The following is a 57,671-nucleotide window of genomic DNA, read 5'->3' on the forward strand; positions in this document are numbered from 1 at the left end:
CTATGTGGGGAATAGATAAGCGCTGAAAGCATCTAAGTGCGAAACTAGCCCGAAGATGAATCTTCCACATAAGGGTCGTTGTAGACTACGACGTTGATAGGCTGCAGGTATACGTGTAGAAACACATTGAGCTGAGCAGTACTAATTACCCAACAGCTTGCATTATTAATATCATTCTTTATCTCTTCTACTTCCAATATGACATGAAAAGAAGGAGAATGGACAAAGGACGATGGATGAAAGGGATATTCCTTCCTCCACGCTCCCTTCCTCCCTTTTCTTCCCTAACTCAAAGATCTTGTTGGTGGCTATTGGCCGGGTGTTCACCTCTTCCCATCCCGAACAGAGAAGTTAAGCCCCGAACCGCCGATGATACTTGGATCAAACCTGGTAAAGTAGGTAGCCGCCACAATTATTAAAAATTAAAAGCCACTCAGTAATGGGTGGCTTTTTTGCGTTTAGACACGTATTAGCCTGGTTCGGAGTCGCAACGGATCAAAGCCAAAACCTGGGATCAAATCAAAAACGGATCAGTCCGAAAAGTTGGGGGGCGATAAAAAAAGTAGTTTTTTTGTAATGAACCAATTTTAGAGTCCATTGCAAGAATCCTATCAAGCCCTAGTTCGCATCCTATTACCAGAAGGCATTCTCGAATATTTCGAACTTTCCAAAATTGTTGAAGGGTTAACCGGTCTTCACATCTACCTGGATGGATATTCCGGAGCATACTTTACCACCATTCCGCTCGAAACCTTACCACCTATTCCGGAGCAAAGTTTACCACCGTTCCGACGGAAAGTTTACCAGTATTCCGCTTGAAACCTTACCACTTGTTCCGGGGCAGACGTTACCACCCGGGAGTTAGTTTGAGGTTATAAGAGCCTGACATTCCGTCACAAAGTTTACCACTAAGGGCTACAACCATTGGTTGGGGTTAGATTGGGTTTTTGACCCAATCACGACCTGAAGACCAATGGCTAACCAGTCACTTAGTATGCAAAAGTTACGGCAGGTACTGCTGCTATTAAATCAAAATTATTCCGAGCGCAATATCGTCCGCCAAACGGGGATATCCCGCCCTACCGTCCGTTACTATCGTGAGTTACTGGGCTGCACCGGACAGGATTACCAGAGCCTGTTAAAACTTAAGGATGTGGAGCTGGAGGCGTTAGTACGAATTCGGCGCGCAGATCAATCGGCCCCGGGGCCGATTGATCTGCGCGCCGAACAGTTTGCTGGCCAGGTGGATTATTTTATGGCTGAGCTAAAGCGAAAAGGGGTTACCCGGCAGCTTCTGTGGCAGGAATATCTAAAGCGGTATGCGGACGGCTTTAGATATTCGAGGTTCTGTGAGCTGTTGGAACAGGAAATCTCTGCTCGTAAGCCGGTGATGCATTTTACGCATAGGCCTGCGGAATTGTTGGAGGTAGATTTTGCAGGTAGCAAACTCAGCTATGTGGATCTTGATACGGGCGAAATGATCGAATGCCCCGTATTGGTCGGCGTTCTGCCTTTCAGCGGTTATTCCTATGCTGTTGCCCTTCCAAATGCGAGCCTTCCTCATGTAGTCGATGCGCTTAACAAGATGCTCGATTACTTTGGTGGAGTGCCGCTGAATGTGCTCTCTGACAATATGAAGCAGTGGGTAGTCCGTAGCAGCCGCTATGAACCTGTGTTTCCGCAGGTTCTGGAGCAATGGGCTACGCACAACCATATTGGCCTGTTGGCAACTCGTGTAGCTTCTCCCACCGATAAGGCCTCTGTTGAAAATCAGGTGCGTATCCTTTACCGGAGAGTGTATGCCCTAATCAGGGATGAGGTGTTCCATAGCCTGGCCCAGCTCAACAGTGCTATCACCCAAAAGCTTCAGGATCACCATCGGGTCAACTTCCAGAGAAAGACCTATAGCCGCCTAGAGCTTTTTTTGTCACAAGAAAAATCCCTTTTACAGGCGTTGCCGGGCACCTCTTACCAGCTACGCCACCTTACCAAAGGTAAGGTACAGCGCAACTACCACGTGGTACTCGGAGAAGATTGGCACTATTACAGCGTCCCGCACACCTACCTGGGCAAAGAGGTCAACCTGGTCTATGACAGTGACTATGTCGAGATTTACTACAAGCTAGAACGGATCGCCCTACATATACGAAGCTACAAAAAGCATGGGTTGACTACTTTACTGGAACATATGCCGGAACATCACCGTAAGATCACCGAACAGCGCGGCTGGGATCCGGACTACTACCTGGCCAAAGCTAGCCGGATCGGACCGAACACACGCCTGTTCTTCTAAAAAATCATGGAAAGCAAAATCACCATCCATCAGGCCTACGGCCCGTGCCAGGGAATATTACGATTAGTGAAACAATACGGAGAAATCCGGTAGGAGGCTGCCTGTGGCAGGGCATTAAAAGGGATGAAATACAATTACGGCGTGGTCAAAAGAATCTTGGAGAATGGCTTGGACCAGATCGAAGAAGCGACTACAAAAACTTCACCTATCCCGAAAAATCCTCACGTAAGAGGCCCAGAAGCCTATAAATGAACGGATGATCAATTATTAAAATAATCTATCTAATGAACCAACAAGAAACATTACAGCAACTGCGCAGCATGAAACTGTCGGGCATGGCCAAACGTTACGAAACGATGTTAGCCCTGCCAACCCACCAGCAGGAAGACTTCCATGCGGCCCTGGCCCAACTGTGCCAGGCCGAAAAGCTCTACCGGAACCAGTACCGGACCGAGCGCCTGTTGGCGATGAGTAAATTACGTTATCACGCCTTGCTGGAAGAAGTTTTTACCAGCCCGGAAAGAGGGCTGGACAGGCCGCTATTGCTAGCCCTGAGCGAAATGAACTTCATTGAAAAGGCTGAAAACCTGATTCTGTCCGGGCTGACGGGAACCGGTAAATCCTATCTGGCCTGCGCCTTGGGGCGGCAGGCCTGTCTGCTCGGGCATAGGACCCTTTACATGCCCATGAACAAGTTCCTGGAGGCGCTGGCACAGACTCGTATTGATGGAACTTACCTGAAATGGGCTAAACAGCTCACCGCCAACAGGCTTATCATCCTGGATGACTTCGGGCTGAAGCCCTTGTCGCACGATGCCAAGCTGGCGCTGCTCGATCTACTGGAAGACCGCTACGGAAACGGATCGGTGATCGTCACCTCCCAGCTCCCTGTGGATGCCTGGTATGAATTTATTGACGAACCAACCCTGGCCGACGCAATCCTTGACAGATTGACAGCTTCGGCCACCAAAATAGAACTCAAGGGAAAGTCCTTGAGGAAAAGAAAACAATAGCGTAAAATTGTTCTTTAATCACTGTACCCTTAGTGAGCTAAACAACTGGTAAACTTTAGAGCGGAACGGTGGTAAACTTTTGTCGGAATAAACACCTGGAAGAGAAAAACCTTCATCCGATCGAGTTTAAAGATCAAAAATTAGAGTCAAAGGGGTTTCTCCCTGAGATTTATATTCAAGACTTTCCCATTCGTAATCAGAAGGTTACACTCTGTATCAAACGCCGCAGGTTAGCTGTTCACAATTAGGTAAATATTTCCATCTCGACGGCAAGCAGCTTCAACAGCAGTATAATCGGACCGCCGAAGCGGGATCACATTAGTAATTACAAGGAATGGGATCAGCGTGAGCATGCCGCTGAGCGGCTTTTGTATCCTGAAAATACTGGGCCTAATTTAAGCATTGACGAAACCTCTCTTTCCAATGGCGAACTTACACTATTGTAACCAATAAAACCGCTAAGGGTCAGAAAGGCTCATTAGTGGCTATGGTAAAAGGTACGCAAGCCAGCTCGGTCATCGAAATTTTGAGAAGAATCCCAAAACGTATGCGAGGAAAGGTACAGGAGGTGACGCTGGATATGGCGGCAAATATGGGCTTAATCGTGAATCGGTGTTTTCCAAAGGCCTCAAAGGTTATTGACCGGTTCCACGTTCAGAAATTAGCCTTTGATGCAGTTCAAGAAATCAGGATTCAACATCGTTGGCAGGCACTGGATCAAGAAAATCAGGCTATTGAAGTTGCCAGGCAATCCAATTTGGTTTATCAGCCCGAGATTCTTGCTAATGGTGATACGCTTAAACAGATGCTTGTGAGGAGTCGCTATCTATTATTTAAGCACCATGACAAGTGGACTGCTTCGCAGCTTCACCGTTCCAGGGAGACTGTAAAATGAACTCTGTCTAAAAGTTAAAACTTTTAGACAGAACATGGAAAAGACAGAATTCGAACAGATGCGCGACAAGGCGCTCGAACAGTTGATGAAAGGACAATCATTGACTGGAAAGGATGGAGTTTTCGCTCCCTTACTTCAACAATTTTTAGAAAGTGCTCTTGAGTCGGAAATGAATACCCATCTCAGTGATCAAGAGCGAGAATCTGGCAATAAGCGAAATGGCAAAGGTAGCAAACGGTTAAAAACCATGTCTGGTGAAATTATATTAACTACACCAGAAGATAGAAAGGCTACTTTTTCACCGCAAATTGTCAAGAAACGCGAGACCGTCTTGGCTGACAACCTTGCTCCTCAAATTATTGGCTTATACAGCAAAGGAATGAGTTTTCGAGATATATCCGACCACATCCAGCAGATGTATGATGTTGAAATATCTCATGCAACACTCTCCGAAATTACCGAGCGCGTAATCCCACAGGTTAAGGAATGGCAAAACAGGCCCCTGGAAAGCCTTTATACTATTATCTGGTTAGATGCCATGCATTACAAGGTCAGAGACGGTGGGCGTGTCGTAACACGGGCTGTTTACAACGTTCTTGGTATAAATCGTCACGGCTACAAAGACTTGATCGGGATGTACGTCTCTGAAAGTGAGGGTGCTAATTTTTGGTTATCCGTGCTTACCGACTTAAAATCCAGAGGCGTAAAGGATATTCTGATAGCCTGCACGGACAATCTTACCGGTTTTTCGGAAGCAATTTTGGCATCATTCCCTGACGCCGAGATTCAGAGTTGCATCATTCATCAGATTCGGAACTCACTGAAATATGTAGCTTCCAAGGATCAAAAAATTTTCATGCAAGACTTGAAAACGGTCTACCAAGCACCTACGAAGGATAAAGCCGAGTTAGAGCTTGATAAACTCAACGATAAATGGGGCGTGAAATATCCGGTTGTAATTAAATCCTGGCAGAATAACTGGCATAAACTGTCAACTTATTTCGCTTATGATGAGCAAATTAGAAGACTTATTTATACAACCAACGCCGTCGAAGGCTTTCACCGACAAGTTCGTAAAATAACAAAAACGAAGGGCGCTTTTCCCAACGACATGGCTTTACTTAAATTGATCTACCTGGCTGTCGAAAATATAAGTCGGAAGTGGACGTCGCCTTTGCAAAACTGGGCACTTACTGCACAACAATTACATATCAAATTTGGTGACAGAATGCGAATGGACCTTTAATTTTATCTCTCAATATATAAAAGCAAAAATAGCCGGTTATTGAATTTATCAAGGGTAAATGAACGGCCGCATCGGCGGTCCGATCCGTGCCTCCGCCGCCCTTGACAAACCCAATAACAAGCAAAAAAGCATTTGAAATCGAAAAGAAAAATTAAATTTGAATCAACTTAAATAGCCAGACAGAGTTCAGATTACACTCCCGTTCCAGGCTACTTTTTGAGCGTTATCCGCATATCGAGCAGGCTTACTGGAAAATTCGGTGAAACTGACCACCCCAATTCGGTTTAAACTGACCACCTGTTCCGGGCGAAATTGACCACCCCATTTCGGATCAAACTGACCACCTGATTCCGGAGTAAACTGACCACCTGAGAGATTAGAAAATGCTGTAGAATCAACCATATTTTTGGCACGAACCAATCGTGTAAAAGGTATGGCCAATTCGACAATCAGCATGAGCAAAATAAGACAGATTTTACGGATGTACAGCCAGGGCCGCAGCAAGCTCTGGATAGCGGAACAGACAGGTGTTTCCCGCAATACCGCTAAGAAGTACATGACCACTTTTGATGCGAGCGGACTTACCTTTGAACAGATCAACAGCCTGAATGATAAAGAGCTGGATGACTTTTTCGGAACGGTTAAACAGCAGCCACCGCAAGACAGATTGTTGAATCTGCAACGTTGTTTTCCGCAAATAGACAAAGAATTAAAACGGACAGGTGTTACCCGTCATATGCTTTGGGAAGCCTATAAAAAGGAATTTCCGGAAGGATTTGCTTATACCCAGTTTTGCTTTCATCTGACCAAATGGAAGGCCCGCGTTAACCCTGTGATGCATCAGGACCATAAGGCCGGCGATAAGCTGTACATCGATTTTGCAGGTGTTAAATTAAGTATTGTAGATAAAGAGACTGGTGAATTAACTGAGGTTGAAGTGTTTGTGGCTATCCTGGGAGCGAGTCAACTCACTTACGTGGAAGCAGTCAGTAGCCAGCAAAAAGAAGATCTGATCGCAGCTTGCGAGAATGCACTTCATTATATCGGTGGTGTGCCGGCAGCAATTGTTCCGGATAACCTTAAAGCTGCTGTTATAAAAAGCAATAAATACGAACCTACGCTGAACGAGGCCTTTGCCGATTTTGCTGATCATTATGGGACTACGATATTACCTGCACGCGCTTACCGGCCAAGAGATAAGGCGTTGGTGGAAGGTGCTGTCAAAATCGTTTACAGCCGTATTTATGCGCCTTTAAGAAAGCAGGTTTACAACTCACTGACAGAGTTAAACGCAGCTATATTGATTGCTCTCGAGGCTCATAATAACCAACTGCTTCGGGGCCGTAATTACAGTCGCAGACTCCAGTTTGAAGAAATTGAGCGCAGTGCTCTGGCCCCGCTTCCGATCCTGCATTATGAGTTCAAAAAACAGCTACATGCCACTGTAATGAAGAACGGACATGTCTGCCTGAGCGTTGACAAGCACTATTATAGTGTCCCATACCGGTTTATCGGCAAGAAAGTCAAGTTGTTGTATTCCAATTCTGTGGTTGAAGCATATTATCATTACGAACGTATCGCCCTTCATAAAAGGCTTAAAAGTCCCTATAATTATTCTACCGATAAAGAACATCTGGCCAGTACACACCGCTTCGTAACAGACTGGACACCAGATCGATTCTTGGAGTGGGCTTCCTCGATCCATGAAGATGTCAGGTTGTATATTCTTAAAATCCTGGATCGCAAACAGCATCCCGAACAGGCCTACCGCTCCTGTATTGGTATCCTCTCTTTTGCGAAGAAAGCTGGTGAACAACGCCTGATCAGCGCGTGCCAAAGGGCTTTAAGCTATGGTATCTACAACTATAAAACAATCCAGACTATACTGGAAAAAAATATGGATCAATATGAAGACAGCCTGTTTGCAGACGAATTACCCATGCCCAAACACGATAATATCAGAGGCGAAGACTATTATCAATAATCCTTTAAACAATTAATAAAAATGAACACAAACACTTTGGAAAAGTTACGCAAGCTAAAATTTTACGGCATGTTCCATGCCTTTAAAAGTAGCCTGGAAAGTGGAAAGACTAATGATTACACGGCGGATGAGCTTTTAGCTCATCTAGTTGACGCTGAATGGGATGACAGAAATAACCGTCGGGTCGAACGCCAGATCTTGTACGCACGGTTCCGCTATAAGGCCATGGTCGAAAATATCCACTATCATGCTGATAGAAGTATTGACCGTAATCAGATCATGCGCCTAGCAGAATGCTCCTTTATTGGCCGAAATGAAAACCTACTGATCACAGGCAGTACCGGAATCGGTAAAAGCTATGTAGCATCTGCGATTGGTCATCAGGCATGTATACTTGGCTACCGCGTAATGTATGCCAGTACTCCCAAATTGTTTGCCAAACTCAAAATGGCCAAGGCGGATGGATCCTATATCAAAGAAATTACAAAAATAGAACGGCAACAACTTCTTATCCTGGACGACTTTGGTATCCAGCCGTTCGATGCCCAGAGCCGGGCAGCACTGATGGAAATCATAGAAGACAGGCACGGAAAAACATCCCTGATAATTACTTCTCAGTTGCCTGTTAGCAAATGGCATGAAGTAATAGGAGAAAAAACCATTGCTGATGCCATTTTAGATCGTATAGTACATGATGCACACCGGGTTGAATTAAAGGGGGAATCAATGAGAAGAAAACGAAAAACGGAGCTCGAAACCAGCTACGAATAATTATAACTTTTATTTACTAATTTTGAATCGCTTCTACTAGCATTTTCTACTACCGGCCGCCAGTTAATTAGGTGGTCAATTTGCCACGGAATCAGGTGGTCAACTTCTCCGAAATACCCAGCTTACCTTAGGTACGATGCTTTCCGTACAATATATCATCGGGCAAATGAACTTACCGATCAACAGTTTTGTAACCTTTATCCGAAGTTATCAGGATGCCAAACTGAGTATTGAGCGTTTGGGTGAAATACACAACAAGGCAAATGAGGAAAATCCCGATGGGCAATTAATCAATGAACTGCCGGACAACAAGTCCATTCACATCTCGGCTTTGAATTTTCGCTATGGAAGCAGTAGCTCGCAGTTGGTTCTCGATAATATCAATTTCACAATTCCTGAGGGGAAGGTTACAGCTATTGTAGGAGCAAGCGGCAGCGGAAAAACAACGTTGCTGAAATTACTTTTGAAATACCATGAACCCACCGATGGAAAAATAGAAGTAGGCAGAAGCAACCTGAAAAATATGAGATACAACTTCTGGAGAAGGCAATGTGGCGTGGTGATGCAAGAGGGATATATCTTCGCTGACTCGGTCGCCAGGAATATAAGCGAATCAGATGAAAATGGTGCGATTAATCGCAAAAAGCTTGCCCATTCCGTACATGTGGCAAATATTGGCAATTTTGTACATCAGCTACCCAACGGATACAATACAAGGATTGGAGCCAGTGGAATGGGAATCAGTGGAGGACAAAGGCAACGCATCCTAATTGCCCGTGCCGTTTATAAGAACCCGGAATATATTTTTTTCGATGAAGCTACCAGTGCTCTGGATGCCAACAATGAAGCGGTTATTATGAAGAATCTTGAAGACTTTTTTCAGGGTAAAACCGTAGTTGTAGTGGCACACCGACTAAGTACTGTAAAAAATGCGGATCAGATTATCGTTCTCGATCGGGGGACAATTATTGAAAGTGGTACACATAATGAATTGGTCTCCAGTAAGGGATATTATTATTCATTAGTGAAGAATCAATTGGAACTTGGCAACTGATGGAGGGGATTAGGGAAGAAGACATCGACACATGGAGTGAGGCCGTTAGGGATTTTATTGAACAACCACCCCAGTGGCTTGTTCGATGGGGAACATTGTCTTTATTTGCGGTAATAGTTGCAGCTTCTGCTATTGGCTGGGTAATACATTATCCAACCATTGTCCGTACTGACTTTCGGCTTATTTCTGATAACCTCCCTAAACCTGTCCTACTTAAAGTGGACGGCAGGATTGAAGACTTATTTGTGAGAGAAAATCAAAGGGTACAAGTGGGCAATATCCTGGCTTATGTGGAAAGTACTGCACGACACGATGAAATACTTGACCTCGAAAGGGGATTGAACGAAATAGGTCTTATTCTGAAAGGGAAGGATCTGTCGCGTTTGAGTTCTATAAGACTGAATAGGTATGAACATTTGGGAGATGTACAGAGTGCTTATCAAAACTTTCAGCAAGCTTTCGTGCAGGTAAGAACATTATATGGAGAAAAGTTCTATTCAAAGAAAAGGCGTTTGCTCTTAAACGATATTATTCGTTCGGAAACGCTGGATCAGCACCTAACCGACCAGCAGAAGATTTATGTACGCGATGCCGAACTTGCTGAAAAAGAGTTTGGCGTAAACAGAAAGCTTCATAATAGTAAGGTGATAGCTGATCTTGACCTGTACAAAGAAGAAAGTAAGGCATTGGCTAAACAACTTCCTATCAAAAATATTGAAGTCTCTCGTGTCAATAATAATACCCAAAAGAATGCAAAACAGAGTGAATTGCTCGAACTGGATCGAACTGTTTATGAACAAACGGAAGGTTTTGGGCAAGCTTTGAATACACTTCGAAGTACAATTGAATCCTGGAAAAGCAAATATCTTCTGACAGCACCTGCTTCAGGAAATATCTTCTTTTCAACAACTATGCAAGAAAAGCAGTCACTCCGGGTTGGTGCTGAAGTGATGTATGTCGGCGCGCCAACAAATAATTATCTTGGCGAGATCCGCATAATACAGGCCAATTCGGGCCTTGTGAATGTAGGGCAACGAGTGCTTGTAAAGTTTCAGGGATATCCATTTGAAGAATATGGAGCCGTTGAAGGTACAGTATCTTCCATTGCAAAGGTACCATCTGCGGACAACTCGTATTTTCTGGCAAATGTATTTTTACCCAATGGCCTCAAAACGAATTTTGGAAGAACGTTAGTTTACAAAACCGGGATGTCCGCATCCGCGGAAATAGTTACTGAAGAACTCAGGCTTATTGAGCGGTTATTTTATCAAGGTAGAAGAATGATCTTCTGACACTAGGGTCTATTTGTTTAGCTATTTATAGAATGAGAAATACTTTGATATTGTACCCAGCTAATATTTTGAGCCATTTGATTCCTTCCCTAGGCTTAGCGGCCCACCTAAAAAAGGACTATGATATTTATGTGCTAATCTCCGATCCAAAATTCGAAGATATTGTCAGGAGCCAAGGATTTTGTCCACTGATTGATCCATTGGATATTGCTATGGGGAATGAAATGACCTATCTAAAAAAGATCGGGCGAAGATACGCACTTTTGGATGTTATTTTCGCTATGGTGAAAAATGAATTATACCATGAGAGAGTCTCGACATTAAGATGCCAATTTAGACATATGGCGCCGGTAGCGATTCTAATTGATATTTTTCATAATATGGAATGTCTTGTGTTAAGTGCAGTCTTTCCAAAAGCGGCGATCATTTGTTTAAATCCGATGCTTTCTACCTATAAGATCGATGGCCTTCCTACAGCCTCTGAGAGGTCATGGGTTACGGCCAACTCAAAAACCCAAAAGGTACGTCAGAAGTGGCATGTTCATGGGCGTATGTCTTTTTCGAGGAATTCATTAATACACTGGGTTCGTAATTTTCAAATGGGTAGATTGCTCAAAATGAATCGGCTTGGAAAAGACAACAGAATTTCTCTGAATTCAATTTATACTAATCTCTTTGATAATGTCCCTGAACTAATACTAGCGCCCTTGGAGTTAGAGTTGGATCCTAAGGTAAAATTACGGAATCAACACTACCTTGGACTATGTATAAATAAGAGTAGAACAGATATCGGTATACAAGGAAAATTCGATGAAATATTTTCGAAATTGAAAGTAAAACGAAATGAAGGCTCTAAGATTGTTTATTGCAGTTTTGGTACATTTTACTTAGATTCTGACCCGTCGGTTGTAATTTTTATTAAAAGTATAATTAGTGCTATTGCAATCATACCAGGGATTTTGGAAGTGATTTTTTCTGTTAAACCGCATATTATGAAAACACTACAATTGCAAGTAGATTTGCCAAAAAACATTCATTTTTTTACGCACGTACCGCAACTTTTGGTACTTGAAAATGCAGATTTATATATTACTCACGGCGGTCTTGGTTCTATTAAAGAAAGTATATTTTATAAAGTACCAATGCTTGTTTATCCTTTTGATTTTAGATACGATCAAAATGGCAATGGCCTTAAAGTTGAACACCACAAAATAGGGTTACGCGGTGTCTTTAATCAAGATAGCTCCAAGGAAGTAGCTGCTAAAATTGAGAAAATTCTAAATAATAAAACTTACAAAGAAAATATCTCTCAATTTAGCGATGTAGTTCAACATACCTACTCGGATGATGTAATTAGTGATACGATTAAAACATTAATAAGACAGTATGAACCCATTTGAACTTAACGCAATTGAGTCGTTAGTTATATTAGTCAAGTTGTCAAAAATAAAGGTTACAAAAAATAGTTTAACCCAAGCTTTGCTAAAAAGCCCTAGTTTTCCAAGTTTGGCAGCTTTGGACGATGTTTTGACTAAGATATTTGTTAAAACATTGACGATTAAAATAACAATAGACGAACTTCTAATAGTACCGTTACCTGCAATTGTTTTCTTGAAAAGTGAAGGAGGAATTTTTGCCACCGTTCGCAAGGTAACGGGAGAATTCGTAGAATGGTATCACACTGAAAGAGGATGGCAAAGGGAAATTTTGCGGGATTTTGATGAGAAATGGAGTGGCACAGTTCTACTGGTGGAACCGACGAATGATTCGAACGAGTTGAATTATTATGTTAATAGAGCAAAAGAATTATTGGCTAATGCAGTGATTCCTGTTCTTTTATTGGCGTTTGTTGTTTTTATATTTTTATTAGTCAATAAAGGTGTTAGTGAAATGACGACAGGATTAATACTTTTGTTATTTTTAAAACTATCTGGTGTCGTTTTTTTTGGATTTTTGTTAAAAAAAGACACTTCTATTGATTCTCAATATCTATTAAGACCTACGGTTCGCCTGTTTGAGAAGATAAATAAAATTGGGGTACTGCAAGGATCAAAAAATAGGGTATTTTTTGATGGGACTACTTGGGTCGATATGGGAATGCTGTACTTTAGTACTGGTGTATTGAGTATTGTCTTTGGGTTGATATTTCAAGCAAATATCTGCACTCAATTGTTAATTCTAAATCTTATTGTTTTACCAGTTACTTTCTATCTGGTCTACTATCAAATTTGCGTAAGGATATGGTGTCCTTTGTGTTTCATTGGATTGGCTTTTTTTTGGGTTGAGTCAGGAATTTGTATTTATTCGGCCAATGATGTTAATTTTTCAATGGGATCTCGATCATATCTGCAAGGTCTTTCAGGAATATTTTCGACCGCACTTTATTTTTTGCTAAAACCGATTGTTCACATTAGGAGAAATGGTTTTGATATACTTCGGGAGGTAAGGAGAATGAAGTATGATCCAATCTATATGAAAAGTATTTTGATTAAGAGAAATCAGGCATCGCCTATTTTTGAAAAAATGATAGTTCCTGGAATAGGAAGCCCATCTGCTGAACATGTTATTACAGTTGTGTATAGTCCTTCTACGATGGAATCGGCGAAATGTTATTGGGAATTTCGAAATCTTTATGCGGCCGATAGGGATATTTACTGGAGAGTTGTTTTCCTACCAATAAGTCAAAGAGATTTAGACGTTATTGAAGTTATACTTAGCTACCCGCAGTCTAGAATCTTAGAGATTTTAGATAAATGGTTTTCTGACATTCATCAGTCGGTTGAAAGATTGGCGGTTACGACGGCGACCAAATCGAGATTTGAGAAGGAAGAGATCAAAGAGCAGTTGAAATTACACTTAGATTGGTGCAATTTATCTGAGATGACCTCCGTTCCATCTTTTTTTATTGATGGAGCCTTAATTCCTTTGATTTACCACCCGAATGATTTACTTGTGTTATTAAATCAGTTAAAAGACGTAAGTTGAACTTCTGCAATTGATGTGTCTAAGTATTTGGAGGATAGAGGAATAACTTTTAATGATGGATATACGGAAACGCGACCACTTTTATGGAGCAGCCTTGCTTGGTTGAAAAATCGGGTTGAGGGACTCATTTGACCAAATAAAATTCCCGAACTAGTTCTAAAAAAGTAATTATATAGCAAGATGGATTTGAGTCCAAAGTATAGGCTCTTAGCCTTTTTCAAAAGGATTGAGGCAACGATAATAGCACAGATTACGAAAGATTGTGTTAACAACAGACAGCAACTTGCATCAAATAAGGTATATAGCGAAGTTGCTTCCATAATCAACCGGCAGGGGGCTTTATACCCAATGATCACCGTGATTACTCCTTCCACGGGTAGCGAAGTGTTATTAAAGGCTATTGATAGTGTCCTACATCAAGATTTTCATGATATTGTCCATCTTATTGTTGCGGATGGCGAGGATTGTAAAGAAAATATTCTGAGGATGGTAAATGATTTTGACCAAGATCGATGCAAGGTGATGGTTTTGCCGTTCAATACCGGACGAAATGGTATGAACGGACATCGAATCTATGCCGCATTGCCGTTTCTGGTTAATTCGGAATATATTTTCTTTTTAGATCAGGACAATTGGCTGGATGCAAATCATATCAGTAGCATGATTTGTATGATGGAGAAAGACAAGCTCGATTGGGTATTTTCGATGCGCAAAATATTTACTGAAGATGGTGTATTTGTAACCAATGATAATTGTGAAAGCTTAGGTGATTATGGGTGTTATTCCCAACTACCGAATCTTGTCGACACCAATTGTTATGGATTCAGGAGAGATACACTTGTCCGATCTGCTCATTATTGGTATCACCCTTTAAGAGCTGACCGATACTTTTTTCATCACCTACGTAGGGAATCGCCGAATTATAAATGTACAGGACTATACACCGTTAATTACCGGCTAACAGAAAACAGATCGCCCTATCCTGAGTTTTTTCTAGCGGGCAACCGGTTTATGATGGATAAATATCGAAAGAAGTTGCCATGGGTCAAGTAGCGAAATTTCTTTGCTCATTTGTTTAGTGGATTGACAACAAACTCATCGGCTCCAAAACTTCTTTGGGGCAACAGTTAGCAACATACAGAACTATTTAACATCACATTTTCATAGTTCTACTGGCGGGAGTTTTTTACCTCATGGCCTCAAAACTAATTTTGGAAGAACCTTGATTTACAAAACGGGAATGTTCGCATCAAGGGAAATTATTACGAAGGATTTGCAGCTTCCGGAGCGTTTATTTTATCCGGGCAGAAGGATGCTGCTGGCACATTGATTTCTGTGAATAGGGGAAGATCGTTTTACTATTCCCTTCAGTTCCTATTGGTAGATTCTCTTTCAATTAGTTCTCCCGATAAAACAACTTCTACGGGCACAAAATTACTTTTCCGGATGTGCTTCAGTAACAGCTCGCAACTCTTCATGCCAATTTCCAGTGCGGGTTCAGCAACTGTGGAGAGCGTGGGAAAGATTATTTCACACATAGGATCGTTGGTGAAGCCGATAACCCCTACCTCCTTGCCAATTTTTATATTTCTTCTTTTTAAAGAGATCATTGCGCCAATCGCCTTCCTGTCGTTAACGGCAAACAGAGCATCCGGTAAATTTTCTGATTTCTCAAACAGTAGTTCGGCATCGGCTTCACCAGCCTTCTGGGAAAAACCGGAATAAATGATCCATTCATTTCTGATAGGCAAATTATACTTTATAAGTGCATCCCGGTAACCCCTCAGTCGGTTTTCGGTCAGAAATACTCCTTTGGGCCCTGTAATATGTGCTATTTTGGTATATCCCTTCTTTATCAAATGTTCCACTGCCTGATAGGCACCATCGTAATCATCCTGCATTACCCTGGAAACATTGATCTGTTCGGGAACCCGGTCAAAAAAAACAACGGGTAACCCATCATCAATTATGTCCTGAAAATGCATACAGGCATCCGATGGGGATGAAACACAAGCCAGTATACCGTCCAGGCTACTGAATGAGAGATCCTTCACGATGTCTTTTTCAAGATCGGAAGAGTCATTTGTGATATATAAAAAGATATTATACCCATTTTTTTGTGCAACTTCCTGGATACCCGTTATGACGGTCGAGAAATAGTAATTGGTTATGGCCGGAATAATCACCCCCAGTTTGTGTGTACTGCTTTTAACAAGGCCGGTAGCGTTAAAATTGGGCTTGTAATTCATCTTTATGGCTGTTTCCAGCACCAGTTGCCTGGTTTGAGGGCTAACGTCGTATGCATCCCTTAATGCACGGGATACCGTGGCGACCGATATCCCCAGTGCTTTGGCAATGTCCTTTATGGTAGTATATCTCCTCAGCATTTGTTTTAATCCTAGTGCGAACCTGTAAGCCGTGTTTCGATAACGTTCTCGTTACTATTTAATGAGAATGGCAGAAATAGCTAAGCAAATCCTTGTAAAATTGTAAATGTAAAATTGAAAATTTGGATTACAGCCACATATAGAATAAGATTATTTTGCCGGACCAATCCGTTCAGAACTCAAATATGATACCTTCTCTTCTAAAAATAAAACGGACTTTTATCATACTGGTATTGTTTCTGTCAGGTTCTGTTCATGCATTCTGCTGTTTTATTACGGTTCCTGATAGCTTACCCGGTGTTTTTAATGCTGAAAAGGTTGATTTAACAGAAAAGGCCTTAAGGTACAAAGCTTCGGTACAGTACCAGAAATGTATGTTACCGCAAACGCCTGACGAGCTGAAAGCTTACCTGAAAAAGGTGAGGGAAAAGGTTATTTTGAAGTCGGGTGTGGTGATAACCCCGGATCTGCCGCTGCATTATCAGGAAACGGGAAGCAGGCAATTATCTGGGTATACAATTAAAAATGTAACCTTTCAGGCCAGAGAGGGAATATATACTACCGCGAATTTATATGTTCCGGACGGCAAGGGGAAATTTCCGGCAGTTATTGCCATGCATGGGCACTGGGCGGATGGTAAGACAAACCCTGTTGTACAAGCCCTGGGGCATACTCTGGCTTTAAACGGTTATGTTTGCCTGGTTGTGGATGCCTGGGGCGCTGGTGAGCGCACCACCGAACACGGCGTGCAGGAATATCATGGCGCTAATCTGGGTGCATCGCTGCTGAATATCGGAGAAACTTTACTAGGAGCCCAGCTATCTGATAATATCCGTGGAGTTGATTTATTGACCTCATTGCCTTATGTAAATCCAGAAAAAATCGGAGCTACCGGCGCCAGCGGGGGAGGAAATCAGACGATGTGGCTGGCGGCAATCGACCAGCGTATTAAAGCGGCTATGCCGGTTGTAAGCGTTGGTACTTTCGAATCCTATATCATGCGCAGCAACTGTGTATGCGAGTTATTGCCGGAGGGTCTGACATTTACTGAGGAAGCTGGTATTTTGGGACTTATTGCACCACGGGCTCTTAAAATTTGTAACGCCCTGCACGACTCCAATCCCACTTTCATGCCTGCTGAAATGCTCAGAAGTTATGAAAATGTAAAACCGGTTTTTGCACTTCACAATGCTTATGATAAGCTGAGCTATCAGCTTTTTAATACTGGGCATGGCTACTGGCCTGACATGCGGGAAACCATGGTCGGCTGGTTTGATCTGGAACTTGCCGGTAAGGGTTCGGGAATGCCCAAAAAAGAAATACCATTTGATCTGCAACCGGATTGGTCGTTGATGGTTTATCCCAAAGGGCAGAGAGTAAAAAATGTGATGGGGATAGCCGAGCACTGCAGAAATACGGGAGCGGTTTTAAAAAGCGCGACAGTTGAGGCGAATGCAGATAAAAAGAGATCGGAACTAAGACAATTGATAAAGCTGGGTGAACTTCCCGATGTGAAAGAAGCAAACACGATAGAAACCGTGAAGGGCTGGGAACGTGTGGTGCTGGAAACATCTGATAACCGGTTGATTCCTGTTCTTTACCACGCACCAGGGAAGGGAGTATCTGAAGTGTCAGTCGTGCTGAATCCGAAGGGAAAAGAATTAATAACAGCGGATACTTACGAAAACCTGCTTTTGGCAGGTAAGGGTGTTCTGGTTCTGGATTTGTGGGGAACGGGAGAGGTAGCATCGCAGTCGGCTGCAACGTTTGACAAAGGACTCGTTGCTTTTCACACTTTGTCGAGAGCTTCCTTGTGGCTCGGAAGTACCGTAATGGCCGAATGGGTTAAAGATCTTGCAATTGCTGTAAAATATGTGAGATCGCAGAACAAAGGGATCGTCGTATCAGTAGTAGCTGAAAAGGAAGCTGGTGTAGCGGCTTTAATCTATGCTTCTCTCGAAGGAAAAATAGAGCGTATCGACTTAAAGGCGACCCCTGTAAGTTATGTGTTTGATCAACGGGAAACGATTGATTATTACAGCATGGCTATTCATATTCCGGGATTTTTGAAGTGGGGAGATGTGTCGTTACTCACAGCTCTTTCCAATACAAAGGTCAGCTTTTCTGACTCCAGATCGATGTCGGGACGGAAGACAAGTGAGAAGGAGTTACTTCAATACCGGCAGGAATATTCCGGATATATAAAGGATTTTAAATCAAACGCTTATGCTGATTTTAGATAAATATCTATGAAAAAAAGAGACTTTTTGAAATTGACAGGCCTGGGTGGAATCGGCCTGGTAGGAAGCGGACTCTCCGAAAGTTATGGCATGAAAGCCAGTACTAGTTCCTATGCGCAGAAATTTAACATGTGCGGATATGCTGCACCCAAAATGGACAATGTACGTATAGCGTATATCGGTTTAGGAAACAGGGGGGGCGGAGCGATTAAACGGATCGTCCATCTGGAAAATGTGCAGGTGAAAGCCATTTGTGATATAAGGACGGAAAAAGCGGCGGAGGCAAAAAAAACCTTTGAAGGGAGCGGGCATAATCCTGTGGTCTATTCCGGGTCGGCTGATGCCTGGAAAAAATTATGTGAGAGAGACGATATTGATCTGATCTATATCTGTACGCCCTGGAGTCTGCATGCGCCAATGGCTTTGTATGCTATGGAACACGGCAAACACGTAGCGGTAGAGATACCCGCTGCCACCACCGTTGAAGACTGCTGGAAGCTGGTAGAGACATCCGAACGTACTAAAAAGCACTGTATGATGCTTGAAAACTGCTGTTATGATTTCTTTGAACTGCTGACCTTGAATATGGCCCGCCAAGGGTATTTCGGAGAGATCATTCATGCAGAGGGAGCGTATATCCACGATATTTACGATTCTCTTTTTGATAAGAGCAAGCGTTACGATCTTTGGCGTCTGAAAGAAAACCAGAGAAACGGGAATTTATATCCAACCCATGGTCTTGGTCCTGTGGCACAGGTACTGGATATCAACCGGGGTGATAAGATGGACTATCTAGTCAGTATGGCTAGCAACGATTTTATGCTCGGGCCGCGTGCGCAGCAACTCGCCGGTGAAGATCCTGTTTTCAAACCATTTGCCGGTAAAAAATTCAGGGGCAATATGAACACCACTACTGTCCGAACCGCTAAGGGAAAAACCATCATGCTTCAGCATGACGTTACCTCTCCCCGGGTATACTCGCGCCTTCACCTGATCAGCGGTACCAAAGGTTCTGCCCAGAAGTATCCCTTACCCGAGAGCAAACAGCGCGGAAGAATTTCGAAGGGGCATGAATGGCTGAGCGACAGCGAATTCCAGGAGCTGGAGCAAAAATATCAGCCCGAAATCGTGAAAAGAATAGGGGAACTGGCGAAAAAAGTCGGCGGCCATGGAGGAATGGATTTTCTGATGGACTGGCGCTTGATCGACTGTCTGCGTAACGGTCTTCCGCTAGATCAGGATGTGTATGATGCCGCTTCATGGAGTGTTATTTCACCTTTAAGTGAATGGTCGGTATCGCATCGGTCCAATTCAATTGATATACCCGATTTCACCTCCGGAGCATGGAAAACCAATAAGCCGGTTGACATTACGCTGAAAGAAGGCGGAAATACCGGAGTAAGGTCATAATTACCAGCTTGTAAATAGTTTACTTCAAATAATATATTAAATAAAGATTGATGAAAGTGATCATTTCTAAGGATAAGCAGGCGTTAGGAAAGGAAGCCGGATTATATGCGGGAGAGTTAATCCGTGATATAATTGCTGAGAAGGGCCATGCTAATATCATTCTGGCAACGGGAACAAGTCAGTTTGAAACATTGAATCAATTAATTGAGGATACCGGTATCGATTGGTCGAAGGTAACCATGTTCCACCTGGATGAGTACATCGGTATGCCGGTAACACATCCTGCCAGTTTCAGAAAATACCTGAATGAACGGTTTTTAGCCAAAGTTCCTTCTCTTGCAGCAAGTTACCTGATCAACGGAGAAACCGATGTTGAGCAAGAGGTGGCAAAACTCGGCGAGATCATCAGCCAGCACCCTATTGATGTAGCGCTGGTCGGTATCGGAGAAAACGGGCACCTGGCTTTCAATGACCCTCCGGCTGATTTTGATACGGAAGAGCCCTATCTGATTGTCAATCTGGATGAGCCTTGCCGTCGTCAGCAGATGGGCGAGGGATGGTTTGGTTCTCTTGAGGAAGTACCCTTGCAGGCTATCAGTATGTCGGTGAGGCAGATCATGAAATCAAAACATATTATCTGCTCAGTACCTGATGAAAGAAAAGCTATTGCGGTAAAAAATAGCCTCGAAAAGGAAGTAAGTAATCTTTATCCTGCGAGTATTCTGCAGCTGCATGCCAGCTGTACTTTCTTCCTGGATAAAAGCTCGGCGTCCATGCTGCAGGAAGACATGTCTGAAATAAAATAATGCGCCGCAATGGTATGGTCAGATATTTAGAAAGTATAGTGGGTAAATATGGACCAGTCGATCATTTTAATTAAAAACGCTAACTGATATGATGGAAGCAACTTCGGTTTCAATTGAGAAGGAAGAAAAACCGACCCGTTCGCTCGGGCGGCTTGCTTCCATGGATGCCCTTCGCGGATTGGATATGCTGATGATCTCCGGCGGAGGTGCGTTCATTTATCTGTTGGGAGGCAAGACGGGTATATCTTTTATTGACGCGGTTTCCGCTCAGTTTGTTCATCCAGATTGGAATGGATTTACCCTTTATGATTTTATTTTTCCGCTATTTCTGTTTCTGGCAGGAACATCTTTGGCATTCAGCCTGACGGGCGCCCTTTCCAAAGGAGCCAATAAAGCAGAGCTGAGGAATAAGGTTTTTAAGCGCATGCTCATCCTCATTTTCCTTGGTATACTTGATAAAAATGCTCCTATGGACATTTTTGATCCCGCACATATCCGCTATGGCAGTGTGCTGGGGCGCATTGGTCTGGCCACTTTTGTGGTAGCAATGCTGTATATGAATTTTTCGCGTAGCCAAAGATTATACATCGGTCTGGGAACGCTTGTGCTGTATTACCTGGCACTAATACTGATCCCTGTTCCGGGCTTCGGAGCCGGTGATCTGTCTTTTGAGGGAAATCTGGTGGGATGGTTTGACAGGAATTTTATGCCCGGCAGATTAAAGCAAACCACTTATGATGAACTTGCGTTGCTTACGCAGTTCCCCGCCATTTGCCTCACCATTTTTGGTTCACTTGCAGGAGATATCTTGCTCTCGATTAAAACTCCGGGTAAGAAAATTCAGGAAATGGTTTTGATGGGAATCATCGGAATAGCAGTGGGGCTGATCTGGAATATTGTTTTTCCAATCAACAAACATCTCTGGTCCAGCTCATTCATCATGCTCACGTCGGGAATGGCATTTATCGCACTTTCGCTGTTCTACTGGATCATTGATGTAAAGGGGTATAAAAAATGGTCGTTTTTCTTCCGGGTTATCGGTATGAATTCACTGGTCATTTATCTGGCAGTACGTTTTGTTGATTTTAATGCATCCTCCCGGTTACTTTTTGAAGGCATTTATAAATACGCCCCCGAACCCTGGCATGAGGTATACAACGCCTTGGGCGGTTTTGTCCTGGTTTGGCTGGTTTTGTATTTTCTCTATCGGAATAAGATTTTTGTTAAAGTATAAATATAACAGGATATGACTTCCGGAAATCCTTGGGATAATGGCAGGAGAGATTTTTTTAAAACTTCTTTTGCTGCTGCGATCCCATTTTTGATGAATGAAGATTTAATGCCGGATATCATTTCTTCGGAACCAACATTTTCCAGCGACGGGTCTATGGCAGCGCAAAAAAGCATTATTGGCGGATACGGAGCCTGGGCGGCTTCCCTGTTAAAACCAGTTCCTTCGTTATCTTACCGAAACCCTAAGTGGAAAGATATCAAAGGCTGGCATAATGAAGCGCTCGCTAAGGCCAAGGAGCTGATTGCAAGCCCCGAAAGGGGGGGGCTTCCCCAGGTAAATCTAGAGAAAAAATATATTTATGATGGCCTGGAAATTGAAGAGCTTTGGTGGCAACTACCTTATGGAAGAGCCACGAGGGCGGTTTTATTAAAACCGCAGGGTGCTACCAAACCTTTGCCCGCCATACTCGCCCTGCATGACCATGGAGGTAAAAAATATTTCGGGTACAGAAAAATCGTAAAGACTTCGGACGAACAGCATCCTTTGCTGAAGGACCATCAGGCAACTGATTACGGCGGAAAGGCTTGGGCCAATGAAGTCGCGAAAAGGGGGTATGCTGTTCTGGTGCATGATACCTTCACGTTTGGAAGCCGTCGGGTTTACTATGAAGATGTGCATGGCCTGGATTGGGGAGAACTAAATGTGACAAATAAAACAGATGAAAATCCCGAAGATAGCGAGCATGTAGAAATCTATAATCGCTGGTCTGGGGCGCATGAGCATGTGATGTCCAAGTCATTATTCTGTGCGGGAACCACTTGGCCGGGTGTTTTTTTGTCGGAAGATCAGACTGCTCTGGATATTCTGGCAAGTCGTAAGGATATTGATCCTGAGCGCATCGGCTGTGGTGGGTTGTCGGGTGGCGGATTGCGGACGGTTTATCTGGGCGGGTTGGATCCAAGGATCAAGTGCGCAGTTTGCGTGGGTTTTATGACTACCTGGGCGGACTTAATTCTGACCAAATCTTTTACGCATACCTGGATGACTTACACGCCCTTGCTACCCCAATATCTGGATTTTCCGGAAATACTTGGACTGAGGGTACCGCTGCCAACACTGGTTCAGAATAATAATCAGGATGAGCTGTATACCCTGTCGGAGATGAAAAGGGCCGACGTGGTTTTAGGCGAAGTGTATAAGAAAGCCGGGGCATCAGATAAGTATCTGGCAAAGTTCTACGACGGCGAACATAAATTTGATACGCAGATGCAGGCCGATGCCTTTAACTGGTTTGATAAATGGCTTAAGTGATTACTGTATCACAACATTTTTATTCAGGTATTTTCCCAACTTGTGAACAGTCGCCTCAATTCCGTCAGTCTGCCATTTATTGAATCGGGTAAAGGGAAAAATGCTGATCAGTACATCATTTTTCCTGAAAGTACGCTTGTATAATCCCTCTGCTTTCCTGTTGATCACCACGATAATATACCAAGTCTCTTTTTGCCAAATGGCAAGAAATTCCTTTCTGATTCTGGTCATCTTTGCCCTGTTGAACATCAAAAAACAGAAAGATGGAAAAGATAGTATTGGTTACAGGAGCCTCGACGGGAATTGGAAAGGCAACGGCGATATATTTGGCGCAAAATGGCTACAAGGTGTATGGAGGGGCGCGCAGATTAGAAAAAATGGAGGATTTGAAGGGTTTGGGGGTAAAACCGGTTTGTTTGGATGTCAGCAGTGAGGAAAGTCGGGTTGCCTGTATCGATCAGATTTTGAGGGAGGCCGGGCGCATCGATATTTTGATCAACAATGCGGGTTCGGGCTACTATGGATCATTGGAGGATATGCCTATAGCCGACGCAAAATATCAGATGGAAGTAAATGTTTTCGGTGTGGCTCGGCTGATTCAGTTGGCGTTGCCGTCCATGAGGAAAAATCACTTCGGGAAAATCGTCAATATTTCGTCTGTGGGCGGGAAGGTAACATTGCCAATGGGCAGCTGGTATCACGCGAGTAAATTTGCCATTGAGGGTTTGAGTGATGCACTCCGGAAAGAGGTAAAATCTTTCGGGATCGACGTGGTTGTCATAGAGCCGGGAGGCACAAAATCGGAAATGACCGGGCTGGGAGGAGCGTATATGATGGCGGTCTCAGGAAATTCACCCTACGGTGCGCTGGCGAAGGGCGTTGACAAGATGTATGCAGGTATTGCCAAAGACGCTGCGGAACCGATCGTCATTGCCAAACTGATCAAGAAGGGAATTGAAGCAAAAAATCCCAAAACAAGATATGTCGGCGCTTCCGGGGCAAAATTGATGTTATTTTTCAGGAAAATTCTGTCAGATAAACAATTTGACAAAATGGTAATGAGTCAAATCAAATAACCCCAATGGAATACGTACCATGGAAGCACTCATTCATTATTTGTTGCAATTTGGCAATTTGAATACGATCCAAATTGAGCTGATCAAAAACAAGCTCGTTTTTAAGGAGATTAAAAAGGATGAGTATTTTCAGGAAGCAGGGAAAATACCTCGTGAAATCATCTTTTTGACGGAAGGGATCATGAGAATTTGTTATTACAACAACAAGGGCGATGAGATCACGAAATATTTTATAGAGGAAAATCATTTTCTGGCCGACATCAACAGCTACAATCAGGAAATCCCTTCAACCGAATACATACAGGCGATTACCGACTGTTCGTACTATGTTTTGTCTAAAAGTGCAATGAGAGAGTTATCCATGACGATCATTGAATGGGACAGCATTGTCGCTAAGATTACCGCCAAGGGCCTTGCCGACAAAGTGAACAAAATCAGTCCGATGATGTCAGAAGACGCAAAGGCGCGCTACCTGTCCTTCCTAGAAAAATTTCCCGGGCTGGCTCACCGCATCCCGCTTTCCTATTTGGCTTCATACCTGGGAATTACACCATCTTCCCTCAGCAGGATCAGGAGAAATATCCGTTAACAGGAGGATCCAAAAGACCCTGTACTTTTTGGAAATGAAACCGGAAATCGTGAGGATGAATGAAGTCCCGGGAGGTCATAAGCCCGTCCGAAATGATAGTTGCCAAAAATCAAACCTTATTCTTTACTCCAATTTGGTCAGCCCCCAGGTATATCCCGGCCCATTGCAGATCCTCCGGCGTAGTAACTTTGATGTTTTCATAACTACCGTCGATCAGATGAATGTGATAACCGGCAGCCTCAAGAACGCTGGCGCAATCGGTAAACTGCGGTTGATAGGGTGCAGAAAATGCCTCACGCATCCAATCGAGCCTGAATGTCTGTGGTGTCTGGATCAACCGGAAGATACTCCTGTCCTGGGCTGTATTGGTGTTATCTTTATTCACGATCCGTATCGAATCCTTTAAATCAACGCTTGTTACTGCTGTACCACTTTGCGCCGCTTTTTTAAAGCCGGATGAAATAATATCGCTGGAAATGACAGGCCGCACGCCGTCGTGCACGGCCACAATACCGTCCTGACCTTTAATTGCATGCAGGCCGTTCCGGACAGAATGGAACCTGGTTTCTCCTCCGGCAATGAGCTGGTAATCAATATTTAGCTGGTGTTTGGTGCAAAGTTCCTGCCAAAGCGGGAATTGCCCGGCAGGTAATACCAGGATAATATGCAGTTCTTCGGAATAATGCCGAAAGGCCCGCAGGGTATAAAACAGGATGGGAAGCCCGTTCACTTCCAGAAATTGTTTCGGGATGTCACTTTTCATCCGGCTGCCGGAGCCTCCGGCTACAATGATGGCATATTCCTGCATATGGCGCGCATTCAATAAAAAATGTCATTCACAGAAGGGGAGATTAACCCACCACCATAAATGACAATTTATAATTTTTAATCTTATTATCAGATGATCAGCATTGCATCACCGTAAGTAAAAAACTTGTACTTCTCTTTGATGGCAATTTCATAGGCTTTCATGATCAGATCATAACCTCCAAATGCACAGGCCGACATCAGAAGGATCGACTCAGGCAGCTGAAAATTAGATATCATTGCATTGGCAATTTTAAAGTCGTAAGGAGGAAAGACAAACTTATCTGTCCATCCTTCCACGGCTTTCAGATGCCCGCTCGCCGATACGGATGATTCGATCGCCTTTAGCGAAGTGGTACCTACTGCGCATACACGTTTTTTTGCATCAATTGCCTTGTTGATCACATCTGCGCTTGCCTGGGTGATCCTGTAATTTTCCGAATCGGTTTTGTGTTTGGTCAGATCTTCCACATCCACATTACGGAATGTTCCGAGCCCTACGTGCAGGGTAATGGGCGCAAAATCCACGCCTTTAATTTCGAGCCGTTTCATCATTGCTTTCGTAAAGTGGAGCCCGGCGGTAGGCGCTGCCACCGCTCCGATATGCTCAGCAAAGATCGTCTGGAAACGCTCTCTGTCGGAGCTTTCCACTTTCCGGCGGGTAATAATTTCAGGGGGAAGTGGTGTTTCTCCCAATTCATCCACCAGTTTCATGAATGCATCATTGTCGCCGTCGTATAGAAACCTTATGGTACGGCCGCGAGACGTAGTATTATCAATTACCTCAGCTACCAGATCGCTATCCCCGAAATACAGTTTGTTCCCTACCCGGATCTTGCGTGCCGGATCAACCAGTACATCCCATAACCGCATTTCACGGTTTAGTTCTCTTAAAAGAAATACTTCGATTTTAGCACCTGTTTTTTCTTTCTGACCATACAGCCGCGCCGGAAAAACTTTGGTATCATTGATCGCCATTACGTCGCCGTCGTCGAAATAGTTAATAAGGTCTGAGAATGATTTATGTTCTATTTCGCCTGTTTTCCGGTGAACCACCATCAGACGGGACTCGCCACGGTCTGATGGATGAAGGGCAATCAGGCTTTGGGGGAGATCAAATTTAAATTCGGATAGCTTCATAGCTGGTTTTTCAGTGTATATCGATAGTCGGTCAGGCAGATAAGGACTTGTCTTTTAGCTTTGAATTACTTCTCGTGATTTCCTGAAAAAAAGTTATCACCTGCATAGTCAAAAGGAGAATACCCGGTTCTGTTACTGACTCAATAATGCCTGAATGGAAGAAAATTCACAATTCAGTCATTATAAAAAATTAAGACCGCAAAAGTAGTGTTTTTTTTGTAAAAATCCAATAAATCACAGGGCTTTCGAGTCAGTGGCGCCGCTGTTTCCATTTGGACTGGTTTGCCTCCCGGCCGGTGCCGTCAGGTACGGTATGAGTAGCTGATTTTGTCAGTGCCTCGGAGGTAATCAGTGCTGCCAGGGCCAGTTCTTCCTGTGTCGGAATCTGGCTGAGCAAGGCAGGTTTAAAATAAGTACCTACAAAATTCGTATCAAAACGTCCGCTGATAAATTCCTCATGACACATGACAAACCTGCAGAAACCCAACGTTGTTTTTACCCCGCTGATGTGATACTCTTCAATGGCCCTCACCATTTTGTGGATAGCCTCCTTGCGGTTTTCCCCGTAGGTGATCAGCTTGGAAATCATGGGGTCGTAATAGAGAGGAATTTCCATGCCTTGTTCAAAGCCGTCGTCCACCCGTATCCCATTACCCTTCGGAGTTCTGTAGGTTTGCAAAGTGCCTACGCCGGGCAGAAAATTGTTTTCCGGATCTTCGGCATAAATCCTTGATTCCACGGCATGCCCTTTGATGAAGATATCTCGCTGCCGAATGGACAACTCCCGTCCCTCGGCAATGAATATCATTTGTTTGACCAGGTCTACCCCGGTAATGAGTTCGGTCACCGGGTGTTCTACCTGTAAACGCGTATTCATTTCCAGGAAATAGAAATTCCTATTTTCATCCAGGATGAATTCCACGGTACCCGCGCCATAATATCCGCAGGATCTCGCCACATCTACGGCACAGCGCCCCATCTCATTGCGGATGTTATCATCAATTGAAATGGAAGGAGCTTCTTCGATTACCTTCTGGTGCCGCCGTTGTATGGAGCATTCGCGTTCGAACAAATGAATGATATTGCCGTGCTTATCGCCCAGTATCTGGATCTCGATGTGTTTTGGGGAAGTGATATACTTTTCAATGAATACGGAGCCGTCACCAAAGGAAGAGAGAGCCTCGCTGACCGCCCTGTCCATTTGTTCATCAAATGCCGTTTCGTCTTCAACCACGCGCATCCCTTTTCCGCCGCCACCGGCACTTGCTTTGATCAATACCGGATAGCCGATCTGTTTTGCAATCTGCTTTGCCTGATCCCTGTCCGTAATGGCTTCGGAGGTTCCGGGTACCATTGGGATGTTGTATCGGGCGGCAGCCTGCTTGGCAGCCAGTTTGCTTCCCATGATCTCGATTGCAGAAGACGAAGGGCCGATAAAAGTAATGCCAGCTTCTTCTGCCTGTTTGGCAAAGGCCGCATTTTCGGATAAAAAGCCGTATCCCGGATGGATAGCATCTACTCCAAGAGCCCGGCATGCCTCTATGATCCTCGTTCCGTTAAGATAAGACTCCGCCGAGGGTGGCGGGCCAATACATACGGCTTCGTCTGCATATCGGACATGGGGAGATTTTCTGTCTGCCTCACTGAAGACAGCTACGGTTTTTATGTTCATTTCCCGGGCTGTCCTCATAATCCGCATGGCAATTTCACCGCGGTTGGCAATCAGAATTTTTTTTATTTCGGGCATAAGGATTCAGAACTGATCAAAATCATTAAATAAACGGACTTATTGTAAAAGTACATTTTATAAATTTCCTAACTTACAAGTTGCTGCATGTTAGGTAAGTATTAATCTTGGGTTATTTTTTTTAATTTTGCACTTATCTAACATTTATAAGATTTGATTACCCACATAAATAAGAAGAGAGTGGATATTTTTGAGAAACTGCACAACAATTCTGGGCCGATCGGTACCCCTGCTAAAATGCTGAATAGCCATCATTATTTTTCATTTCCGATGCTCGAAGGAGAACTTGGGCCGAAAATGAGATTTATGGGGCGTGAGGTTTTAAACTGGAGCCTGAATAACTATCTGGGGCTGGCCAATCATCCGGAGGTACGTAAAGTGGATGCTGAGGCCGCGGCCAAATGGGGGCTGGCTTATCCAATGGGTGCCCGAATGATGTCAGGAAATTCTACGCTTCATGAGGCATTTGAGAAAGAACTTGCTGAATTTGTTGGGAAAAAAGATGCATTTCTCCTGAATTACGGATATCAGGGCATTATGTCTGCCATCGAGTGTATCTGTGATCACCGGGATGTGATTGTGTATGATGCGGAATCACATGCCTGCCTGATCGACGGGATTCGTTTGCACAAAGCCAAAATGGGGCAATACTACAAGTTTAACCATAATGATATGGCTAGCCTTGAAAAAAACCTGATCAGGGCTACCAAGCTTGCAGAAGAAAAAGGCGGCGGGGTTCTGGTGATTACCGAAGGCGTTTTTGGTATGTCGGGAAAAGTGGGAGACCTGAAGGCAATAGCCGAATTGAAAAAGAAATACCAGTTCCGTCTGATGGTGGATGATGCACATGGGTTCGGTACCATGGGGGAAACCGGCGCCGGTGCCGGCGAACTTTGCGGAGTACAAAAGGAAATTGACCTGTACTTCTCCACTTTTGCGAAATCGATGGCAGCCATTGGTGCATTCATAGCATCCGATGATCCGGAGATTATCATGTATCTGAAATATAACATGCGTTCTCAGACATACGCCAAAGCGTTACCAATGCCTTATGTTGAAGGGTGCCGCAAGCGTCTTGAGATGATCAAGTCCATGCCCGAGCTGAGATCCAAATTGTGGGAGAATGTGAAAGCTATGCAAGACGGGCTCCGTTCCCGTGGGTTCAATATAGGAGAAACGGAGTCACCGGTAACGCCTGTTTTTCTTCACAGCGAAGGAGGTATCCCCGAAGCTACCCGCATGGTACGTGACCTCAGGGAAAATATGGGCGTGTTCTGTTCCATTGTTGTTTACCCAGTGGTTCCGAAGGGGCAGATCATGCTCAGAATCATCCCGACGGCCGCTCATTCACTTGAAGATGTGGAGTATACCCTGGATGCTTTTACTACTCTGGCAGAGAAATTAAAGAACAGGGTATACCAGATAGAAGACGTACAGGAAGAGGTAGAATAGAATATTCCCCTTTTTGGGCTTTCTGAGGGCATTTTATATTAAAATGCCCTCTTTTTTATTTTTGATTCAGAATTTTAATTATTTATTAAAATTCTGATAATCAGTACATTGATTCCTGTTTGCCTTCAAAATTGTATTATAGGATTGTTTTTTTTTGTTTTTTGGGTTGCGTTAATGGTTTTAATTATTAAATTTCGGGCAAAACATGCATTTTGGGCGTGTTAGAGGCATTTATTAAACTAAAACAACAAATAAACAACATGGCACGATTTGATGAAGTAAAGGATTTAATTCTTTCGCTTGAGGGCGACTTTGATAAGTTCTACAACAAAGGCAATCAGGCTGCCGGAACCCGTGTTCGTAAAGGAATGCAGGATCTTAAAACTTTGGCTCAGGATATCCGTTCAGAAGTTCAGAATAAAAAGAATGCTGAAGCATAATCTGATAGAAGCACACAGAAATTTTACCGACCCGGCCCCGCAAGGCCGGGTTTATTTTTAAAATTTTTCCTGGTTGATCATCGTCGCAATCCCCCGCGTCACAACTTTTTTGGTATTGCTATCTATGATCTCAGTAGCTATTTCGGCGATATGTTTTTCCGGCTGGATGGACTTGATGGTGAAAACGGCCTTGTAGTCGGTTTCAACAAACATGGGCCGGAGGAACTCAAGTGTCTGTTTCAGATATATAGAACCAAAACCGGGGAATTGTGTTCCGAGTACCTTTGTGAAAACCGTTGCCCCCAGCATACCATGAATAATGGGGCGCTTAAAGGAAGTGGTTGCTGCATATGCGGCGTCCAGGTGCAAAGGATTATTGTCGCCCGTCAGCGCGGCAAATTTTTCAACTTCTTCCTGGCTAAAGCGAAACGCATGCTCAAATGAGGCATCTACCACGGGTTCTATTTGCATGATCAATCTGGTTTGGTTAATTGGAAGGCAAATTTGAGAAAATGATTGGTTGCTTCAAAACAATTGGGCGCTTGACCAAAAAGAAAGGAAGCTGCCAGTGGCAACTTCCTTTCTTTTTGGATATGTCCGGAAATTATTCTTCTCCTTCAATGCCCGCCAGTACAGCGTTTTCAGACTCCGGGACGGCAATTCCGTCAATCTTGGGAGCCCTTGCATTATTCCTTTTATCTTTAAACTTTTTGACTTGCATTTTCAGTGTATCCACGGCCAGGTCCGTAGCCTCTTCAAAGGTAGTACCCTGTTCTCTCACAAACATGGTCCCGCCTGGTACATATAACTTCACCTCCAGCAACTTGGTATGTAACTTTGCATTATCGCTCTTATCTAATCTCAAAAACACTTCACCACTGGTAATCCGATCATAGAAAGTATCGAGCTTGTCGAGTTTCTGTTGGATAAAAGCCAACAATTTAGGATCAGCATCAAAGTGAATTGCTTGCATCTGCAGTCTCATAAGCACTTAGGTTTAAGGTAAAACAATACTTACCCCGCTTGTCTTAATTTAGTATATTGTAGGATTAAATAAAGGCTCTGGTTGCATTTTCCGGCAATCGGGGCCAATACTTCCTGTGGAACTAAGGCAGAACGGTATAGTGAATAAAGGAAAAGATTACCTTAATGTCAAGTAAAAATGAAGGTTTTATTAATTTATTTATGACTGTCCGGACGGGTATTCCTGAGTTTCAGGCTTCTTCCAAAAGTGTTCTGAAAGATACATACATCCCGTTAAAAAGGCCATGATGACGCTCCACAAGCGCATCCTGATGGTGTGTCTGATAGGCCAGAAAATCCTCCATGGATCTGAAACTGAACTGGGTGGTGTAGGTGGCACCCTCATTGTCAATTTCTGTCAAAAGACGTAGTAATTTACATTCAGCAGGAACTCCGGTAGCCAGAATTTCGGGAATGTGCCTCGTTTTCATATAAGTAAGCCATTCTTTTTCTGCTTCGTGGCTAATGTTGACTGTAATGTTGTAGATGATCATGATCAGCTGATTAAAAAAACATACAAATATCAGGCAATAATAAGAGAGTGCCTAATTTAATGCCTGTCTGCATTTAGAAGCCACTAATATTTGGGAGAAGCTGCGCTTAGGATTACCTTTGTGGGCTTACAATGATCACCATAACCCGTACTTCTCAAATGAATATTCTTATACGTGCCCATTCGGGGCTCCGTTATGTTGTTTTGGCCTTGCTGATCGCCGCCATATTCGTTGCTTACTCTAAATGGAAAAGTGGGGCTCAGGGAGATAGCAAGCTGTATCTGTTTGCGTTGATTGCTACACATACGCAAATGCTGATCGGTTTTATCTTATACTTTATCAGTCCGAAGGTGGACTTCAGTCTGATGAAAGAGAAAGTATTCCGATTTTATACCGTTGAGCATATTTTTATGATGCTCATAGCCATTGTGCTGATTACTGTAGGCCGGGTCCGTTCCAAAAAACTGGTGGGGGCGGATAAGCATCGTACCGTGTTATATTTTTACTTGCTCGCGCTTGTAATTATTCTGATGGCTATTCCCTGGCCTTTCCGGAATCTGGGATCAGCTTGGTTTTGATGTTTCCTGAAGTCTCGGGAGGTTATGGCCAAACAAAAAAACTTAGCCGAAAGCTAAGTTTTTTTGTTTGCAGGTCAGTACTTCCGTGTGAGCAAGTCAATCATAAACCTTAGCCAAAAAGATCACTGGATAAGTACCTGTCGCCCCTGTCGCAAATGATACTTACAATAACGCCTTCTTCCAGCTCTTCGGCCAGTTTTATGGCTGCCCAGGCAGCTCCTCCGCTGCTCATGCCGGCAAATACGGCTTCTTCTCTGGCGAGCCGCCGTGTCATATCTACGGCGTCATACTGAGTAACTTCTATCACTCTGTCTACCCGCGACCGGTCAAAAATCTTGGGAAGGTATTCCGCAGGCCATTTTCTGATCCCTGGTATACTGGACCCGTCTGTTGGCTGGCAGCCTATGATCTGGATGTTACTGTTTTGTTCTTTTAAATACCGGGAAACACCCATGATGGTTCCGGTAGTACCCATTGAAGATACGAAATGGGTAATTTGTCCATCGGTATCTTTCAGTATTTCCGGTCCTGTTGTCTGATAGTGGGCTTTCCAATTGTCTGGATTGGCAAACTGATTTAACATAAAATACTGCTCCCCGCCAGCCTTTTCTTCGGCCAAATCCCTGGCACTTTCCATTGTTTCGGTCAGTATCACTTTTGCACCGAACGCTTCCATGGTCAGAACGCGTTCGCGTGTGGAGTTCTGTGGCATGACCAGCTCAATATCTATTGAAAATAATCTGGCAATCATCGCCAGGGCAATTCCGGTATTTCCGCTCGTGGCCTCAATCAACTTCATGCCGGGCTTGAGTTCTCCGCGATCCATGGCTCCTTTGATCATACTGTAGGCAGCCCGGTCTTTTACACTGCCTCCGGGATTGTTACCTTCCAGTTTACCGTAAAGTTTTACTCTGGGATTAGGATTTATTTTGTCTAATTCAACAAGAGGTGTATTGCCAACTAAGTCAAGAAGTGACGACATGGGGTATGTGAATTTAAATTCTGAAACCACGATCTCCGGTATCTGTACTTTTATCAGAACAAAAGTACCTGATACGACATGAGACAAGCGGGTTTCAACACAATATAAAATGCTAAATTACAAGTATAAGTTGAGAGCTTTTGGGATTGAAAGATAATTCTCACTTTGTGGTCGTAAAAAATGCCAGTGTCCCCAGTAAAAAGTCATCAATAGAAGAGGCATGATCCCCTTTGTCGATCGTTATGAGCTGCACGTCTGCACCAAGCGCTTTCATGGTATTGTATGCTTTTTCAGAATTGAAATAGAAAACAAGCTGGTCGGCATTTCCATGGTACAGCCTGGTAGGTACCTTTGGCTTCCAGTTGTAAACGTCGTTGTCGCCGATGGCATCCAGGAAGCCCTTGCTGGTCCCATCGTTCAGTGCGGTTTTGAATGAATCATTAAGGATGGTATTAAAGCTCTGGTTAATGGGATAGTCAATTCCGAGTTTTTCAATCTGCGTGGCAAAAGGCTCCTTAAAATAATAGCTTTTAGGGTGATTAAGATTGTAAATCCTGTCATAAGTGAGCAGTACCCAAAGGTATAACTTATTATAAGCCGCAATACCATGTGTAGTGTTGTTGATCACATATTTCATGAAGGCCGTTTTGTCATAGGCCCCGGCGCCACAGCTGGAAGCGATAAGATTGAATTCGGAAGAGGCTTCTTCTTCTATTTTTTTCTGAAGAGCCATCGTCGCAGATCCTCCCTCAGAGTACCCTGCAAGGTAGAGTTTGTTGTCCCATTTAACGGCGTTTTGCGCCTTCAGGAATTCCTTTGACGCTCTCAGCATGTCCAGACAAGCAGTACCAAAGCTGGCTTTGTGTTCATAGGGGTGCGGGTATGCAGCCGAAGATCCGTAGCCAATGTAGTCCGGATACGCAATAATGTAGCCCAAAGAACCGAACAGGGTTCCGAAAGTAGCGGTTTCGCTGCCATCCTGAAAATGGGATGGCGCCGAATTCTCATTCAGAATGGTACCATGCTGTACGCTGATCAGTGAAGCGGGCTGGTCGGTTACGGGCACGAGGAGCGCTCCAGAGGCCGTAATGGTCTGGCCGTCCGTGTTTTTGGTCTCGTAGGTGATTTTATAAACAGTTACTCCATTTTTAACGTATCCTGTCAACAGCGGACTGATGGCACTGGCTACCTTAGAGATATCGTCCTTGGTAAGGTCCTTGATCTTGCTGCTTTCCTTCAGGTACTTATTCTGTTCCGGAGTGGCCGGGTCGTCATTGTTACAGGAAGCAAGAAAGAGGACGCTCCATAGAAACAGGAGAAAGATTCGGTTAAAAAGTATTTTCGGGTCGAAATTTTTCATGCTCAAAAAGAGAAAAAGTCAGTGTTCAATATGATAACGAACACTGACTTGTTTTAATAAATTCAAACTATAACTTTCTATAATTTATTCATATACCAGCTGATCATCCGGGCGGTGGCGTCGGGTCTTTCCACCATGCCCATGTGCCCTGCTTCTGCCAGAATGAACGGATAACTTTGTTTCGGATATTCCGAAAGGCTGATACAGCTTTCAAAGGGGATAAGCTTGTCTTGCATACCAATGATTAAAAGTACCGGATAGGGCATCGTTCTTAATAGTTCACTGCGGTCGGGGCGGTTGCGCATGGCATGAATGCCTACGATCAGCGCCTCAGCAGGCAGTTTTCCGAAATGCTTCACATGTGCTTTTACTTTTTCCGGAAAGAGTTCCTTATAACGCTCACCAAAGAGATTGGGCGCTGTATTTTTAATGAACATTTCGGTGCCGTAATTTCTCAGCAGTTCAATGGTTTGGTTACGCTGGTGTTTTTTCGCCTCATCATCTGCATAGGCTGTTGAGTGAAACAGGCCGAAACCTTCCAGCATATCGGGATATTTCTCGGCAAAAGCCAGTGCGATGTACCCGCCCATGGAATGGCCGATCAGCGTGCACTTTGTGATGGTAGCATTGGTGAGCAAGCGGTGAAGTTCATCGGCATAATCCTCAACCGACTGGCAGAAGGTGAAAAGCGATATATTGGGCCTTACAACGGTAAAATATTCATTCAACATGGCATCCAGATTGTCCCAGATTGTATCATCCATGCCGTGCCCATGCAACAGTACCAACGTTTTACGGTGCAGATTCATAATATCAATAATTTACTGGTTGAATACTAATTTACATAAATATATATAAACCCCGTTCCACAACCGTCATTTGCCATCTTTTTCCAGGGGAAGTTTTTAAGCGGTAGAATGCCGAAATGAAAAATGCCAGTGTAGGTACCTGGCATTTTCATGAATTCATCTGTTCCAACCGGGTTTATTTGGCCTGTTTTGCTAGTTCTTCATCTCGTAGCGCCCGCCTGAGAATTTTTCCCACATTTGTTTTAGGGAGTTCATTTCTGAATTCTATTTTTTTAGGACATTTATAACCCGTCAGGTTCTGGCGACAGTAGGCTCTTACGTCTTCTTCGCTCAAAGCCGGATCTTTTTTAACAATAAAGACTTTCACCATCTCTCCTGTTTTTTCATCGGGCATACCCACACATGCTACTTCAAGTACACCGGGGCATTGGGCTACCACATCTTCGATCTCATTGGGATAAACATTAAAACCGGATACCAGGATCATATCTTTTTTCCGGTCTACGATTTTGAAAAAGCCATCTTCGTCCTGTATGCCAATGTCTCCGGTTTTAAACCACCGACCACTCTCATCTTCCAGAATCACTTTGGCAGTTTCGTCGGGGCGGTTAAAATAACCAAGCATTACCTGAGGGCCGCGCGCGCATATTTCACCACGTTCGCCCACGTTGGCCCAGGTATCGTCTTCCCGCAGGATCCTCATTTCCGTGCTCGGGAACGGAACACCGATTGTCCCGGGTTTATGTTTGCCATTGAGTGGATTCACGGATAGTACCGGCGAGGTTTCTGATAATCCATATCCCTCCACCAGCGGACATCCTGTTACCTTTTCCCATTTTTCGGCCACAATTTTTTGCAGTGCCATACCTCCGGCAATTGATATTTTCAATCCGCTGAAATCAACATCTTTGAAATCCTCATTGTTAAGCAGACCGTTAAACAGGGTGTTAAGGCCTGGGAAGATATTAATTCTGAATTTTTTCAGCTCCTTTACAAAGCCCGGAATATCCCTTGGGTTATGGATCAGGACATTCAGTGCTCCCCACTTTATTCCGCACAATCCATTGATAGTGAGTGCAAATACGTGGTATAAGGGAAGCGGTGTGGCGAGTACGAGCTGTCCGGTATGGTCTGAATTCCTCATTTTTGACATGAGCCATTCATTGGTGGCTTCTACATTGGCAATGAGGTTGCGGTGTGTGAGCATGGCGCCTTTGGAAACGCCGGTTGTACCACCCGTGTACTGTATAAAGGCAAGGTCAAGCCCGGATACATGCGGACGTTTGTAGGTGCTACCTGCTCCTATAGACAATGCTTCGCCAAATGAAACCGCTTTGGAAATATGATAGGCGGGAACCATTTTCCGGACATACTTCACCACCGTGTTCACCAGCAGTTTTTTTGGAAAACCCAGCATATCTCCCACCTGGGTAATGATTACATGCTCAATGCCCGTATCAGCAATGATTTTTTCAAGATTGGCAGCAAAATTGGCAAGGATAACAATTGCCTTGGCTCCCGAATCTTTAAACTGATGAACCATTTCACGGGGAGTGTATAACGGATTGGTGTTGACAATCACAAGGCCTGCCCGAAGGGCACCCATCATCACAATGGGGTACTGAATCAGATTGGGCATTTGAATGGCAATTCTGTCGCCCGCTTTTAGTCCCATGTGCTGCAGGTAAGCGGCAAAATGCTGCGAGTAGCGGTCAAGCTGGGAAAAGGAAATCTCCTTGCCCATGTTGGTATAGGCTGGCTGGGACGCATAATCTCGGAAGCCCGTTTCGATCAGATCCACCAGGGAAGGGTAGGCGTCCGGATTTATTTCATAAGGTATTCCCTCAGGGTAAAATTTGATCCAGGGATATGTATTTTCTGACATTTCAATCATCTTAGTTCATGTGTTGGGTTCAAGGCTTATTCGGAATTTAAGATAGTAAATTAAGTCAAAAGATTATTTATTCAATACAATTAATTTATTGCCAATCTTCCCCTCATTCCACAGGAACTATAACAGACGGAACGAAATTTTATTTTTTTGGTAATTCCCAAAGCCACAGCGGCCCCTCTTCGTGGTCCAGAACATCTTCTGTCTGACGGAATCCTATTTTTTGGAGAATATGAACGGACGCATTTTCTTCGGCCATCGTATGCGCAATTACTTTATGCACACCTGTATGGCTGAAAGCATGGGCAACAAGCCCCTGTGCCGTTTCCATGCCAAGGCCTTTTAAACGGTGTGAGGGCATAATTTCATAACCTATTTCGACGATACCACTGGAGTCGGGTTCGCCTTTATAGCCGCAGGATCCTATCAGTTGATTATCAGGAATATAAATGGTAAGATATAGCCACCATTCGCGCAGAGGAGGATGCGCTTTCCAGCGATGGTAGGCGGGAGTAAACGTGTCGCGGAACTCGGTCCATTTTTTTGGCACATTTACCCCCATCACTCTGGCAAGTGTATGATTACCCATTCGGATCGCATCAAAAAGCGTATCGTCACAGGGTATGATCCTTAAATTCGGGGTTATAATCATTTGATGAATATTGATAATCGCCCGAATTTAAGAAATTTCATCAGGAATTATTATCATCAAACCTGTCGGTAATGGCTTTACGGATGGCCTGATGCGGGCGCATACCTGTATTTTTTGATCGGGTAACGGCTCTGTCCGAACCGGCGTTGGCCTTGGCGCGCAGTGCAAGATTGGAGACAGTCATGTGCCGGTTCCGCCATTGGTCATATTCTTCCTCGGTCATGATATCACGGGACACTTTGCCTCTTGCATAACCATCTCCAAATAATCGAACCCGGCTGTCGGTGAGTGCGTCACGTCTTTCCTGTTCAAGTTGTTCAATTTCTGCCTTAAGTTTGGTTTCCTCTTTCTTTAACTCTTCAAGGGAATGAAGCAGGGAAATATCATTCTCCTGAATATTCTTTTGAGAAATATGACGGTTGATATTTTCCTGCAAGGGCGCAAGTTCTTTTTCCAGTTTTCGTTTCCGGCGTCTTAGTTTCCATAATTTAGGATCAATCTGAAGCCAGCGGTACCAGAACCCCTGTAAAACTGGCAAGGCCATGCCCAGGGAAACCGCACCGGCTACGGCAAATAACACACCGCTGAGGACGAAGGATAACAAGGCCCAGGGGCTATTCACAAGATCAAGGTTAAGCTGATCCGAATTCCTGAGCGCCTCCTCAATTTTATTGGTGAGTTCGGGGCTGTTGACAGGGGCTCCCGTTAACGGATCTACGGCATTCAGCTGAAGATTTTTAACCGATTTGTTAATGGCCTCTTTCAGTTTGTCGGTACGATACGCCTCATATCTGAACCAGCCCAGAATGATCAGCGTCACAACCGCGAAAACGGAGAGGATCAGTTTAAACCTGGCATATCTTGACTTTGCCCTGACAGTATCTTCCCGGTGAAACGGCTCTTCTATCAGCCGGTCGTAGGCTGGCTTTAATAAAACGGATAACATGGCAAGCCCGATGGCAAATGCCCACGCCTCGTTGGAATTTCGGATGTTGAGTGCATAGGCCACAATTTCGTGGGAAATGATGAGGTCGCCGGCAATAAAAGATATTCCGGCGGCAAGGAAGATGAGCCCCGCAACCAAGGAATATGAGGGCGCTTTTTCACGCCGCATTTCTTCCAGATAGTCAGTTTGGCTGTTAATATCTGAGATGATCTTTTCGTTTTCTTCTTTGGTTCTGATACTGGTGTTCAGTCCCATCACTTCGGCCTGTAGCCTGTCATAGGCCGACTTGTGCATTTGTGCCGTTTCCTGGTACAGGGCTCTTGCTGCCGCCAGGTTTTCCTTCTTTTCGGAGAGCTGCCCGGTGATCCAGTCGTGGTTCACATGGCTTGCCAGGTACGCTTCGTACGCTTCCTTTTCCTGTCCCTCTAAACCGCTGGTATAACCGCGCTGATAATCCTGGTTTTGATTTTCGGTGTTCTCGTCCATAATGAATGTATTCCGGATTTGACAATAAGTTTATTGCTGGAAATGAGGTTAATCGCGGCTGCTGTCACGGATGTATCTGATCTGCCTGCCGGTGAGTTCGGTTTTCATGCGGCGGGCAAGGTAGAATTCGCTTTCGAAAAGCTTGACGAGCATATCCCTTTTCGCATTAATCCTGTCACGCTCCGTTTCTGCAGTACTTTGTTCTCTGAGCGATTGCCATTTTTTAATGCGCAGTTCATCTATTTCATTCTGGAGCTGCCGGATTTCATTTTCCCAGCTTACCTGATTCTGCTCATATCTGCCGCTTTCCTTCCTCATACCGAGCCACGCCTTCAGATCATTTCTAAGCAAAGTGATATTGCTTAAAAGAAGCTTGCCAGCAAAAAGGAACAGAAAAAACACAAAAATGAATAGGGCCATCGCTTGCCAGAAGGTTTGGTAGGGGAGTGCATTCGTAAACACAAAGAGTGCAGCAGCAAACGGCAGCCCTATTTCTTCCAACAGCGCACGCCAGGTAACCTTGGAGTCGTTATCATGAAACATTGAAATTCTTCCGAATAAGCTGAACATCCCTGACAGGAAAACTCCTATTGCAATGGCTGAACTTTCTTCAAATGCAGGTTTCAGGGACGCCCTGATCAGGTAAAAATTGCCTGCACACATGGCTACGCAAAGCAATAAACCCATGAGGGTCCTGGGCAGATGATGCTCAGCCGTAAAACGTAAGTCGGACTGTGCTCTGAGCTTTTGGCCCAGCTCGTCCATGCGGTTGCTCTTCTGGCCTATGAAAAGGTTAAGTTCCTGGATGCGTTCATTTTGCTGCTCAATCTCAGCTGCGTGCGGTGCGCCGAGCTGCGAAAAGTATTTCTGTATAATTTCTGTTTTTTCTGATGGTTCGGATTCAGAAAGGCCAAATAAAACGCCTTCGTCCCGTAAGGTATCCTCATCTTCAAGCCAGTAGGGCATAATGACCTGTTCATAGGCGGAAGTGTCATCCGTACCCAGTTTGTTGGAAATTTCCCCGGTATTGGTGGCTTCTGATGATTTCTCGGTGGTCGGGCTGTTGAAATTCTGAATGATATTTCCGGGAGCGGCTGGTTCTTCGTCGTAATAGTTTTCTTCGTCAGCCTTGGAGGATCTGAACCAACTGGCAAGTTTTTCAGTAAGTTTGGCCATGATTTTAATGGATTAGCCTGCGATTATCCATCAAAACTTACAAACAAGCTATAATATTGTGATGACCGGTAATTAAAAGGTAGAAAGCTTCTCTGGCTCAGTGCTTTTCGAACATTTTCTGAAGAGCCTGCCAAAGCTTTTTCTTAAGGTCTCTGTCTGCTTCTATCACCGCCAAGGGGTCTGCGAGTAGGAACCAGATCCCTTCAATGTACTTGGGATTATAGGGGGGAAGTAATAGGTCCAGATTTAATTTGATCAACGGTACGCCAAAAGTAATGAAGTAGTTGGTCTTTTTTTCGGCCAGTACTATTCTCGCATCCTTACTTTTCAAAAAACTGTAATTAAGCATGTCCGACTGTGCAGAAGAGTGGCCGACAGCCTTCAGGATGTTTTCAAGCAGCAGCGATTCCGTCTCAATCAGCCTTTCTTGTTTGGGCTCATCGGTTAGGATCAGTATGCTGTGCTTGAGTTCAGGAAAGGCCGGATTCTTTTCTTTTACTTCTTCGGCAGGTTTGGAAATCACCGGCGGAGAGGAAACTGGAGCCAATACCTGAGGACTGGACTTTATTACGTCGGCCGTTTTTTCAAGAAAGGTATCCTGCCGCGTGTCATCAGCAATCCTGAAAAGCGTTTCGTTCTGATAGAGTATCTGGTACAGTGTTGCTGGCTGGGTCATTTTCTTTGTCTACAATCCTCCCAAATTTAATGGCTGTTGGCTCCAAATCCCAATTTTTCGCTTTTTTGCCAGGATCTCAAGATTGGCATATTCCTGATCCGAAGAGTATTTTTTATAATGAACGGCATATCCGTTTTTTACCAATGATTTGTTAAGTACTTCACCATCAGGTAATATTACTTCTCCCAGCAGCCGGCCATACCTGTCAAATTCTCCCTTATGCCGGATTTTTACTGTTTTATGAAAGCACTTTTGTGAGGTATACTGTTTGGCTACCTTATAATAGGGCTGGCCCCGTTCCGGACAGTTGATGTGGGTAAAACGAATTCTTAGCGGTTTGCCCAAGCGCTGCCCTGCCTTTTTTCCTGAAAATATAAATTTCAGTTCAATGGTATCGCCATCCTGTATTCCTATTACCTCGGCTGCCAAAGGATTCGGTAACTGGTCTGTTTTTGTAACAGGTTGAGCAAAAGCCGGTTCAGCTAAAAAAGGAAGATTAAAAGTGAGAAATGCAAAAAACAGAATTCTGAAACAGCTTTTAACGAAAAATTGCACGCGGAGTAAAAAATTGAGGGTTACTAATTATGGGTTCAGCTTATACCATTTGATATCTTTCAAAGGAGCCCGGCGGGCTATCGTGGAAGATGGGGCATAGTATTTTTCGAGATAGTCCAATACCTGTACCTCGGTTTCTCCCAGGTTCCACAGATTGTGGTTGGCCTGCATCCATCTGATCTTCTGTTTCCAGCCATCGCGGGTGAAGCGGTGTTGCTGAATCAGTTTGGTGGAATGGCAATTGGTGCATTGTGCTTTCACCATATACAGGTTTTTATCCTCATATAAGCCGGTTTCCGGATCTTTTTTTAAGGTATCTGATAAGGAAACAGTCTGGTTGACAGTGCCAATTCCCGCCGCAGGCCTTATGGATACAAAACCAGTCAACAGGCAGATTGCCAAAAGTGCAGAAAGGAAATATTTCATAATGAGTTTGTCTGTCCTATCCGGATAATAAATTATTCTGCCTTCACGGCAATCCTTTCGCAGGCATTATTCAGGTACCCGCCAGGATTCCATGAGGGAATGACCATCGGCTGTGAAACGCCTTTGGCATCAGTTGCTTTCACCCATACCTCGTAATATCCTTTTGTCGGGAGTTTTATTTCTGTATCCCAATGTTGCCAGGCCAGGCGGTTAACCGGGGTATTGAGTTTACAAGGCTGCCATGTAGCGCCAAAATCCAGAGATACTTCTACCTTTTTTACTGCCAGATCACCCGCCCAGGCATGGCCACGTAAAGGAATGCTGGTTCCAGGGGAAAGGATAGCTCCGCTTTTAGGATAGGTGATGATGGATTTAACAGGCATTGACTCAATAATCCTGAAATATTCATCAGTTTGCGGAACATCAGTACCAGGTGCAACGGGATAGCGGGGCATTCGGTAACTGTGCCCATCCATTTTTGCACCGTCGTGTATTTTGTTTCTTACGGATATCGCGCTGAGCCATTTGCCCGAAACCGATGCTGGCCATCCACCGATTACCAGCCGAAGGGGGAAACCATGAAATTCGGGTATATCCTTCCCGTTAAGTTGCCAGGCAATCAGTGTTTCATCTTCCAATGCTTTTGCTATCGGCACGCCTCTGGAAATGGCTTCTTTCCTGGGGTCTTTGCTCAGGTGTATATCTTTAGAATGGTATCCTATATATACAGCATCATTTTTTATCCCAACATCATTCAGAATGTCTTTCAGACGGACACCCGTCCACTGTGCGCAATGCACCGCGCCTTGTCCCCAGGAGTTACCCGAAGTCTGCGGCTGATATCCCGCACGGCCGTTGCCGCCGCATTCCAGTACAAGCTGATAAGTGTAATGTTTAAAGCGTTTTTTTAAATCTTCAATGGTATAGGTTTTTGTTGTTTTAGCAGATTCTCCGTCAATGGTTAAAGTCCAGTTTTTTGGATCAATGGATTCAGGGATCAGGCCATTGTTCCGGATGAACATTTTTTCGACCGGGGTGATTTTGTCGTCAAGCAAATGAAGAGGTGATTCCACATTCCAGGGTTTGTCACTCAGTACGATCATCTCCTGGGCTTTGCCTTTTAACGCATCTTTTTCATCCAGTACCAGAGGTATATATCCTTCCGGTAACTTGTCGGCAAACACAATTTCCGAACCAATAGCAGCGGTCAGGGCCGCAAGGCCCGATTTCCTGATAAAATTTCTTCTGTTAAAATGAGTATCCATTAGTATGTCAAGTAGGTAGCCCTGGTACTATAACGGCCAAAAATACATAAACCTTATCAGTTGAAGGGAGCGATGGTTCAAAAACTTACCTGATTTTTGGAAAGATTGGTAAAAAACAAAGGATTGCCTCTGTCATGAGGCAATCCTTGCTGCATTATATTAAGAAATGAAATGGATTACACAACCATGTGTGTGTACAGATTTGGAGGTAATCCTGTAATTTATGCCTTAATAAAAGGCCCGGCTATGGCCAGAACGGCCTCTTTGGAAAGAGGTTCGTCGAATGCCTCCGTGATAGCCGCTGCGGATTTTCCCGATAAGCCGTTCAGATCCGCGCCACCCTGTGTCATGTTATCTTCACCGGCGTAAATAGCCGGAACTGCACCCTCTTTCCCTGTTATCCAGGCCTTCATGGCAGGTGTTCCATTGAGCGACGCTGCAAGGCGACGTGCAATAGCCGCATGTCTGGCTTCAACGGAATGCACCTGTAAGGCGTACTCCAGTATCTGAGGGTCCGCAATTAATGCGCCAGCCTGGCCCTTGTAGGCTCGCACACCTGTATCTTCCAAGGCACTGGAAACAGTCACGAATGTTTTATAATTGGTAAATACATCCGCAAAAGCGCCTGCATAGTTGAAGTCAAACGTAGGCTTTGCAATGGCTTTGGCACCCAGGGCTTTTACCAGAAAAGCAACGTGAGCGGTTTCGTGTTTTCCAATGGTAGTGAAAATGGCTTTATCTTCCGCAGGTATTAAATTGGCGGCGGCATTACCTGCTTTGTAAAATTCATCTTCCAGGTATTCCAGTGTCAGCGCATAATTGAGTACATCCACTGCTGCGGCCGACTGTGCGTAGGCTTTGTTGATAATGGAGGCAAATAGCGTGGGCACTGCCACCGTCGCAACTTTGCTGCCGATCCGGTTCATAAAGTGGCGGCGGGAAGCGTACTCCAGGCGGCCGGCTGCATCCCCATCAATTTTTTGAAATTCGTCTATTATCTTGAAAATATCCATGAGTTCTAATGTTGGAGTTGAATCAATTATTTACCTACGTTGCTGCCGTTAATGTTGGTTTTTACATAGCCTTTTACCGCAGCAAGGATATCAGCCGGAGCAATTGCTTTGTCAAACCCATCCGCGTTAATAATGTCATCTCCGGCAAAGTCGGCAGACTTTGGTTTCAGCAGGTCACGGATCACAGCGGCATGCCGTGCTTCAACAGATACTATTTTACCGGCTAGTAAGAGGTACTCAGCATTTTTGATGAGCTTTCCGGCTCCGTTATAGGCCTGAACACCAGTATCTTCGAATAATTTCGCTGCACCCAGTACGGAGTCCCGTTTCGTAAAATCGATGCTGGAGAAATTCACTTCAAGGTCTGCAATGGCTCCGCTGCCCAGGGCTTTTTTGAAAAAATCGCGATGAACGATTTCATGATCCCTTATATCGGTCAGGATAATTTTTTCGGCATCCGTAATACCTGAATAGGGTGTTGCAATAATTTGTGTGTAAAATGCAGCTTCCAGCTGTTCAAGCGCATAAGCATAGTTCAGAACGCCGGTGTCTCCCGAGCCCAGGTCGACCGTTTTGTCGCCTGTCATCACCGGGTCATCATCCTTACAGGCTCCCAGTATAAATGCTCCCATGGCAGAAGCAACTCCTGCCGAGCGGAGAAATAATCTTCTGTTAACAACGGCTAAGATCTGGCTCTGATCCTTTTCCGAATTTTTGTGTGTTCTCGTCATTTTGTTCATATCTTGTAGTAAGAATTCTTCTCGTTCGTCGAAAAGACATGTCCGTGAAAACCTACGCCATGAAATTTTGTTTAGATCAATGCGACCTGAAATAGATTTGATAAAAGGTACAAAAAGAAAATCAAATGCATCTGAATTTAGGATATAACTATCTGATATTCTGATAAATATAATTCTATTAAAAAATTTAAATATTTTTCAGTTTTGATTGATTGCAGGGTCGGGCATAAACAACAAGAGCCCGTTAAGGGCTCAAATTGATCTTTCAGACTAAACGATAAGGTAAAATATATGGCGTTGAGTAAAATATATTGAAGTTATCTTATTAACTTTTGTATAGAATTATGTCTACTATTTAGGTGTAAATAAATTCTACACAAATATATGTAGTATATCGTGAATTTGGAATGAAATCCGTTAAAAAAATATTCGTAAAATCAGGAGCTATTTTATTCGGTTCTATGCTTATGCATCTGTTCGGTCAGTGGCAGCAATTTGCATGCAGCCAGGCTGTGCTATTTTAATTAAGTGGTTGCTTTTTAGTGTTTTAACTTTGTCTTGAGTACCTGTGGTACGGTATTTTAGTGAGCAATAATTATTGTATTACAGAAACGCTAATCATTTGAAAATATATGAAAAAGCCAATCATAGCGGTACTGACGGCATGCCTGCTGTCTGCCATAAATCTGAATGGGGCATCGGTGGCAGAACCGGTGCTGTCTGTGTATACGTCTCAGGAAAAAGTGGCGATTAAGCCGGAAGATCTGCCCGAGGCTGTGAAGGAAACGCTGGGGAGTAATGCTTATCTGGGCTGGGAGGTTACTGCGGCCTTTTTGATCACGAAGCAGGATAATTCCCAATATTATGAAATAGCCGCAAAAAAAGGTACGGAGACAGCCACCATCAATCTTGATAAATATGGCAAAAAGGTAGAGTAAGAAACGCCAAAATCTTTGAGGCTTTATAGAATGCCAAAACCGGAAACTTACGGCTTTTGGCATTTCTTTTTATAATTTTATACCGATTATTATCGTTACAATTGTATTTGTTTTATTTATTGTGAATATATGGCTCAGCTACTGCTTGTAGAAGACGATACTACGTTTTCGAAACTCCTAAGCTCATTTCTGGCAAAACATGGACATGCGGTAAAAGTTTGTTCGTCCATTCAGGAAGCAAAAAATGCGTTAGGCGAAACCAGCAGGGAGGATATACCCTTTGAGGTGTTGATGCTGGATTACAGGCTTCCGGATGGCAATTCGGTCGATTTTCTTAAGGGTTTAAGGAGCGAAGGAATCAGGATACCCGCTTTTATCATGACCAGCTTTCATGATGTACGTACGGCTGTAAATGCCATGCAAAGCGGAGCGTTTGACTACATCACCAAACCAGTGAACCCCGAAGAGCTTTTGATGGTGTTGGGCGAGGCTTTAACAAAATCGACCATTGCACCCAAAAATGTGCAGGCCGAGAAACCGGCAAAAAAGGTACAGAAAGAATCGCTCGAGTTTATAGAGGGAAATAGCAGTATTTCCAAACAGCTTTATGAATATGTACGTCTGGTGGCGCCCACGGATATGTCCGTAATCATTCAGGGGGAGAGCGGAACGGGAAAAGAATACGTTGCCAAGTCAATACATAAGCTGAGTAAAAGAAATAAAGGTCCGTTTGTGGCGATTGACTGCGGGTCTCTTTCTAAGGAGCTGGCTGCCAGTGAGTTATTCGGTCATAAAAAGGGGGCTTTTACGGGTGCCCTGCAAGATAAGATAGGCCAGTTTGAAGCTGCTGACGGCGGGACTTTGTTTTTGGACGAAATTGGAAATCTGGGATATGATGTGCAGGTGAAATTGCTGAGGGCTCTTCAGGAAAGGATTATCGTTCCGGTGGGTAGTACGCAACAGGTAAAAGTGGATGTACGGCTCATTGCGGCTACCAATGAGGATCTGATGGCCAATGCAGCCAAAGGAGATTTTCGGGAGGATCTTTACCACCGGCTCAATGAGTTTAAAATAGAGGTACCTGCTTTGAGAAAGAGGGGCGAGGACCTGCAGATTTTTGTACAGCATTTTGTGGATAAAGCCAATCGGGAGCTGGACAAAAATGTAAAACGTCTATCTAAAGAGGTTATGGACGTTTTTATGAAGTATGACTGGCCAGGGAATCTGAGGGAGCTGAACAATGTCATCAAAAGACTGGTCCTTTTATCAAAGGAAGAGGTAGCTCCCCTAAGTGCCCTGCCTGCTGAAATGATATCTGCACTGGAAGAGGTACAGCAGAAACCGTCCGGTTCCAACCTTAAGGCAATTCAGGAAAGCCATGAGAAGGAAATGATTGAAAAGGTTTTACAGGAAGTCAGGTATAATAAAAGTAAGGCAGCAAAATTGCTGAACATCGACCGTAAAACACTCTATTACAAGATCGAGAAGTATCAGATAGAATAACTTATAATTTTCTCGTCCACCTGCTCAACCAGCTGCCTTGCGTCTTGTATGAGCAGATAAAGGTCGTCCTGTGATGGCCTTTCATTTTTGTCTCTGATGGTGGTTTCCACCATCCGGAATCGTGTGGAGATATCCCTCGCCCCAACTTGCCCGATACGTCCTGCCAGGCGATGCGCCAGTTCCATCACGTCATTATATGCCTTTGCTTCGGATAAAAACTGAATTTTATCAAGATCATTTCTGGAATCTTTTACAAATTGTTCAAGTACTTCCTTAATCATTGCTTCATCTCCAAAGGCCATTTCGTGCAATTGGGAGAGGTCCAGGTCCTCCCGCACTTTATTAACAACAGGAAAAGAGCTGTCCAGAAGATCCAGTAGTTCGTTTGAGTGAAAGGGTTTCATCAGAATTCCGTCGAAGCCCAGGCTCAGGAGTTTTTCTCTTTCCTCGGGCAAGGCTTGGGCGGTCAGTACGTGAAACTTAACTTTGGGTGAAGCCACTTTTCTGAGGCGTTTGCAGAGCTCTGCACCATTCATGCCGGTCATGCGCATATCGGTGAGTACATATCGGACCTCGGGATCCCATGGATGATTGAGCGCCTCTTCGGCTGAAGAAAAGCAGGTATTTCTGATATTGTGCAGATCCAGGACAGAGGCGCACCATTTAAGTATAAAGGCGTCGTCGTCCACAAGCCATACTTTTCCTGGAACACTGTAATTTCTCTGAACAAATTGCTGCTGGGGCTGTTGGGGCGCTTGGGTTCTTTTCATTTGAACGGTTACGGCAAACACCGTGCCTACTCCTTCCCGGCTCTTCACGGTAATTTGTCCTTGCATACCCTCTACCAGGGCCTTTACGATACTCAGGCCCAGTCCCGTGCCGCCGTATCTTCTGACTATGGAAGGATCAGCCTGTTCAAACTGGTTAAAAACACGCTGCAGCTGCTCGTCGGACATACCCATACCGGTATCCGAGATTTCAAAAAGAATATGGAATCCTTGCGCGGACTCCGACCCGGAGGCTTTCAGGGTAACTTCACCTGCGTCGGTAAACTTAATGGCATTGGTTAGCAGGTTGTACAAAATCTGGCGGAGACGGAACGGATCTCCCTCCAGAAAGAGGTCGTCTTCCAGATTATTTTCTAGCGACAACAACAACGTTTTGGCCGTTGCTGTTGGCCGCAGCATCTGAATCACTTCGTTCAGCAGCGGGGAGGCAGCAAAAATCCGTTTTTCGAAGGTAAACTGGTTTGAGATAATGCGGCTGTAATCCAGGACATCGTTAACCAGGTAAAGCAAGTGCTCAGAAGCTGAGTGCAGTGTCTCCAGATCTTGCTGGCGTGGTTTTTCCGCGGCTTTCAGTACCTCGGTATACCCGATGATGGACTGGAGCGGGGTGCGGATCTCGTGGCTCATGTTGGAAAGGAATCGCTGTTTGGCCATGCTGTGATACTCCGCTTCTTCCTTGGCTTCTTCCAGCTGTCTGCGGTAATCGTTACTCTTGGTGATATCCGCCAGGATGAGGTAGGCAAGTACCACGATCACGAAAAAGAAGCCCAGCATAACCCATTCTATATTGTTAATGCTGGCAGTTACCAGTTTCTGGGTTTGTGAAGTATCATTATTGGACTGTCTTACCACTTCTTCCTCCACGTTCCGCATAACGCTCAGCAGTTGGTTTACGAGTGTATTACCAGCAACTGCAAGTTCCTGTTCCTGGTCCACAAACCGGTTGGTTCTGATCTTCTGTGATTTTTCAATCTGATGAACGGCTTCTCCCACCTTGTCAATAGTACTGTCTTCTTTTGCAAATGTCAGGGTGTCCACTTCCACCTTCACTTCCTGTTTCTGAACCACCTTTGAAGCCTCAGGTTCCGTCTCTTTCTTTTGCTTTTTTTGCCCGAATACCCGTTTCAGGAACCCTTTTTTTTCTTCGGCCTGTTTGGTTGTATCGGCAACCTCCGTGAATACAGTAGTGGTTGTAGTCTTCTTTTCAGTTTTTACAACGGTATTTTCAGGATGTCGTTTTTTGATGGTAATGAGCCCCGAGATGGATTTTACCTCTTCAGACAGGTCCTGGTTACTTACCAGCTTGGAGCGGACATCTACATAATTACCATATATTTTTTCTCTTTCACGGAGTATTTTTTTCATGGAATCAATCCGTATGATCTGCAATGGATTGTCGATGCTAAGAATACTCAGAGAATCCAGGCTGGTCATTAAAGAGGCCGACTGCTTTAAAAATTGCTTTCTGGGTTCTTCGCCGCCATTCGGCAATGCATTCTGCAGATGATCCAGAAGGAGTATATCTTTAAAAACCTTATTGACCAGACGCAGCTTATCATTAGGCGTTGAAAGGGCCTCCAGTTTGCTCAACATGTTTTCAAAAGCAAGCTTGCTGATGATCCAGGACGCGCTTAATGCCAGCGAGGCGATCAGAAAGCCCAGGATTACTTTACCCTTAACAGAGCGCAGAATTGACTTGTCACGGAAAGATGCCATAGTAAATCGATCAGATATGGATCAATAACGAAAGTTAGTCAATAAATAATTCAACTGGCAAAAACGGTAAGGTAGGATTCTGGCCCTATTATAGCCAAGAGGCTGCCTCTTGGGGAAGCAGCCTCTTGGCAGTAGTAAGAAGTTCGTTGGATTATTTGGCCAGCGAATTAATCCAGGCCGCGATTTTTACGGCATCTGCCTTTGGAACCTGTGGCATAGGAGCCATTGGGGTAGCAAAGTCAGGCCAGTTTTCGGGCTTGGGATTGTAGATAAGGTCTACAATTTTTTCATTGGTATACTTGCGTTTTGCAACATCCTGATACGACGGCCCCACCACCTTTTTGTCTGCTGCGTGGCAGGCAAGGCAAGTGTTTTTGGCCAGCAATGGTTTCACCTCTTCCCAGGTTGGGGCCTTTGCAGCAGCCGCTTTTGCCGGTGTTTTGCCTTTTCCGTCAGGAGAAACATGTTCTTTGGCAGGGGTGGCCTCCGTAGCTTTACCAGCGCCCGACCGGGTTGTTTTGAGTTCCGAAGCTTTCAGTTTGTCACCATCGGGAATATTATTAAGGGTATAGTAAGCATCCGCATGAACGAGTGACCAAGAATTGGATGCAGCTCTGACACCCTCTAGGGAAATTTTGTGAACATAGTACTGACGAAGGCCGTCTACCACAATCCGGACGGTTTTGCCATCTTCTGAAACCTTTACTCCTTTAATGGTAAGGTCCTCGGGGTTGGTAGGAGGACTTCCGTACACGGGATGGTGTTTATATATATAACTGCTGACCTTGTAGGAATCCAGGTCTTCAGCTGATTTTTTATCTACCGGCATTGTAAATTCAATTTCAAAGCCATCAGGTTTTGCTTTTACCGTATACATTTCGAAGGGCATTTTGCCATTCCATACCAAGCGCTGAAGACCTTGGTTTGCATCACCGGCAGATCCCCATCCTCTGTTGGTTTCGCCTACGAACATGGAGCCGTCCTTATCAAATGCCATTCTTAAAACACCCGACTGGAATCCGCTTCTGAAGCCAATGGAAGCGCCCTGGTACTCACCCTTCACTTTTTCCAGCACTACACGCATGATATTGCTTTGTCCCTGATCACCCACAAAAACCTGTCCTGTAAATGGACCGAAGTTCCCAGCGGTATTGTCTTTGATGAGTTCAGAAGTGGATACACCATGTACTCCATACGGCAGCCACACAGCAGGCAGCCGTACCATGTCATATTTTTCCTTCAGCTGATACAAGTACTGCGGAGTTTCATTGATCACATTCTCAGGTTTGATGGCGCGGTCCTGCGCATCTCTGTTTTGGCGGTTATCGCGTTCAGCAAAGAATTGTTTTTCTGTAAGTTTCACCGGCGAATTGGGTAACCCTGCCCAGCGTAAACCAGCCGGGTGGCCCATGAAATCACCCTTTTTAACCTGGAATATACCACCAGTTCCCATCCAGTCGCCCTGGTTGTCGGTATACCATAACTCGCCGTCCAGCATGCTGATACCCGCCGGAGACCGAACGCCCGTTGCCCAGGGCTCATACTTTCCATCATTGGTGATATGGAAAATCCAGCCACGGCCCGGTACCCGGCTTTCACCTCTCCACCATTCTTCATCCCCAAAAGCCACGTTTCCGCTTACAAAAAAGCTTCCGTCTGGTGCCAGTTTGGGGCCGAATGAGTACTCGTGGTAATGGCCGGAGAGCGGCCAGGAATATACTGTTTCATAAACGTCAGCTTTGCCGTCTCCATTTTTATCGACCAGCTTTGTAAGTTCACCACGTTGTGCGCAATAGAGGGCGCCATCTTTGTAAGCCAGGCCAAGAATTTCGTGTAAACCCGTTGCAAATTTCCTGAAGTAAGGGGCACGGCTCGTTGGATTATCTACAATCCAGACCTCTCCCCGGCGTGTGGAAATTGCCAGAGAGCCATTGGGCATGGTAATCAGGCCGCCGATTTCAAGAATGATACCTTCCGGAATGGGGGGAGTGATGATCTTATAAAAATCTTCTTCTTTCGGAGATTCCTGCGCCTTAAGCACCGGAAAGGTCGCCAGAATGATTAATATGATTTGAGCAATTATTTTCATCTTAATAGTATTTTAAAAAGGATGGTATCAGAATAGAATGGCGTATTTAACCTCACCGTTTTTTACCGGAACAATGAGCTCCTGCCGGCCATCTATTGATCTGATCTCGGGTTTTACCGTTTTGTCGGCAAGTTGGATATAGTACGACTTGTCGTTCACCGCATAAAGTCCGTCAGACACTTTCTCAATTGATTCGGCATCTGCCAGTTTGGCAACCAAGTCGTTGGAAGGAGTTGCGACCTTGATCGTCCTTTCAAAGTACTGGTTGTTAACCACGTTGATATTATCCGAAACAGCAGAACCAAACGCCATGTACTGGAAAGTGGGTACTTCCGAGTCGTCCAGTGTATAACCTTTCGGACGATAGCCGCTGCCGGTAGTATCTTTTACCCATTTGGATTGGCCGCTGATTTTACCCAAAGTCATATCATTACCCAACACGGTAAGACTTCCCCTTGGACGTGAAGAACCGTCACCACGGTCATGCCACATGGGTGTTGCATCCAGGAATTCGCCTCTCCAGACCTGCAGAACGGCCCCTTTGTCAAGGTCGTAGGTATAATGAATATTAGAAGGGCTTCCTACCGACACAGCATGTACTACACGTTGCTCCTTATCCTTGGAGTCCTTTTTGAAGTCCATGAAACTCCGGGTGATATTGTTGGTTGCTGCGCTGATCAGGATAGGATCCGTGGTACGTCCCGCGGTGGCCGAGCTTTTGGTACTGTAGGTTGTTTCACGGAAACCGGGTCCGTCCACCCAAAGGCCCAGGGCAGGCCTTAGCCAGCCATCTCTTTTGTTGTTAAAAATTACAATGTCATGCTCACCGGCGGGCAGGGTCACGGTAGCTTCGCGGAACTCATTTCCATCTTTCCATTCGGGGGAAATGATATTTTTACCATCCAGTTTTACGTATGAATTACCAGCTGCCTGCAATTTGAAGTGATATTCGCCAGCCGTGGGGGCATTGTATTTCCCATTGTAAACCAAAGAAAAATTATTGTTTTCTTTCAGTACCTCCCAGGTAAGTGCCGGGCTGGAGCCGGTTTCGGATGGCTTGATTTTGGAAAGGTCTTCGGTTTCCAATAAACCACCGTAGTAAATTTTATAGGTAAGGCCGGATAATGTTCCGGCTTTTTTGTCAAAATTATTGATCCGGATGTTTCTGATCGCCAGAGACCCATGATCTCCCTGCAGGCGGATAGGCCCTGAAGGTACATCTTGAGCTGTAAGCGAGCCACGTGTTGGTCCGCTTACTTCAACATTTTCATGGATCGTAATTCCGTTTAACACCACTTTCAGGAATACTGCATTGGCGATTTTTTTGCCATTTGCATCAAAACGGGGAGCTTGATACGAAATTTTGATATTTTGCCATAAACCCGGCGCTTTGGCTACGTTAAAACGGGGAGCATAACCCTCGTATCCCTTTTGTCCTTCTGGTTTCGAGTCGTCCCACCTTTCGTAAATTCCGCCGCAATCACCGTATTTAGCCGTTTTTTTACCCCAGCTATCAAACAGCTGTACTTCATAGTTGCCCTGCAGGTAAATTCCGGAATTGGATCCTTTTGACATCATGAAATCCAGCTCAATGTCCAGGTCTCCGTGGGTAAAATTGGAAATGAGCTCATATTGGTTGCCATACTTCCCCTTTTCATGGATACAGGCAAGAACCCCTTTCCCAGGAGTGGTATTCAGAACATTTTCTTTCGAAATGTCGGCAGAGGCGTTTCCTACAATTTTCCAGTTGGCAGGAGGAGGAGATTTGAAAGCGTTCAGATTGTCCAGTGGAATTGTTTGGGCCAGCGTCATACCAGCCGAAAAACAAGAAGCCAAACCGATCAATACCGTGTAAAGGGTTTTTCTTTTTGTGATATACATGTTAGATTAGAAATTGTTATAAACAGAAGCGAAAGTTACGCTTTATAGTAATATTTTTTGTCAAAATGGAGTCAGAAAGATTAATATCTGCTCAGAAGGGCCGGATGCAGTATGCTTCACTATTTGGGGGTGGTGCTACATTTGAGATAACGTTTTCGGGTTGTAATAAGCCCATCAGGATTTTTGAATCGTATCGGTTTTTGTAAAAAATCCTGAGACTTCAATAACCCAAGCAGGGCTTCGGGGAGTCTTAAGTAATAGGATGTGCCAGCTTTGTCGGCCGAATGAGTAAAACATGTTCTTTTAAACCTTATCATTGTCAAAAAATCGTTTTATAATTTATGAAAAGAATTTCTTTACTGGTGGTTGGTCTTTTAGCGGCCGCTGCTGCCCATGCACAATTACAGCCTGCAAAACAAACCCCTGAATCCAGTGAACAGTGGTTTCCGGTACCCCGTATCGTCACACCGGGTAAAGGTTTGGCTACGGTTTCAGGCTTTACAGCTCCTTCTGATGCAATCGTTTTGTTTGATGGTAAGAACCTGGATAGCTGGGTGTCTGCAAAGGATGGTAATGGCGCGGCACCTTGGAAGGTAGCTGACGGCATACTTACAGTATTGCCAAAGTCAGGAGATATTCAAACCAAGCAGGCTTTCGGGGACTATCAGCTTCATATTGAGTGGCGTACACCTGCAAAGGTAGAAGGCAGCAGCCAGGGCCGTGGCAACAGCGGTATCTTCATGCAGGGAATCTATGAACTTCAGGTACTGGACAGTTACAACAACGTTACTTATTCAAACGGGCAGGCGGGGTCTATTTATAAGCAAACCATGCCGCTTGTGAATGCAAGTAACGGTCCGGGGGAATGGCAGACATATGACGTTGTTTACACCGCGCCGCATTTCAACAAAGACGGGCAAATGATCATTCCTCCTTACATCACCGTTATTCACAATGGTGTTTTGATTCAAAATCATACCATGATCCAGGGCACTACGCCATACGTTGGGCAGCCGGAGATTAACCCTCACGGACGCGGGCCGATCAAACTTCAGGATCATAATAATACTACCAGCTTCCGCAACATCTGGATCAGAGAGTTGTAATAACAGGATGATTCCGATTCTGGGAATAATTTTGAGAGGCTCAATCGTGTTGTCGATTGAGCCTTTTTTTAGTGCATTTTTACTAACTTTTGGCAATTATATTATTCAAAAGTCAGCTATGCAGGAAATAGAACCCTATTATAATTGGGAAAAACACTATGTGGCCAGCCGGGATGAGCGCTCGCCCTTCTATAGCCGTACCTATAATCTTGATTACTACGAAAATGCAATATATGGTTATTACATCCATCCGCTTTGGGATTTTATTGGATCCGAAACCCTGTATGTGAAAATCCTTTTTGCGGATTACACCAAAAAGTTTGTCATCATAGAAATGTTTGGTGAATGGAATGATACCCTGCACAACGACATTATGTTTTTTAAAAGGCAGGTGGTGGACCCTCTGATCGAGGAGGGAATTAATCAGTTTATCCTGCTGGGAGAAAATGTATTCGATTTTCATGGAGGTGATGATGATTATTATGCGGAGTGGTTTGATGACGTAGAAGATGGCTGGATTGCTGCCGTGAATTTCAGGGAACATGTGGAGCAACAATGGCAGCGTTTCCGGCTCGACTACTATCTTAATTTTGGAGGTACCCTGCAGCTGGAAAACTGGCGGACCTTACAACCCGAGCCATTTTATGAGCTCATTAAAAAATTGATCATAAGAAGGTTAGCCTGACAAAATCATTGATCATTTGCTTGCAACCTTCCCAACTCCTTTGTAGCTTTCGAAAACTTCTTATCCAATCATTCCAATCAAATTTTTTCGAACATGGCAGAAAATGAAGACCCCGCACCAGGAGAGGAAAACCAGTCTCCGGATAAAAAAGCAGAAGATCTAAAAAATGTTGTGTCGGATGCCTCGGAAGAAGTATCGGAAAAAGTTGCTGAAGTTACGGAAGAGGTGAAGGAAGTTGCGGAGGCGGAGATATCTGTTGCTGAAGTGAAAGCGGAGGAGATCGTGGAAGATGTTAAGGCGGAGGTGCAGGACAAAGCAGGGGATGTGAAGGAAACCATTTCCGAACTGAAAGCAGAAGCAGCGGACCAAGCGGAGCAACTGGAAACAACGTCAGAGGTAAAAACGGAGGAGATCAAAGCAGAGGCGGCTCAGGTAAAAGAAGATTTTTCGGCGAAAGCAGAAGAGATCAAAGAAACGGTTACCGATAAGTTTGAAGAGCTAAAAGCTGGTTTTACGGAAAAAGCTGCCCAGGTACAGAATGAAGTAGAACTGAACATAGCAGCAGGAAGAATAAAAGCAGAGGAACTTGCAGCTGAGCTGACAGAGAAGGCTGCCGGGCTGAAAGAGGTGGCGGCGGAGAAACTGGAAATTGCCAAAGAAAAAGCAGAAGAAATAACGTATAAACTTTCTGAAAATGTAGATACCCTCAAAGGAGAGGCAGCTGAGAAACTAGCGGATTTGAAAGAAGATGCTGCGGAAGCCTACGAGGAAGCCAAGGAAATTGCCACTGAAAAACTTGCAGAGGCACAGGCTAAGGCAGCGGAGTTAAAAGCCAAAGCCGAAGTTGAATTTGCTGAATTAAAAGAAACGGCTTCGGAAAAACTGGAAGAAACCAAAGTTAAAGCGAAAGGTTTTTGGTCCAGGTTATTCGGGAAGTAATCGCTTGGAATTAAAAGTGTTTGCTGGAAGAATTTTAGGGCTGCCTTTCGAGGGAGGTTATTCTGTGGGCACAAGCTCGTCAAATACTCTGTTGTTTCTTCTTAGTTCAAATTTAATCTGCTTATTTCTGCCTCCCGGAAAGTGAGGCAATGTAAAGCCACTGAATAGGTAAGCATGACCGGTCCATTTTTGCTGGATCGGTCATGCTTATAACGAGAAACTGAGTTAAAATATCTGCTACCTTAATGAAGACATGAGTAGAAAAGTAGATTTTTGACTCACGTTCTTCACAACGTGGCTCAAAAATTGGAAAAATGACTCACGTTAGTCCATCAGGCCTTCCTTCTCTTCCTTTCGGACGCCCCGAATCATATACAACAGATCCCACCCTATCAGATAAGCCGGTACGTATGTAGAAAAGCCCGTTTTTGACCCTTGTTCCAAATAACGTGGGTCAAAAATTGGAAAAATGACTCACGTTAGTTCGGAAATAGCCCTAAATTTGAAAAAATGACTTACGACGAGTATGAGTAACGCTATATTACCCCTGCCATTACTGCCTCTTACAAACGAAATAGAAACCAAAGCTGTCTTAAAAAAACTCAGTACCGCCAGGGCAGCTTTGGCAGGGCTGAACGGAATTGCAGAAAGTATCCCGAACGAACGTATTATCATCAACACATTGGCACTGCAAGAAGCCAAGGACAGTTCGGCCATTGAGAATATTGTTACTACACACGATGAACTATATAGTAGTGACAGTCAGACACATCAGTTTGTAA

At 44.3% G+C, this 57,671-nt stretch carries 53 protein-coding genes and 2 rRNA genes (2 of these 55 only partly in view); 30 read left to right on the forward strand and 25 right to left on the reverse strand.

Features of this window, described 5'->3' with window-relative positions; translation table 11 throughout:
* The 7 genes from KOE27_RS01370 to KOE27_RS01395 form a co-directional block, all read left to right on the forward strand.
* Window positions 1-165, forward strand: a 23S ribosomal RNA gene (locus tag KOE27_RS01370) (it extends 2,652 nt beyond the left edge of the window).
* A gap of 135 nt (window positions 166-300) precedes the next feature.
* Window positions 301-412: ribosomal RNA gene (rrf, locus tag KOE27_RS01375) — 5S ribosomal RNA — on the forward strand.
* Between the two features lie 582 nt (window positions 413-994).
* Window positions 995-2,293, forward strand: a complete 1,299-nt coding sequence (istA, locus tag KOE27_RS01380; RefSeq protein ID WP_215237081.1) for an IS21 family transposase — start codon at window positions 995-997, stop codon at window positions 2,291-2,293.
* 284 nt (window positions 2,294-2,577) lie between these two features.
* Complete coding sequence (gene istB, locus KOE27_RS01385) at window positions 2,578-3,306, forward strand: IS21-like element helper ATPase IstB (protein ID WP_215237082.1); 729 nt, start codon at window positions 2,578-2,580, stop codon at window positions 3,304-3,306.
* Window positions 3,307-3,374: 68 nt separating this feature from the next.
* Window positions 3,375-3,554 (forward strand): ISAon1 family transposase N-terminal region protein, encoded by a 180-nt coding sequence (locus KOE27_RS30095; RefSeq protein WP_456305213.1) that lies wholly within the window; start codon window positions 3,375-3,377, stop codon window positions 3,552-3,554.
* Window positions 3,555-3,793: 239 nt separating this feature from the next.
* The gene (locus tag KOE27_RS01390; RefSeq protein ID WP_229252581.1) at window positions 3,794-4,201 is read left to right on the forward strand and encodes a transposase; all 408 of its coding nucleotides are present in this window, start codon (window positions 3,794-3,796) and stop codon (window positions 4,199-4,201) included.
* A gap of 34 nt (window positions 4,202-4,235) precedes the next feature.
* Window positions 4,236-5,447, forward strand: coding sequence for an IS256 family transposase (locus KOE27_RS01395; protein ID WP_215237083.1), 1,212 nt, complete (start codon window positions 4,236-4,238; stop codon window positions 5,445-5,447).
* Window positions 5,448-5,633: 186 nt separating this feature from the next.
* Here the strand turns inward: KOE27_RS01395 and KOE27_RS01400 are convergent, their stop codons facing one another.
* Window positions 5,634-5,903, reverse strand: a complete 270-nt coding sequence (locus tag KOE27_RS01400; RefSeq protein WP_215237084.1) for a hypothetical protein — start codon at window positions 5,901-5,903, stop codon at window positions 5,634-5,636.
* On the opposite strand from KOE27_RS01400, the gene istA (KOE27_RS01405) reads away from it, so the two are divergent.
* The 7 genes from istA (KOE27_RS01405) (at window position 5,881) to KOE27_RS01435 (ending at window position 14,586) form a co-directional block, all read left to right on the forward strand.
* Window positions 5,881-7,431 (forward strand): IS21 family transposase, encoded by a 1,551-nt coding sequence (gene istA / locus KOE27_RS01405; RefSeq protein WP_215236846.1) that lies wholly within the window; start codon window positions 5,881-5,883, stop codon window positions 7,429-7,431. The genes KOE27_RS01400 and istA (KOE27_RS01405) overlap by 23 nt on opposite strands.
* Window positions 7,432-7,452: 21 nt before the next feature.
* Window positions 7,453-8,202, forward strand: a complete 750-nt coding sequence (gene istB, locus KOE27_RS01410; protein WP_215236847.1) for an IS21-like element helper ATPase IstB — start codon at window positions 7,453-7,455, stop codon at window positions 8,200-8,202.
* Window positions 8,203-8,368: 166 nt separating this feature from the next.
* Window positions 8,369-9,256: an ATP-binding cassette domain-containing protein gene (locus tag KOE27_RS01415; RefSeq protein WP_229252582.1), complete on the forward strand. Its 888-nt coding sequence runs from the start codon at window positions 8,369-8,371 to the stop codon at window positions 9,254-9,256.
* The gene (locus KOE27_RS01420) at window positions 9,256-10,548 is read left to right on the forward strand and encodes an HlyD family efflux transporter periplasmic adaptor subunit (RefSeq protein WP_215237086.1); all 1,293 of its coding nucleotides are present in this window, start codon (window positions 9,256-9,258) and stop codon (window positions 10,546-10,548) included. The genes KOE27_RS01415 and KOE27_RS01420 overlap by 1 nt, the downstream gene beginning before the upstream one ends.
* 32 nt (window positions 10,549-10,580) lie before the next feature.
* Window positions 10,581-11,948, forward strand: coding sequence for a glycosyltransferase (locus KOE27_RS01425; RefSeq protein ID WP_215237087.1), 1,368 nt, complete (start codon window positions 10,581-10,583; stop codon window positions 11,946-11,948).
* Entirely contained in the window at window positions 11,935-13,533 is a 1,599-nt protein-coding gene (locus KOE27_RS01430) for a cysteine peptidase family C39 domain-containing protein (RefSeq protein ID WP_215237088.1), read from the forward strand. The genes KOE27_RS01425 and KOE27_RS01430 overlap by 14 nt, the downstream gene beginning before the upstream one ends.
* Window positions 13,534-13,713: 180 nt before the next feature.
* A complete protein-coding gene (locus tag KOE27_RS01435) occupies window positions 13,714-14,586 on the forward strand; it encodes a glycosyltransferase family 2 protein (protein WP_215237089.1) in 873 nt (290 codons plus the stop codon).
* 314 nt (window positions 14,587-14,900) lie between these two features.
* Here the strand turns inward: KOE27_RS01435 and KOE27_RS01440 are convergent, their stop codons facing one another.
* Window positions 14,901-15,920 carry a LacI family DNA-binding transcriptional regulator gene (locus KOE27_RS01440; protein WP_215237090.1) on the reverse strand — a complete coding sequence of 340 codons (1,020 nt, stop codon included), beginning with the start codon at window positions 15,918-15,920 and terminating at the stop codon, window positions 14,901-14,903.
* A gap of 185 nt (window positions 15,921-16,105) precedes the next feature.
* Between KOE27_RS01440 and KOE27_RS01445 the strand changes: the two genes are divergently transcribed.
* The 5 genes from KOE27_RS01445 (at window position 16,106) to KOE27_RS01465 (ending at window position 22,921) form a co-directional block, all read left to right on the forward strand.
* Complete coding sequence (locus tag KOE27_RS01445; protein ID WP_215237091.1) at window positions 16,106-18,163, forward strand: dienelactone hydrolase family protein; 2,058 nt, start codon at window positions 16,106-16,108, stop codon at window positions 18,161-18,163.
* Window positions 18,164-19,570 carry a Gfo/Idh/MocA family protein gene (locus KOE27_RS01450; RefSeq protein WP_406566846.1) on the forward strand — a complete coding sequence of 469 codons (1,407 nt, stop codon included), beginning with the start codon at window positions 18,164-18,166 and terminating at the stop codon, window positions 19,568-19,570.
* Between the two features lie 50 nt (window positions 19,571-19,620).
* Window positions 19,621-20,376 (forward strand): glucosamine-6-phosphate deaminase, encoded by a 756-nt coding sequence (locus KOE27_RS01455; RefSeq protein WP_215237093.1) that lies wholly within the window; start codon window positions 19,621-19,623, stop codon window positions 20,374-20,376.
* A gap of 88 nt (window positions 20,377-20,464) precedes the next feature.
* Complete coding sequence (locus tag KOE27_RS01460) at window positions 20,465-21,610, forward strand: acyltransferase family protein (RefSeq protein WP_229252583.1); 1,146 nt, start codon at window positions 20,465-20,467, stop codon at window positions 21,608-21,610.
* Window positions 21,611-21,622: 12 nt separating this feature from the next.
* On the forward strand, window positions 21,623-22,921 hold the full coding sequence (locus KOE27_RS01465; RefSeq protein ID WP_215237094.1) for an alpha/beta hydrolase family protein: 1,299 nt from the start codon (window positions 21,623-21,625) through the stop codon (window positions 22,919-22,921).
* On the opposite strand, the gene KOE27_RS01470 is transcribed toward KOE27_RS01465, so the two are convergent.
* Window positions 22,922-23,152 carry a hypothetical protein gene (locus KOE27_RS01470; protein WP_215237095.1) on the reverse strand — a complete coding sequence of 77 codons (231 nt, stop codon included), beginning with the start codon at window positions 23,150-23,152 and terminating at the stop codon, window positions 22,922-22,924. It abuts the gene before it with no gap.
* 32 nt (window positions 23,153-23,184) lie between these two features.
* On the opposite strand from KOE27_RS01470, the gene KOE27_RS01475 reads away from it, so the two are divergent.
* Together KOE27_RS01475 and KOE27_RS01480 are read left to right on the forward strand one after the other, a co-directional pair.
* Window positions 23,185-23,997 carry an oxidoreductase gene (locus KOE27_RS01475; RefSeq protein ID WP_215237096.1) on the forward strand — a complete coding sequence of 271 codons (813 nt, stop codon included), beginning with the start codon at window positions 23,185-23,187 and terminating at the stop codon, window positions 23,995-23,997.
* 19 nt (window positions 23,998-24,016) lie between these two features.
* Entirely contained in the window at window positions 24,017-24,586 is a 570-nt protein-coding gene (locus tag KOE27_RS01480) for a Crp/Fnr family transcriptional regulator (RefSeq protein ID WP_215237097.1), read from the forward strand.
* Window positions 24,587-24,695: 109 nt separating this feature from the next.
* Here the strand turns inward: KOE27_RS01480 and KOE27_RS01485 are convergent, their stop codons facing one another.
* The 3 genes from KOE27_RS01485 to KOE27_RS01495 form a co-directional block, all read right to left on the reverse strand.
* Window positions 24,696-25,394 carry a 2-C-methyl-D-erythritol 4-phosphate cytidylyltransferase gene (locus KOE27_RS01485; protein ID WP_215237098.1) on the reverse strand — a complete coding sequence of 233 codons (699 nt, stop codon included), beginning with the start codon at window positions 25,392-25,394 and terminating at the stop codon, window positions 24,696-24,698.
* An 89-nt stretch (window positions 25,395-25,483) separates the two neighbouring features.
* Window positions 25,484-26,533 (reverse strand): tRNA preQ1(34) S-adenosylmethionine ribosyltransferase-isomerase QueA, encoded by a 1,050-nt coding sequence (gene queA / locus KOE27_RS01490; RefSeq protein ID WP_215237099.1) that lies wholly within the window; start codon window positions 26,531-26,533, stop codon window positions 25,484-25,486.
* 250 nt (window positions 26,534-26,783) lie between these two features.
* A complete protein-coding gene (locus KOE27_RS01495; protein WP_215237100.1) occupies window positions 26,784-28,280 on the reverse strand; it encodes an acetyl-CoA carboxylase biotin carboxylase subunit in 1,497 nt (498 codons plus the stop codon).
* A 180-nt stretch (window positions 28,281-28,460) separates the two neighbouring features.
* Between KOE27_RS01495 and KOE27_RS01500 the strand changes: the two genes are divergently transcribed.
* Window positions 28,461-29,732, forward strand: coding sequence for an aminotransferase class I/II-fold pyridoxal phosphate-dependent enzyme (locus KOE27_RS01500; protein ID WP_215238320.1), 1,272 nt, complete (start codon window positions 28,461-28,463; stop codon window positions 29,730-29,732).
* Between the two features lie 260 nt (window positions 29,733-29,992).
* Window positions 29,993-30,172 carry a histone H1 gene (locus KOE27_RS01505; RefSeq protein ID WP_215238321.1) on the forward strand — a complete coding sequence of 60 codons (180 nt, stop codon included), beginning with the start codon at window positions 29,993-29,995 and terminating at the stop codon, window positions 30,170-30,172.
* Between the two features lie 57 nt (window positions 30,173-30,229).
* Here KOE27_RS01505 and KOE27_RS01510 read toward each other — a convergent pair whose 3' ends face one another.
* The 3 genes from KOE27_RS01510 to KOE27_RS01520 all read right to left on the reverse strand — a co-directional run bounded on the left by KOE27_RS01510 (window position 30,230) and on the right by KOE27_RS01520 (window position 31,689).
* The gene (locus KOE27_RS01510) at window positions 30,230-30,643 is read right to left on the reverse strand and encodes a MaoC family dehydratase (protein WP_215237101.1); all 414 of its coding nucleotides are present in this window, start codon (window positions 30,641-30,643) and stop codon (window positions 30,230-30,232) included.
* A 133-nt stretch (window positions 30,644-30,776) separates the two neighbouring features.
* Window positions 30,777-31,157 (reverse strand): HPF/RaiA family ribosome-associated protein, encoded by a 381-nt coding sequence (locus KOE27_RS01515; RefSeq protein ID WP_229252584.1) that lies wholly within the window; start codon window positions 31,155-31,157, stop codon window positions 30,777-30,779.
* Between the two features lie 229 nt (window positions 31,158-31,386).
* A complete protein-coding gene (locus tag KOE27_RS01520; protein WP_215237102.1) occupies window positions 31,387-31,689 on the reverse strand; it encodes a DUF4286 family protein in 303 nt (100 codons plus the stop codon).
* 158 nt (window positions 31,690-31,847) lie between these two features.
* Here KOE27_RS01520 and KOE27_RS01525 point away from each other — a divergent pair, with 158 nt between their 5' ends.
* Window positions 31,848-32,267 (forward strand): cytochrome B, encoded by a 420-nt coding sequence (locus KOE27_RS01525; RefSeq protein WP_215237103.1) that lies wholly within the window; start codon window positions 31,848-31,850, stop codon window positions 32,265-32,267.
* A 109-nt stretch (window positions 32,268-32,376) separates the two neighbouring features.
* Here the strand turns inward: KOE27_RS01525 and cysM are convergent, their stop codons facing one another.
* From cysM to KOE27_RS01590, 13 genes are all read right to left on the reverse strand, one after another.
* Window positions 32,377-33,249 carry a cysteine synthase CysM gene (gene cysM / locus KOE27_RS01530; RefSeq protein WP_215237104.1) on the reverse strand — a complete coding sequence of 291 codons (873 nt, stop codon included), beginning with the start codon at window positions 33,247-33,249 and terminating at the stop codon, window positions 32,377-32,379.
* A 160-nt stretch (window positions 33,250-33,409) separates the two neighbouring features.
* On the reverse strand, window positions 33,410-34,609 hold the full coding sequence (locus KOE27_RS01535; protein WP_215237105.1) for an alpha/beta hydrolase family protein: 1,200 nt from the start codon (window positions 34,607-34,609) through the stop codon (window positions 33,410-33,412).
* A 77-nt stretch (window positions 34,610-34,686) separates the two neighbouring features.
* Complete coding sequence (locus KOE27_RS01540; protein ID WP_229252585.1) at window positions 34,687-35,418, reverse strand: alpha/beta fold hydrolase; 732 nt, start codon at window positions 35,416-35,418, stop codon at window positions 34,687-34,689.
* 175 nt (window positions 35,419-35,593) lie between these two features.
* Window positions 35,594-37,312, reverse strand: a complete 1,719-nt coding sequence (locus KOE27_RS01545) for an AMP-binding protein (RefSeq protein ID WP_215237106.1) — start codon at window positions 37,310-37,312, stop codon at window positions 35,594-35,596.
* Window positions 37,313-37,451: 139 nt separating this feature from the next.
* Window positions 37,452-37,961, reverse strand: coding sequence for a GNAT family N-acetyltransferase (locus KOE27_RS01550; RefSeq protein WP_215237107.1), 510 nt, complete (start codon window positions 37,959-37,961; stop codon window positions 37,452-37,454).
* A 40-nt stretch (window positions 37,962-38,001) separates the two neighbouring features.
* A complete protein-coding gene (locus KOE27_RS01555; RefSeq protein WP_215237108.1) occupies window positions 38,002-39,393 on the reverse strand; it encodes a hypothetical protein in 1,392 nt (463 codons plus the stop codon).
* A gap of 48 nt (window positions 39,394-39,441) precedes the next feature.
* Window positions 39,442-40,569, reverse strand: a complete 1,128-nt coding sequence (locus tag KOE27_RS01560) for a hypothetical protein (RefSeq protein ID WP_215237109.1) — start codon at window positions 40,567-40,569, stop codon at window positions 39,442-39,444.
* Window positions 40,570-40,666: 97 nt separating this feature from the next.
* The gene (locus KOE27_RS01565) at window positions 40,667-41,245 is read right to left on the reverse strand and encodes a hypothetical protein (protein ID WP_215237110.1); all 579 of its coding nucleotides are present in this window, start codon (window positions 41,243-41,245) and stop codon (window positions 40,667-40,669) included.
* Window positions 41,246-41,254: 9 nt separating this feature from the next.
* Window positions 41,255-41,800: a thermonuclease family protein gene (locus tag KOE27_RS01570; RefSeq protein ID WP_229252586.1), complete on the reverse strand. Its 546-nt coding sequence runs from the start codon at window positions 41,798-41,800 to the stop codon at window positions 41,255-41,257.
* A gap of 27 nt (window positions 41,801-41,827) precedes the next feature.
* Window positions 41,828-42,226 carry a hypothetical protein gene (locus KOE27_RS01575; protein WP_215237111.1) on the reverse strand — a complete coding sequence of 133 codons (399 nt, stop codon included), beginning with the start codon at window positions 42,224-42,226 and terminating at the stop codon, window positions 41,828-41,830.
* A 32-nt stretch (window positions 42,227-42,258) separates the two neighbouring features.
* Complete coding sequence (locus KOE27_RS01580; RefSeq protein WP_215237112.1) at window positions 42,259-43,491, reverse strand: sulfite oxidase; 1,233 nt, start codon at window positions 43,489-43,491, stop codon at window positions 42,259-42,261.
* Window positions 43,492-43,712: 221 nt separating this feature from the next.
* The gene (locus KOE27_RS01585) at window positions 43,713-44,504 is read right to left on the reverse strand and encodes a ferritin-like domain-containing protein (RefSeq protein ID WP_215237113.1); all 792 of its coding nucleotides are present in this window, start codon (window positions 44,502-44,504) and stop codon (window positions 43,713-43,715) included.
* Between the two features lie 26 nt (window positions 44,505-44,530).
* Window positions 44,531-45,235, reverse strand: a complete 705-nt coding sequence (locus tag KOE27_RS01590) for a ferritin-like domain-containing protein (protein WP_406566839.1) — start codon at window positions 45,233-45,235, stop codon at window positions 44,531-44,533.
* Window positions 45,236-45,876: 641 nt separating this feature from the next.
* Between KOE27_RS01590 and KOE27_RS01595 the strand changes: the two genes are divergently transcribed.
* Both KOE27_RS01595 and KOE27_RS01600 read left to right on the forward strand, forming a co-directional pair.
* Window positions 45,877-46,182: a hypothetical protein gene (locus tag KOE27_RS01595; protein WP_215237115.1), complete on the forward strand. Its 306-nt coding sequence runs from the start codon at window positions 45,877-45,879 to the stop codon at window positions 46,180-46,182.
* Window positions 46,183-46,311: 129 nt separating this feature from the next.
* A complete protein-coding gene (locus KOE27_RS01600; protein ID WP_215237116.1) occupies window positions 46,312-47,685 on the forward strand; it encodes a sigma-54-dependent transcriptional regulator in 1,374 nt (457 codons plus the stop codon).
* On the opposite strand, the gene KOE27_RS01605 is transcribed toward KOE27_RS01600, so the two are convergent.
* The 3 genes from KOE27_RS01605 to KOE27_RS01615 form a co-directional block, all read right to left on the reverse strand.
* Entirely contained in the window at window positions 47,673-50,189 is a 2,517-nt protein-coding gene (locus KOE27_RS01605; RefSeq protein WP_215237117.1) for a hybrid sensor histidine kinase/response regulator, read from the reverse strand. The genes KOE27_RS01600 and KOE27_RS01605 overlap by 13 nt on opposite strands.
* Before the next feature lie 151 nt (window positions 50,190-50,340).
* Complete coding sequence (locus KOE27_RS01610) at window positions 50,341-52,278, reverse strand: c-type cytochrome (protein WP_215237118.1); 1,938 nt, start codon at window positions 52,276-52,278, stop codon at window positions 50,341-50,343.
* Window positions 52,279-52,305: 27 nt separating this feature from the next.
* Complete coding sequence (locus KOE27_RS01615) at window positions 52,306-54,159, reverse strand: family 16 glycoside hydrolase (protein ID WP_229252587.1); 1,854 nt, start codon at window positions 54,157-54,159, stop codon at window positions 52,306-52,308.
* A gap of 341 nt (window positions 54,160-54,500) precedes the next feature.
* Here KOE27_RS01615 and KOE27_RS01620 point away from each other — a divergent pair, with 341 nt between their 5' ends.
* The 4 genes from KOE27_RS01620 to KOE27_RS01635 all read left to right on the forward strand — a co-directional run.
* Window positions 54,501-55,265, forward strand: coding sequence for a 3-keto-disaccharide hydrolase (locus KOE27_RS01620; RefSeq protein WP_215237119.1), 765 nt, complete (start codon window positions 54,501-54,503; stop codon window positions 55,263-55,265).
* Window positions 55,266-55,383: 118 nt separating this feature from the next.
* Entirely contained in the window at window positions 55,384-55,950 is a 567-nt protein-coding gene (locus KOE27_RS01625) for a hypothetical protein (RefSeq protein ID WP_215237120.1), read from the forward strand.
* A gap of 93 nt (window positions 55,951-56,043) precedes the next feature.
* On the forward strand, window positions 56,044-56,889 hold the full coding sequence (locus tag KOE27_RS01630; RefSeq protein ID WP_215237121.1) for a hypothetical protein: 846 nt from the start codon (window positions 56,044-56,046) through the stop codon (window positions 56,887-56,889).
* Between the two features lie 526 nt (window positions 56,890-57,415).
* Window positions 57,416-57,671, forward strand: the 5' portion of a protein-coding gene (locus KOE27_RS01635) for a Fic family protein (RefSeq protein ID WP_215237122.1). The gene runs 878 nt beyond the window's last position; only the first 256 of its 1,134 coding nucleotides appear in the window; the start codon lies at window positions 57,416-57,418; its stop codon lies off the right edge, out of view.

This window comes from Dyadobacter sp. CECT 9275 (assembly GCF_907164905.1).
In the GTDB taxonomy this organism is placed as follows: Bacteria; Bacteroidota; Bacteroidia; order Cytophagales; family Spirosomataceae; genus Dyadobacter; species Dyadobacter helix.

Coding starts and splice junctions, on each gene's coding strand:
- KOE27_RS01415 (WP_229252582.1), top strand. CDS start 8,369: ATGAACTTACCGATCAACAGTTTTGTAACCTTTATCCGAAGTTATCAG.
- KOE27_RS01390 (WP_229252581.1), top strand. CDS start 3,794: ATGGTAAAAGGTACGCAAGCCAGCTCGGTCATCGAAATTTTGAGAAGA.
- istA (WP_215237081.1), top strand. CDS start 995: ATGCAAAAGTTACGGCAGGTACTGCTGCTATTAAATCAAAATTATTCC.
- KOE27_RS01465 (WP_215237094.1), top strand. CDS start 21,623: ATGACTTCCGGAAATCCTTGGGATAATGGCAGGAGAGATTTTTTTAAA.
- KOE27_RS01545 (WP_215237106.1), bottom strand. CDS start 37,312: ATGATTGAAATGTCAGAAAATACATATCCCTGGATCAAATTTTACCCT.
- KOE27_RS01445 (WP_215237091.1), top strand. CDS start 16,106: ATGATACCTTCTCTTCTAAAAATAAAACGGACTTTTATCATACTGGTA.
- KOE27_RS01550 (WP_215237107.1), bottom strand. CDS start 37,961: ATGATTATAACCCCGAATTTAAGGATCATACCCTGTGACGATACGCTT.
- cysM (WP_215237104.1), bottom strand. CDS start 33,249: ATGTCGTCACTTCTTGACTTAGTTGGCAATACACCTCTTGTTGAATTA.
- KOE27_RS01580 (WP_215237112.1), bottom strand. CDS start 43,491: ATGGATACTCATTTTAACAGAAGAAATTTTATCAGGAAATCGGGCCTT.
- KOE27_RS01610 (WP_215237118.1), bottom strand. CDS start 52,278: ATGAAAATAATTGCTCAAATCATATTAATCATTCTGGCGACCTTTCCG.
- KOE27_RS01440 (WP_215237090.1), bottom strand. CDS start 15,920: ATGCTGAGGAGATATACTACCATAAAGGACATTGCCAAAGCACTGGGG.
- KOE27_RS01595 (WP_215237115.1), top strand. CDS start 45,877: ATGAAAAAGCCAATCATAGCGGTACTGACGGCATGCCTGCTGTCTGCC.
- KOE27_RS01420 (WP_215237086.1), top strand. CDS start 9,256: ATGGAGGGGATTAGGGAAGAAGACATCGACACATGGAGTGAGGCCGTT.
- KOE27_RS01620 (WP_215237119.1), top strand. CDS start 54,501: ATGAAAAGAATTTCTTTACTGGTGGTTGGTCTTTTAGCGGCCGCTGCT.
- KOE27_RS01615 (WP_229252587.1), bottom strand. CDS start 54,159: ATGTATATCACAAAAAGAAAAACCCTTTACACGGTATTGATCGGTTTG.
- KOE27_RS01520 (WP_215237102.1), bottom strand. CDS start 31,689: ATGATCATCTACAACATTACAGTCAACATTAGCCACGAAGCAGAAAAA.
- istA (WP_215236846.1), top strand. CDS start 5,881: ATGGCCAATTCGACAATCAGCATGAGCAAAATAAGACAGATTTTACGG.
- KOE27_RS01460 (WP_229252583.1), top strand. CDS start 20,465: ATGATGGAAGCAACTTCGGTTTCAATTGAGAAGGAAGAAAAACCGACC.
- KOE27_RS01515 (WP_229252584.1), bottom strand. CDS start 31,157: ATGAGACTGCAGATGCAAGCAATTCACTTTGATGCTGATCCTAAATTG.
- KOE27_RS01495 (WP_215237100.1), bottom strand. CDS start 28,280: ATGCCCGAAATAAAAAAAATTCTGATTGCCAACCGCGGTGAAATTGCC.
- KOE27_RS01630 (WP_215237121.1), top strand. CDS start 56,044: ATGGCAGAAAATGAAGACCCCGCACCAGGAGAGGAAAACCAGTCTCCG.
- KOE27_RS01575 (WP_215237111.1), bottom strand. CDS start 42,226: ATGAAATATTTCCTTTCTGCACTTTTGGCAATCTGCCTGTTGACTGGT.
- KOE27_RS01565 (WP_215237110.1), bottom strand. CDS start 41,245: ATGACCCAGCCAGCAACACTGTACCAGATACTCTATCAGAACGAAACG.
- KOE27_RS01485 (WP_215237098.1), bottom strand. CDS start 25,394: ATGCAGGAATATGCCATCATTGTAGCCGGAGGCTCCGGCAGCCGGATG.
- KOE27_RS01600 (WP_215237116.1), top strand. CDS start 46,312: ATGGCTCAGCTACTGCTTGTAGAAGACGATACTACGTTTTCGAAACTC.
- KOE27_RS01400 (WP_215237084.1), bottom strand. CDS start 5,903: ATGCTGATTGTCGAATTGGCCATACCTTTTACACGATTGGTTCGTGCC.
- KOE27_RS01510 (WP_215237101.1), bottom strand. CDS start 30,643: ATGCAAATAGAACCCGTGGTAGATGCCTCATTTGAGCATGCGTTTCGC.
- KOE27_RS01625 (WP_215237120.1), top strand. CDS start 55,384: ATGCAGGAAATAGAACCCTATTATAATTGGGAAAAACACTATGTGGCC.
- KOE27_RS01540 (WP_229252585.1), bottom strand. CDS start 35,418: ATGAATCTGCACCGTAAAACGTTGGTACTGTTGCATGGGCACGGCATG.
- KOE27_RS01585 (WP_215237113.1), bottom strand. CDS start 44,504: ATGGATATTTTCAAGATAATAGACGAATTTCAAAAAATTGATGGGGAT.
- queA (WP_215237099.1), bottom strand. CDS start 26,533: ATGAAGCTATCCGAATTTAAATTTGATCTCCCCCAAAGCCTGATTGCC.
- KOE27_RS01605 (WP_215237117.1), bottom strand. CDS start 50,189: ATGGCATCTTTCCGTGACAAGTCAATTCTGCGCTCTGTTAAGGGTAAA.
- KOE27_RS01480 (WP_215237097.1), top strand. CDS start 24,017: ATGGAAGCACTCATTCATTATTTGTTGCAATTTGGCAATTTGAATACG.
- KOE27_RS01435 (WP_215237089.1), top strand. CDS start 13,714: ATGGATTTGAGTCCAAAGTATAGGCTCTTAGCCTTTTTCAAAAGGATT.
- KOE27_RS01425 (WP_215237087.1), top strand. CDS start 10,581: ATGAGAAATACTTTGATATTGTACCCAGCTAATATTTTGAGCCATTTG.
- KOE27_RS01535 (WP_215237105.1), bottom strand. CDS start 34,609: ATGAAAAATTTCGACCCGAAAATACTTTTTAACCGAATCTTTCTCCTG.
- KOE27_RS01505 (WP_215238321.1), top strand. CDS start 29,993: ATGGCACGATTTGATGAAGTAAAGGATTTAATTCTTTCGCTTGAGGGC.
- KOE27_RS01430 (WP_215237088.1), top strand. CDS start 11,935: ATGAACCCATTTGAACTTAACGCAATTGAGTCGTTAGTTATATTAGTC.
- KOE27_RS01395 (WP_215237083.1), top strand. CDS start 4,236: ATGGAAAAGACAGAATTCGAACAGATGCGCGACAAGGCGCTCGAACAG.
- KOE27_RS01470 (WP_215237095.1), bottom strand. CDS start 23,152: ATGACCAGAATCAGAAAGGAATTTCTTGCCATTTGGCAAAAAGAGACT.
- KOE27_RS01560 (WP_215237109.1), bottom strand. CDS start 40,569: ATGGCCAAACTTACTGAAAAACTTGCCAGTTGGTTCAGATCCTCCAAG.
- KOE27_RS01525 (WP_215237103.1), top strand. CDS start 31,848: ATGAATATTCTTATACGTGCCCATTCGGGGCTCCGTTATGTTGTTTTG.
- istB (WP_215237082.1), top strand. CDS start 2,578: ATGAACCAACAAGAAACATTACAGCAACTGCGCAGCATGAAACTGTCG.
- KOE27_RS01475 (WP_215237096.1), top strand. CDS start 23,185: ATGGAAAAGATAGTATTGGTTACAGGAGCCTCGACGGGAATTGGAAAG.
- istB (WP_215236847.1), top strand. CDS start 7,453: ATGAACACAAACACTTTGGAAAAGTTACGCAAGCTAAAATTTTACGGC.
- KOE27_RS01455 (WP_215237093.1), top strand. CDS start 19,621: ATGAAAGTGATCATTTCTAAGGATAAGCAGGCGTTAGGAAAGGAAGCC.
- KOE27_RS01555 (WP_215237108.1), bottom strand. CDS start 39,393: ATGGACGAGAACACCGAAAATCAAAACCAGGATTATCAGCGCGGTTAT.
- KOE27_RS01590 (WP_406566839.1), bottom strand. CDS start 45,235: ATGACGAGAACACACAAAAATTCGGAAAAGGATCAGAGCCAGATCTTA.